The sequence below is a fragment of the Variovorax sp. GW821-FHT09B01 genome (assembly GCF_059418345.1).
This window is the reverse complement of sequence record NZ_JBWKPQ010000029.1, coordinates 1-55,559: the sequence shown is the minus strand read 5'-3', so window position 1 is coordinate 55,559 and position 55,559 is coordinate 1. Positions and strand designations below refer to the sequence as shown.

Genomic DNA, 55,559 nt, shown 5'->3' with positions numbered 1-55,559 from the left:
TGGATGTAGACGTCCGAGTCCTTCACCAGCTCGTCGAACACCGCCGCGTCCTCGGCCAGCTTGGGATTGAGCGTGACGCTGCGCTTGTTGCGGTTGTAGGTCTGGAAGTGCGGGCTGTAGAGCCCGCCGCGGAACGAGCGGAACGGATCGCCGCTGCCGGGCTGCTCCACCTTGACCACCTCGGCGCCCAGGTCGGCCAGGAACATGCCGGCCGCCGGCCCCGTGATGAACGTGCCTTGCTCCAGCACCTTGATGCCGCTGAGGACCTTGTGCACTCGTGTGTCTCCTGCTGTCGTGTCGTGTCATGCCCTCGCGGGATGGGAGCGAACTCTATGCAGGCGGCCCGATTTTTAACAATGATGGTTTTGCATGGATACCATCGATGACATCGATCGTTCGATGCAACGGAAGGCCTCCATGGAACTGCGGCACCTGCGCTACTTCAGCGCCCTGGCCGGCTCGCTCAACTTCACGCGCGCGGCCGAGCGGCTGCACGTCACGCAGTCCACGCTGTCGCACCAGATCAAGCAGCTCGAGGAGGAGCTGGGCCGGCCGCTGTTCGACCGCATCGGCAAGCGCGTGGCGCTGACCGAGGCCGGCGAGGCCTTCCTGCACCACGCCACGCGCGCGCTGCAGGAGATCGACCGCGGCCTCGGCGCGCTGCGCGAGGACCCGCAGGAGGCGGCCGGCGAGCTGCGCATCGGCTCCACCCACACCTTCAACCTCGGCTTCATTCCCGACTGCATCGCGGGCTTCCAGCAGCGTTATCCGCGGGTGCGGGTGATGGTCGACGAACTCGCGGCCGACCTGATCGGCCAGCGGCTGCAGCAGGGCACGCTCGACCTCGGCATCGCCTACCGGCCGGCCCAGCCCGGGCCGCTGCAGTTCGAGCCGCTCTACAACGAGGAGATGGTGCTGGTGGTGGCGCACGACCATCCGCTGGCGCGGCGCAAGCGCCTGCGCATGGTCGAGCTGCACCGGCTGCCGATGGCGCTCTTGCCCGCGAGCTTCGCCACGCGGCAGATGCTCGACGAGTGCTTCCGCTCCTGCGGCGCCGAGCCTCAGGTGGTGGCCGAGATCAACACGCTGGCGCCGATCATGGGACTGGTGGCGAAGACGCGGCTCGCGGCCATCGTCTCGGCCAACGCGGTGCTGCCGAACTCGGGGCTCGCGACCGTGCGGCTCGAGAGCCCGACGCCGGTGCGCACGCCCGGCATGCTGTGGGCACCGAAGGCGCGCGAGGCGGCGCCCACGCGCGCCTTCGCGGCCATCGTGCGCAAGATGGCGTTCCGCACCAGCATGCTCGAGCGCAGCGACGGCTAGTCCCTGTGCGAAGGAGGCTGGCACCATTTGCAACCGCTCTGGCGCGCATTGCTACCTTCCGCGCCTTGTGTACCAGGCAGGCCGGGCCCATCTGCCGGACAATGGATTCCGCTTTTCCATCCTCCCGCGACACCAGAGACAAGCCATGAAACTCCCCACCCGCGTCCAGATCGTCGACGTCGGCCCGCGCGACGGGCTGCAGAACGAGAAGCAGCCGGTTTCGGCCGAGACCAAGATCGGCCTGGTGCACCGGCTGCAGGACGCCGGCCTCGAGGAGATCGAGGTCACCAGCTTCGTGAGCCCGAAGTGGGTGCCGCAGATGGCCGACAACGCCGAGGTGATGCACGGCATAAAGCGCAAGCCCGGCGTGCGCTACTCGGTGCTCACGCCCAACTTCAAGGGCTTCGAGGCCGCCATCGCCGCGCCGCGCGCGGAATGGCCCGACGAGATCGTGGTGTTCGGCGCCGCCAGCGAGGCCTTCAGCCAGAAGAACATCAACTGCTCGATCGCCGAGAGCATCGAGCGCTTCGCGCCCGTGGTGGCCGCGGCGCTCGACAAGGGCATCCGCGTGCGCGGCGCGATGTCGTGCACGGTCGGCTGCCCCTACGAAGGCGAGATCGCCCCGGCCAAGGTCGGCTACCTCGCGCAGCTGATGAAGGGCATCGGCGTGCAGCGCGTCGACGTGGCCGACACCATCGGCGTGGGCACGCCGCGCAAGGTGCAGGCGGCGATGGAGGCCACGCTGGCCCACTTCGGCGTCGACGCCATCTCCGGCCACTTCCACGACACCTACGGGCAGGCGCTGGTCAACACGCTGGCGGCGCTCGAGCTGGGCGTGTGGAACTTCCAGTCCTCCTCGGCCGGCCTCGGCGGCTGCCCCTATGCCAAGGGCGCGACCGGCAACGTGGCGACCGAGGACGTGGTCTACATGCTGCACGGCATGGGCATCGAGACCGGCATCGATCTCGACAAGCTGATCGACGCCGGCGTCTACATCAGCGAGGCGCTGGGCCGCGAGCCGAACTCGCGCGCTTCGAAGGCGATCCGCACCAAGCGCGCGGGCTGAGCGCCGTCAGCGCCCGAAGGCGCGCAGACCGAGCAGCACCACCACCGCCACGGCCAGCAGCACCGTGGTGCATTGCCAGAACAGCACAGGCCGGCGCTCGATCAGCGCCGGCATTCGCGCGCGCAGGAACTCGGCGCCCGGCGACTGCAGGTCGTGCGCGAACTCCGACACCGCCTGCTGCCGCTTCGCGGGCTGCGGATGCAGCGCCTTCTGCAGCACCGCGTCGATCCAGGCCGGCAGCTCGGGCCGGAAGTGCCGCAGCGGCACGTAGCGCAGGCGGTTGGCATCGGCCGCGCTGCGGATGCGCGAAGCCTGCAGCCCGTAGGGCAGTTGGCCGCTCAGCATGCGGTAGGCGATCACGGCCAGCGAGAACAGGTCGGAGCGCGCCGTGCCGCCCTGGCCCGTGAAGTATTCGGGCGCGGTGTACTGCGGCGTGCCCTCGATCGCGAGTGCGCGCGGCTCGCCGCCGCCGTCGTCGAGCCCGGCCACGTGGGTGGCGGCCAGGTCGATCAGCTTGACCGTGCCCGCGCGGTCGATCATCGCGTTCTCGGGCCGCAGGTCTTGGTGCAGCATCTCCTTGCCGTGCATCGCCTGCAGGCCGCGCGCGAGCTGCGCGACGATGGCGCGCACGCTGTCGAGCGAGGGCCGCGGATGGTCGACCATCCACTGCGCGAGCGTCTGGCCCTCCACGTACTCCATCGCAACGAACAGGTGGCCGCGCGCGCGCTCCAGCGGCCAGGCCTTGAGCACGTGCGGGCTGTCGATGCGCCGCGCCACCCATTCCTCGAGCACGAAGCGATCGAGATAGGCGGCGTCCTCGCGCAGGTCCACCGAGGGCAGCTTCAGCACCGCGGGGCGGCCGCTGGCGTCGTCGGTGGCGAGGTAGACGTGGCTGCGCGAACTCAGGTGGATCTCGCGCACCAGCGTGAAGCCCTCGAAGCGGTCGCGCGGCGCCAGCGGCGGCGGCAGCGCGAGCCCTTCGCGCTCGAGCGGCAGCGCCGGCGCATCGGGCGCGGGCAGCTCGTCGATGCGCAGCAGCTGCACGGTGGCATCGTCCTGGCCGCCGCGCGCGCGGGCGATCTGCACCAGGCGCAGCGCGGCCGCGTCGAGGTCGCCGGCGCAGCGCACCAGCGCGTCGTTCACGGCGGCGGCATCGAGGTGCGCATGCGCGCCGTCGGTGGCGAGCAGGTAGACCTCGCCGGCCTCGGCCTCCCAGCAGCGGTAGTCGATCTCGACGTTGGGGCCCGCGCCCAGCGCGCGGCCCAGGTACGACTCCACCGACGAGACATGCACGCGGTGGTCGTCGGTGAGCTGCTCGAGCGCGAGCGCATGCACGCGGTAGATGCGCGCATCGCCCACGTGCAGCAGGTGCAGCTCGCGGCCCTTGAGGATCAGCGCGCTGAAGGTGCAGACGTAGCCGCTGTCCTTGTCGAAGCGCGCGTCGCTGCGCATGGTCTGCGCGTGCAGCCAGGAGTTGGTGGCGCCCAGCACGCGCTGCGCCGCACGGCGCACCGACCAGGCGTCGGAGGTGGCGTAGTAGTCCTCGAGGAAGCCGCGCACGGCGGCCGCGCTCGCGACCTGGCTCACGCGGCTCGAGCCGATGCCGTCGGCCAGCGCGAGCGCGATGCCCTTGGCGGCGCGCTGCGCCCCCTCGGGCAGCATCGCGCCATGGAAGTCCTGGTTGACCGCCGACCCGACGCCGGCCAGCGAGTGCTGGCCCAGCGTGACGCGCGGCGCCTGGCGCCCGGCGGCCATGGATGCGCGATCAGCCCGCGACGCGCTTGGGCGCCGTCTTGTAGTGCGTGGCGTAGAGCGTGAGGCCGACGAAGCTCAGGCCACCGACCAGGTTGCCGATCACCGTGGGCAGCTCGTTCCAGATCAGGTAGTCCATCAGCGTGAACTTGCCGCCGAGCATCAGGCCGGTGGGGAACAGGAACATGTTGACGATCGAATGTTCGAAGCCCATGTAGAAGAAGATCATCACGGGCATCCACATGCCGATCGCCTTGCCCGAGACGGTGGTCGACATCATGGCCGCGACCACGCCGGTCGACACCATCCAGTTGCACATCACGCCGCGGATGAACAGCGTCAGCATGCCGGCCGCGCCATGCGCGGAATAGCCGACCGTGCGGCCCTCGCCGATGTGGCCGAGCCGCTCGCCGATGGCGTTGGGCGCCTCGCTGAAACCGAAGGTGAAGATGATCGCCATGAACACCGCGACCGTGAGCGCGCCCGCGAAATTGCCGACGAACACCAGGCCCCAGTTGCGCATCACGCCGCCCCAGGTGGCGCCGGGGCGCTTGTCGAGCACCGCGAGCGGCGCCAGGGTGAAGACGCCGGTCAGCAGGTCGAAGCCCAGCAGGTACAGCATGATGAAGCCGACCGGGAACAGCATCGCGCCGACCAGCGCATTGCCGGTGTTGACCGTGATGCTGACCGCGAAGGCCGCCGCCAGCGCGAGGATGGCGCCGGCCATGTACGAGCGGATCAGCGTGTCGCGCGTGGACATCAGCAGCTTGGATTCGCCGGCATCGACCATCTTGGTGACGAACTCGGCGGGGGCTAGATAGGCCATGGGGATCCTTGGGAAGAAATGGAATGTCGGGGAAGGGGAGCGCGCCTCAGGCCAGCGCGACGAGCACGCGGCCCTCGTGCTCGCGCACCGCATGCGCGCGCACCGAGTGCTCGGGCGCCTCGAGGCATTCGCCGCTGCGCAGGTCGAAGTGGTTCTTGTAGAGCGGCGAGGCGACCACGATGCGGTCGCCGAGGCTGCCGACCAGCCCGCGCGACAGCACGCTGGCGCCGGCCTTCGGGTCGACGTTGTCGATGGCGTAGAGCGTGGCCTCCTGGCCGACGCGGAAGATCGCCACGTGCACGCCCTCGACCAGCGCGCACACGCCGGTGTCGGGCAGGATGTCGGTGGCCGCGCACACGGCGGTCCAGTGCAGGTCTTGCTGGGTCATGGGGCTTCCTCTTTCGTTGTGCATCAGGCCATCGAGACGTCGGCGGCCTCGCTGCGCTCCTTGGCGCGCGCCGGCCGCTTCTGGCCGCGCTCGCTCACGAACACGATGTGCTCGTCGGGCTTGTCGCTGTTGACGAAGGAGCGGAAGCGCTGGCGCGTGGCCGGGTCGTTGACGGCGGTCTTCCACTCGCACTGGTAGGTGTCGACCACGGCCTGCATCTGGGTCTCGAGCTCGGCGTTGAGGCCCAGCGTGTCCTGCAGCAGCACGCCCTTGAGGTAGTCGAGGCCGCCCTCGAGACTCTCGCGCCAGGTGCTGGTGCGCTGCAGCCGGTCGGCGGTGCGCACGTAGAACATCAGGAAGCGGTCGATCAGGCGGATCAGCTCGGCCTTCGACAGGTCGCTCGCGAGCAGCTCGGCATGGCGCGGCTTCATGCCGCCGTTGCCGCAGACGTAGAGGTTCCAGCCCTTGTCGGTGGCGATCACGCCCACGTCCTTGCCCTGCGCCTCGGCGCATTCGCGCGTGCAGCCCGAGACGCCGAACTTGATCTTGTGCGGCGCGCGCAGGCCCTTGTAGCGGTTCTCGAGCTCGACCGCGAGGCCCACGCTGTCGTCCACGCCGTAGCGGCACCAGGTCGAGCCGACGCAGCTCTTCACCGTGCGCAGCGACTTGCCGTAGGCATGGCCCGACTCGAAGCCGGCCGCGATCAGTTCCTCCCAGATCGCGGGCAACTGCTCGACGCGCGCGCCGAACATGTCCACGCGCGCGCCGCCGGTGATCTTGGTGTAGAGGCCGTACTTCTTCGCCACCTGGCCGACCGCGATCAGCCCGTCGGGCGTGACCTCGCCACCCGGCATGCGCGGCACCACCGAGTAGGTGCCGTCCTTCTGGATGTTGCCGAGGAAGTAGTCGTTGCTGTCCTGCAGCGCGGCCAGGTCCTTCTTGAGCACGAACTCGTTCCAGCACGAGGCGAAGATGCTCGCGGCCACGGGCTTGCAGATGTCGCAGCCCAGGCCCTTGCCGTGCCTGGCGAGCAGGTCGGCGAAGCTGCGGATCTCGCCCACGCGGATCAGGTGGTAGAGCTCCTGGCGCGAGTAGGGGAAGTGCTCGCAGAGGTGGTTGTCGACGGCCATGCCGCGCCTGGCCATCTCCATCTTCATGACCTGCGTGACCAGCGGCACGCAGCCGCCGCAGGTGGCGCCGGCCTTGGTGCAGGCCTTCATCGCGGCCGGGGTGCAGGCGCCCTGGCCCACGGCCTCGCAGATCTGCCCCTTGCTGACGTCGTTGCACGAGCAGATCTGGGCGCTGTCGGGCAAGGCGTCGACGCCCAGGCCAGGCTTGGCCTTGCCGTCGCTCGAGGGCAGGATCAGGAACTCGGGATCCTCGGGCAGCGCGATGCCGTTGAGCGCCATCTGCAGCAGGGTGCCGTATTCGGCGGCGTCGCCCACCAGCACCGCGCCGAGCAGCAGCTTGCCGTCCTCGCTGACGACGATCTTCTTGTAGACCTTCTTGCGCTCGTCGATGAACTGGTAGGCGCGCGACTTCGGCGTCCTGCCGTGCGCGTCGCCGATGCTCGCCACGTCCACGCCCATCAGCTTGAGCTTGGTGCTCATGTCGGCGCCGGTGAAGGCGGCCTCGTGCTCGCCGGCGATGTGGCGCGCCGCCACGCGCGCCATGTCGTAGCCGGGCGCGACCAGGCCGAAGGTCTGCTCGTTCCACGAGGCGCATTCGCCGATCGCGTAGACGTTGCGGTCGCTGGTGCGGCAGTGGTCGTCGACCGCCACGCCGCCGCGCGGGCCCACGGCCAGCAGGCACTGGCGCGCGAGTTCGTCGCGCGGGCGGATGCCGGCCGAGAACACGATCATGTCGGTCTCGAGGTAGCTGCCGTCGGCGAACACCATGCGGTGGCGCGCGGCGGCGCCGTCGACGATCTCCACCGTGTTGCGGCCGGTGTGCACGTGCAGGCCCAGCGCCTCGATGCTCTCGCGCAGCGCGCGGCCGCCGCCCTCGTCGACCTGCACCGCCATCAGCCGCGGCGCGAACTCCACCACGTGGGTCTCGAGGCCCATGTCGCGCAGCGCCTTCGCGCATTCGAGGCCGAGCAGGCCGCCGCCCACCACCACGCCGCTGCGCGAGCGCGCGCCGCATTCCTTCATCGCCTCGAGGTCCTCGATGGTGCGGTAGACGAAGCAGTGGGGCCGGTCGCGGCCCGGCACCGCGGGCACGAAGGGGAAGGAGCCGGTGGCCAGCACCAGCTTGTCGTAGGCCACGACCTCGCCGTCGGCCGTGGTGACGGTGTTGTTGCGCCGCTCGACCGCCACCGCGCGCGCGGCCAGGCGCAGCGTGAAGCCGCTGCGCTCGAAGAAGCCGGGCTCGACCAGCGAGAGGTCTTCGGCCGTCTTGCCCGCGAAGAACTCGGACAGGTGCACCCGGTCGTAGGCCGGCCGGGGCTCCTCGCACAGGACGGTGACTTCCGCGCCGGGAATGCCGAGCGCGTGGAGCTGCTCGAGGAACTTGTGGCCGACCATGCCGTGGCCGATGACTGCGATTTTCATGGTGAGGTCCTGCGGGGGCAGCCGGTCCTCGGATGCAGGCCACCGGGGCTGTCGGGGCGACAGCGGCAGGGGGCCTCCGCGACGGAACGGATGCGAATAATCGGATGGACAAACGAATCCGGCGGCTCATCGCCATCGGCTCGCTCGAACCCCGCCGTCGTTAGCGGAGGCACTGCGGACCCACCCAGGCCGGGAGGTCCGCGATGAGGTCGAGCAATATCCATGCCGCCGAAAAAGACCGGTGGCGGCCCGTGCGCGCACCGCAATCGCACCCAAAGTGGCGCGGCCGCGGTGCGGCGCTGCCCGCATTGGTGCGGTGCCCGAAAGGGTGGCCGCGCGGCGGCGGCGCCGGGGCCCGGGGCTTTTTCGTATGCTCGGGAGCCTGCAACGCGGGGCGCACGCCCCCACGAACTCCGAAGACCCAAGCCATGTGCGGCTCCGAACTCCATTCCCTTCCCGACGGTGTCCAGCGCGTCGCGCGCGTGCTCCAGGACGCTGGCCATCCGCATGCGCCGCGCATGCTCGACGACGCCTGCCGCACCGCGCAGCAGGCGGCCGACGCGCTCGGCATCGCGGTCGGCCAGATCGCCAAGAGCATCATCTTCCGGCGCAAGAGCGACGAGGTCGCGGTGCTGGTCATCACCTCGGGCGACCGGCGCGTCGACGAGAAGAAGGTCGATGCGATCGTCGGCAAGACCGGCCGCGCCGACGCCGACTTCGTGAAGGCGCGCACCGGCTTCACCATCGGCGGCGTGTCGCCCGTGGGCCATGTCACGAAGCCGGTGGTGCTGATCGACCGCGAGCTGTTCCGCTTCGAGGAGATCTGGGCCGCCGCGGGCCATCCGCATGCGGTGTTCCAGCTGCGTCCGCACGACCTCGAGACGCTCACGGGCGCGCCGGTGGCCGACGTGGTGGTGGCCGCGGCGTGAACGTCGCCGAAGCGCAGGCCCTGGCCGACCGCGCCGCCGAACTGCGGGGGCTGGCCGAGCCGGTGCCCTCGCCCTGCAGCTCGGTGTGCCGCATGGACCGGCTCAGCGGCTTCTGCGAGGGCTGCCTGCGCACCATCCCCGAGATCGCGGGCTGGAGCCGCATGGAGGACGACGAGCGGCGGCAGGTCTGGCGCGCGATAGAGTGGCGGGCCCGGGCCGGCATCTGGCGGGCGCCGGCCATCGGAGACATCGACGCATGAAGCACATCGACTTCTACCTGGACTTCATCTCGCCCTATGCCTATCTCGCGTTCGAGCAGCTGCCGCAAGCGCTCGAGGGCCTGAGCTACAGCGTGGACTACCGCCCGGTGCTGCTGGGCGCGGTGCTCAAGGCGCACGGCCAGCTCGGGCCGGCCGAGATTCCCGCCAAGCGCGGCTGGACCTACCGCCACGTGCTGTGGCTGGGCCACCAGCACGGCATCGAGATCGCGATGCCGGCCTCGCATCCCTACAACCCGCTCGCGCACCTGCGGCTCGCGCTCTCCACCTCCGACGACGGCCGCGTGAGCCGGCTGGTGGCCGAGACCGTCTTCCGCCACGTCTGGCGCGGCGGCCTCGAGGCGGCCGATCCCGCGCGGCTGGCCGCGCTCACCGCGCAACTGCAACCGCGTCGCGATGCCGGCAGCGACGAGAGCAAGGCCCTGCTCCAGCGCAACACCGCGGACGCGATTGCGCTCGGCGTGTTCGGCACGCCGGCCTATGCGGTCGACGGCCGGCTGTTCTGGGGCTTCGACGGCCTCGCGATGCTGCGCGCCTACCTCGCGGGCGATGCCTGGTTCGACGGCCCGCAATGGGCCGAGGCCGACCAGCGTCCGGCCCTGCTGCGCAGCAGCAAAAACTGAGCATCCGCAGCACCGACGCTGCATTTCTTACAGGCTGAAACGTGCGTCGAGGGTTTCACCTTAATCCGTAAGCGCCCGTTCAGTTTCGCGAAAGGCTCGGGTCAGTCGCGCCTCCAAGAATGCCCCACGGTCCCGAATTCGGGCGCCGCATGAACGCATACACAGGAGACGATCAATGGCAGCCACACTAGATTCACGGGGAGTGCCGCATCCGGCCCCCCGGCCCATGTCGGCGGAGGAGAAGAAGGTCATCTTCGCTTCTTCGCTGGGAACCGTGTTCGAGTGGTACGACTTCTACCTCTACGGTTCGCTCGCGGCGATCATCGCGAAGCAGTTCTTCAGCGGCCTCGATGCGGGCGCGGCCTTCATCTTCGCGCTGCTGGCCTTCGCGGCCGGTTTCCTGGTGCGTCCGTTCGGCGCCATCGTGTTCGGCCGGCTCGGCGACATGATCGGGCGCAAGTACACCTTCCTGGTCACGATCCTGATCATGGGCCTGTCGACCTTCATCGTCGGCCTGCTGCCCAGCTACGCGACCATCGGCGTCGCGGCGCCGGTGATCCTGATCGCGCTGCGCATGCTGCAGGGCCTCGCGCTCGGCGGCGAGTACGGCGGTGCCGCCACCTACGTGGCCGAGCACGCGCCGCACGGCAAGCGCGGTGCCTACACCTCGTGGATCCAGACCACGGCCACGCTCGGCCTGTTCCTGAGCCTGATCGTGATCCTGGGCGTGCGCGAAGGCCTGGGCGAAGCGGTGTTCAACGACTGGGGCTGGCGCATTCCGTTCCTGGTCTCGATCCTGCTGCTCGGCATCTCGGTGTGGATCCGCCTGTCGCTGTCGGAATCGCCCGCGTTCCAGCGCATGAAGGCCGAGGGCAAGACCTCGAAGGCGCCGCTGGCCGAATCCTTCGGCGAGTGGAAGAACCTCAAGATCGTGATCCTGGCACTGGTGGGCCTGACCGCCGGCCAGGCCGTGGTCTGGTACTCGGGCCAGTTCTACGCGCTCTTCTTCCTGACCGCGCAGCTCAAGGTCGATGCGACCACCGCCAACCTGATGATCGCCGCCGCGCTGCTGCTCGGCACCCCGTTCTTCGTGATCTTCGGCACCCTGTCGGACAAGATCGGCCGCAAGCCGATCATCATGGCCGGCTGCCTGCTGGCCGTGGTGACCTACTTCCCGGTCTTCAAGATGCTGACCGAGGCCGCCAACCCCGACCTCGCCAAGGCCCAGGCCACGGCCGGCGTGACCGTGACCGCCGACCCCGCGACCTGCTCGTTCCAGGGCAACCCCGTGGCCCGCGAGATCGACTTCCGCAGCTCCTGCGACATCGCCAAGCGCTACCTGGTGCAGAACTCGGTGAGCTATGAGAACGTGGCCGGCGCGCCGGGTTCGAAGGCCGTCGTGAAGATCGGCGACAAGACGGTGGAAGCACCGATCGGCAACGTCGTGAACCTCAAGTTCGACGAGACCTCCGCCAAGGAGATCGCCGCCTTCAAGAAGGGCGTGGCCGAGGACCTGAAGATCGCGGGCTACCCGGCCAAGGCCGACCCCGCGAAGATGAACAAGCTGCTGACGGTGCTGCTGCTGTTCTGGCTGGTGCTGCTGGTGACCATGGTCTACGGGCCGATCGCCGCGATGCTGGTCGAGCTGTTCCCCACGCGCATCCGCTACACCTCGATGAGCCTGCCTTACCACATCGGCAACGGCTGGTTCGGCGGCCTGCTGCCGACCACCGCCTTCGCCATCGTGGCCTCCACCGGCAACATGTACAACGGCCTCTGGTACCCGATCATCATCGCGGGCATCACGCTGGTGATCGGCACGCTGTTCATCCGCGAAACGAAGGACGTGGACATCTACGCCCACGACTGAGCGCCGCGGCGCCGATGAAAGGAGGGCGCTACGCGTCCTCCGTTCAACAAAGAGGCTTCATGCCGACCCTCGGCATGAGGCCTTTTTCTTGAACCCCGCATTACCCATCTCAGGAGACAGAACCCATGTGGAAAATCGCAGTCGGCTTCGCCATCTTCGCGGCCATCGCGCTGTACGTGATCTCGAAGGCCGGCGACAAGGTCGACATGTCGGGCGAGAAGCACGGCGTGGAAGTGCACGAGCCGGCACCCGCGGCGCCGGCTGCCGCTGCGAGCGCGCCGAAGTAAGTCTCCGAAGCGCTGCCTAGCGCTTGAAGCGGCCGTCGCTCACGATCGACAGGTCGACGTATTCGATGCCCGTGTGATCGGTCGGCGAGTAGGAAATGTCGAGCCCGCCACCCGGGTCGTACTGGAAGGCATTGAGCGTGGCCAGCAGCCGCGCGCGCGTGGGCTTCGGCCCGGTGCGGCGCAGCGCCTCCACCAGCACCTTGGTCGCCACGAAGCCTTCGAGCAGCGCGGGCGACAGGTCTTCCTGGCCCTTGGCCTTGGCAAGCGCCAGGGCCTCCTTGATCAGCGGATTGCCGAACGAGCGCTCGTAGGGGAACACCTGCGTGATGATCACGCCGCGGCTCGCGCTGCCGAGGTCCTTGATGAAGCCCGAGGCCGCGTTGTTCGACAGCGTGACCACCTGCGCGGCCGAGCCCGCGGCGCGCAGCGCCTTCACGCCGTCGGACACCGAGGTGCCCGAGCCGATCCACAGCACGGCCTGCGCATTGGCCTCGACGAGCTTCGGCACGATGGCCGCGAAGTCGGGCTTGTTGCGGTCGGCCAGCGCGATCACCACCGGCTTGAGATTGGCCTTCTCGAAGCCGCGGTTCGCGCCCTCGAGGCCGTCCTTGCCGAAGGAGTCGTCGGCCTGCACCACCGCGATGCGCTGGATGCCCGTGGTCTGCAGGTGCACCACCGCCTTCTCGGCCTCGCGCTGGTAGGTGGAGCGCACGTTGAAGATGTTCTTCTGCACCGGCTTGTGCAGCGCCATCGCGCCGGTCGACGGGCCGACCAGCGGCACGCCGTGCTTGTCGAGCAGCGGGATCACCGCGAGCGTGTTGGGCGTGCCGCGGTTGAGCAGCAGCGCGACCACCTTCTTGTCCTCGATCAGGATGCGCGAGTTCTCGAGCGAGCGCTTGGCATCGAGGCCGTCGTCCATGCGGATGACCTCGATCTGCTCGCCGTTGATGCCGCCCTGGGCATTGACCTGGTCGATGACCAGCTGCGAGCCCATGATCGTCTCCTTCACGCTGGCCGCCACCGGTCCCGACAGGTCGGCCGACTGGCCGATCACGATCTGGGCCGAGGCGCCGGTCGCCGCGAGTGCGAGCAGCAATGCGGCGGCGCGCAGGCGCGGGATCCTTTTCTTCTTCTTCATCGACAAAACCTTTCCCGTCGGGATTCGTGTCCATGTCAGCAAATGCAATTATGTGTAGCTAGACGTGACATACGATTCCTCGTGCAAACCCTGTCAAACCGTTGTTTGCAAAAGCAAAAAGCCGGGCACTGGGCCCGGCTTCGTCGAGAGGGAAAGGCGGCGCTTCAGCGCTTGAAGCGGCCCTCGCTGATGATCGAGAGGTCGGCGAAATCGATGCCGCTGTGGTCCTGCGGCGTGTAGCTGATCTCGAGGCCGCCGAGGTCGTAGTCGCGCAGGCCGTCGAGCGCGGCCACCACGCGGGCGCGCGTGGGCTTGGGGCCGGCGCGGCGCAGCGCCTCCACCAGCACCTTGGCCGAGGCGAAGCCTTCGAGCGCCGCGGGCGAGAGCTCGTTCTGGCCCTTGGCCTTCGCGAGCGCGATCGCCTCCTTCACCATCGGGTAGCTGATCGAGCGCTCGCTCGGGAACACCTGCGTGACCACCACGCCGCGGCTGGCCTCGCCGAGCTGCTTGATGAAGCCCGAGGAGGCGTTGTTCGACAGCGTGACCACCTGCGCCGCCGAGCCGGCCGCGCGCAGCGCCTTGATGCCCTCGACCACTGCGCTGCCCGAGCCGATCCACAGCACCGCCTGCGCCTTGGCCTGGACGATGGCGGGCACGATGGCCGCGTAGTCGGGCTTGTCGCGGTCGGCCGGCACGGTGGCCGCGGGCTGCGCCTTGGCCTTGCCGAAGCCGGTCATCGCGCCCTCGAGCGCATCGGCGCCGAAGGAGTCGGTCACGTGCACGACCGCGATGCGCACCATGCCGATGGTCAGCAGGTGCTGCACCGCCTTCTCGGCCTCGCGCTGGTAGGTGGCGCGCACGTTGAACACGTTCCGCTGCACCGGCTTGTGCAGCACCATCGCGCCGGTGGAGGGCCCGATCAGCGCCACGCCGTGCTTGTCGAGCCAGGGAATGATGGCCTGCGAGTGCGGCGTGCCGCGGCTCATGAAGAGCGCGAGCACCTTTTTGTCCTCGATCAGTGCGCGGCCGTTCTCGCCCGCGCGCTTGACGTCGAAGCCGTCGTCGAGCCGGACCACCTCGATCTTCTCGCCATGCACGCCGCCCTGCGCATTGGCGGCATCGATCACGAGCTGCGCGCCGCCGATGGTCTCGTTGACGCTGGCGGCCACCGGGCCCGTCATGCCGGCGGTCTGGCCGATCAGGATCTGCGCCTGCGCGGGCAGCAGAACCAGCGCGCCGAGCGCGATCAGTGCCGCGCGCAGGCGGCCGTGCTTCTTCGTCATGTGTGTTCGTCCCTTCGTTGCGATGGCGTCGCCATCGTTGCAAACCAACGCCTTATTTGTTTCTAAAAGTATCAAATCCACCATTCGGACAAACCCCTGCGCGGCCACCGTCCTTACAGCGGGGTGCACGGGCGCGTCATGGACCACTCCCTAGAATGTTTGCCCCACCCCCAAGGCACTCATGACACAGGGCTCCATCCGCATCCGTGGCGCACGCCAGCACAACCTCCAGAATCTCGACCTCGACATCCGCACCGGCGAGATGACCGTGGTCACCGGGCCCAGCGGCTCGGGCAAGTCGAGCCTCGTGTTCGACACCCTGTACGCCGAGGGCCAGCGGCGCTACGTCGAAACCTTCTCCGCCTACGCCCGCCAGTTCCTCGACCGCATGGACAAGCCGGCGGTCGACAAGGTCGAGGGCGTGCCGCCCGCGATCGCCATCGACCAGACCAACCCGGTGCGCTCCTCGCGCTCCACGGTCGGCACGATGACCGAGCTCAACGACCACCTGAAGCTGCTCTATGCGCGCGCGGCCGACCTGTTCGACCGCGAGACCGCGCTGCCGGTGCGCCACGACTCGCCCGACAGCATCTATGCGCAGATCGTCGAGCGCGCGGCGGCCGCGGGCGATCCGCGACTGGTCGTGACCTTCCCGGTCGAGCTGCCCGCGAGCACCACGGCCGACGAGGTCACGCAGTGGCTGTCGGCCAGCGGCTTCACGCGCGTGCAGGCCGAGCGCGAGGTGGCCACGCCCACCGGCCCGCGCAAGGTGCTCGACGTGGTGGCCGACCGCTTCCGCGCCTCGAGCGCCGAGCGCTCGCGCGTGGTCGAGGCGATCGAGGTCGCGCTCAAGCGCGGCAGCGGGCGCGTGACGGTGCATGCGACCGGCGCCGAGGAGAACGCGCCGACGGACGTGTGGAAGTTCTCCACCGGCCTGCACTGCCCCGAGAGCGACATCCGCTACGGCGATCCGATCCCCTCGATGTTCTCGTTCAACTCGGCCGTCGGCGCCTGCGACACCTGCCGCGGCTTCGGCCGCGTGATCGGCGTCGACCTCGGCCTCGTGATCCCGAACGACAAGCTCACCCTGCGCGCGGGCGCGATCAAGACCATCCAGACCCCGGCCTGGAAGGAGGCGCAGGACGACCTCATGCGCCATGCCGAGGCCGCCGGCATTCCGCGCGACACGCCGTGGAACAAGCTCACCGCCGAGCAGAAGCACTGGGTGATCGAGGGCACGCCCAACTACAAGGAGGGCAACTGGAACAAGCAGTGGTACGGCATCCGCCGCTTCTTCGGCTACCTCGAGAGCAAGGCCTACAAGATGCACATCCGCGTGCTCTTGTCGAAGTACCGCAGCTACACGCCGTGCCCCACCTGCGCGGGCGCGCGACTCAAGCTCGAAAGCCTGCTGTGGCGCATCGGCAGCAAGGAAGACGCCGACGCGGTGCTGCCGCCCGGGAAGCGCTTCATGCCCATCGGCGTGAAGTGGACGCGCGCGCAGCTCGAGGCGCTGCCGGGCCTGTGCCTGCATGACCTGATGCTGCTGCCGATCGAGCGGCTGCGCCAGCTGTTCGACCGCATGACGGCCGGCGGCATCGCCACGGCCGGCGAGGCGCAGCGCGCGAGCGCGGCCGGCGAGGTCCAGGCGCTCAAGCTGCTGTTCGAGGAGATCACGACCCGGCTGCGCTACCTGCACGACGTCGGCATCGGCTACCTCACGCTCGACCGCCAGAGCCGCACGCTCAGCGGCGGCGAGGTGCAGCGCATCAACCTCACGACCGCGCTCGGCACCTCGCTGGTCAACACGCTGTTCGTGCTCGACGAGCCCAGCATCGGGCTGCATCCGCGCGACATGAACCGCATCACCGAGGCCATGCTGCGGCTGCGCGACGCGGGCAACACGCTGGTGGTGGTCGAGCACGACCCGGCCGTGATGCTCGCGGCCGACCGCGTGATCGACATGGGCCCGGGCCCCGGCGCGCGTGGCGGCCAGATCGTGTTCGACGGCAGCACCGACGCGCTGCGCGACGCCGACACGCTGACCGGCCAGTACCTGGGCGGGCGCAAGAAGATCGGCATGGGCTTCAAGCGGCTGGTCAGCGAGAACACGCACCGGCTCATCCTCGAGGGCGTGCGCGAGCACAACCTCAAGGACATCAGCGTCGAGTTCCCGCTCGCGCGCCTGGTCTGCGTGACCGGCGTCAGCGGCTCGGGCAAGTCGACGCTGGTGCAGGACGTGCTCGCGCCCGCGCTGATGCGCCACTTCGGCAAGGCCACCGAGACGCCCGGCGCGCACGACCGCCTGCTCGGCGCCGACCACCTCGGCGACGTGGTGTTCGTCGACCAGTCGCCGATCGGCAAGACCGCGCGTTCCAACCCCGCGAGCTACGTCGGCGCCTGGGACGCGATCCGCGAGATCTTCGCCACCGCGCCGATCTCGCGCCAGCGCGGCTACACCGCGAGCAAGTTCAGCTTCAACTCGGGCGACGGCCGCTGCCCCACCTGCGGCGGCTCGGGCTTCGAGCACGTCGAGATGCAGTTCCTCTCCGACGTCTACCTGCGCTGCCCCGACTGCGACGGCAAGCGCTACCGGCCCGAGATCCTCGAGGTGCGCATCGAGCGCCACGGCAAGAGCTACAACGTGGCCGACATCCTCGAGCTGACCGTGGCCGAGGCCGCGGCGCTGTTCGATGCCGACCGCGACGTTCTGCGCGTGCTGCAGCCGATCTCCGACGTGGGCCTCGACTACGTGAAGCTGGGCCAGCCCGTGCCCACGCTGTCGGGCGGCGAGGCGCAGCGCCTCAAGCTCGCGGGCTTCCTGGCCGAGGCCGCCAAGGGCGCGACCTCGAGCAAGCAGGCGGTGGCGCGCAAGGGCACGCTGTTCCTGTTCGACGAGCCCACCACCGGCCTGCACTTCGACGACATCGCGCGCCTCATGCGCGCGCTGCGCAAGCTGCTCGACGCCGGCCATTCGCTGATCGTGATCGAGCACAACCTCGACGTGATCCGCGCCAGCGACTGGTGCATCGACCTCGGCCCCGAAGGCGGCGAGGGCGGTGGCCAGGTGGTGGCCGAGGGCACGCCCGAGCAGCTGCGCGAGAACCGCGCCTCGCTCACGGGCGCCGCGCTGGCCGACTACGAGCTCGCGATCGGCCCCGGCGCCTACAAGGTGGCCGAGCGCGCGGCGCGCCGCTACATTGCGCAGGCCAAGAAGGCGCCGGGCGCCGACGCGGTCGAGATCGTCAACGCGCGCGAGCACAACCTGAAGAACCTCAGCGTCAACATCCCGCGCGGCAAGTTCAGCGTGGTCACGGGCGTGAGCGGTTCGGGCAAGTCCACGCTGGCCTTCGACATCCTGTTCAACGAGGGCCAGCGCCGCTACCTCGAATCGCTCAACGCCTATGCGCGCAGCATCGTGCAGCCCGCGGGCCGGCCCGAGGTCGATGCCGTCTACGGCATTCCGCCGACGGTGGCGATCGAGCAGCGCCTGTCGCGCGGCGGCCGCAAGAGCACGGTGGGCACCATCACCGAGGTCTGGCACTTCCTGCGCCTGCTGTTCGTGAAGCTCGGCGTGCAGCACTGCGTGAAGGACGGCGCGGCCGTGCAGCCGCAGACGCCCGACAGCATCGCGGCGCAGCTGATGCGCAACTTCAAGGGCCAGCACATCGGCCTGCTCGCGCCGCTGGTGAGCAACCGCAAGGGCGTCTACACCGAGCTGGCCGACTGGGCGCGGCCGCGCGGCTTCACGCACCTGCGCGTCGATGGCGACTTCCTGCCGACCGCGGGCTTCCCGCGCATCGACCGCTTCAAGGAACACAGCATCGAGCTGCCGGTGGCCAGCCTCGACGTGCTGCCCACGAACGAGAACCAGCTGCGCGAGGCGCTCACGAAGGCGCTCGAGCACGGCAAGGGCGTGGTGCACGTGCTCAGCGAGATGGACGGGCTGCGCGCCGCGATGATGGCCGGCGTGACGGCCGCGGGCATCGGCCGCGTCAGCGTGTTCTCGACCCTGCGCGCCTGCCCGGTCTGCAGCACCAGCTATGCCGAGCTCGACCCGCGCCTGTTCAGCTACAACAGCAAGCACGGCTGGTGCCCCGACTGCGTGGGCACCGGCGTCAAGCTCAGCAAGGAACAGCGCAAGATCTTCGACGACTCGGTGATGGCCGACGACCAGAAGGGACGCGAGCAGACCTTCGCCGAGCCCGATGCCGAGGACGTGGGCGACGTGGCCTGCCCGACCTGCAAGGGCACGCGGCTCAATGCGACCGCGCGCGCGGTGCTGTTCGGCGGCGGAGCGGTCCATGCGCATGCCGGCACGCCGGGCTGGGGCGAGGGCGGCATCGGCATCACCGAGCTCGCGCGCATGAGCGTGACCGACATCCGCACCTGGTTCGAGAACCTCTCGCTCGCGGGCCGCGAGGCCGAGATCGCGCGCGACCTGGTGCCCGAGATCAAGAGCCGGCTCGAATTCCTCGAGGAGGTGGGCCTGGGTTACCTCACGCTCGACCGCGGCGCGCCCACGCTGTCCGGCGGCGAGGCGCAGCGCATCCGGCTCGCGGCACAGCTCGGCAGCAACCTGCAGGGCGTGTGCTACGTGCTCGACGAGCCGACCATCGGCCTGCATGCGCGCGACAACCGCATCCTGCTCGACGCGCTGCACAAGCTCGGCGACAAGGGCAACACGCTGGTGGTGGTGGAGCACGACGAGGACACGATCCGCCGCGCCGACCACATCATCGACATCGGCCCGAGCGCCGGCAAGCGCGGCGGCCGCCTGGTGGCGCAGGGCGCGGTGGCCGACATCGAGCGGGCGGCCGAGTCGCAGACCGGCCGCTACCTGCGCGACGCCATCAAGCATCCGCTGCAGGCGCGCCGGCTCATTCCCTCGCCCGACCCGAAGGCGCCCGACAACGGCCAGTGGCTCACGGTGCGCGGCGCCGACATGCACAACCTGCAGGACGTGACGGTCACCGTGCCGCTGCAGCGGCTGGTGGTGGTCACGGGCGTGAGCGGCTCGGGCAAGTCCACGCTCGCGCGCGACGTGCTGCTGGCCAACGTGCAGGCGGTGGTGCAGCAACGCAGCACCAAGGCCGGCCGCGATGCCGATGCCGCGGGCAAGCGCCCGGCCTGGGCCGGCTGCAAGGGCGTCGAGGGCTACCAGAGCGTGGACCGCGTGCTCGAGGTCGACCAGACCCCGATCGGCAAGACCCCGCGCAGCTGCCCCGCGACCTACATCGGCTTCTGGGACACCATCCGCAAGCTGTTCGCCGACACGCTCGAGGCCAAGGCGCGCGGCTACGGTCCGGCGCGCTTCAGCTTCAACACCGGCGAGGGCCGCTGCCCGGCCTGCGACGGCGCGGGCGTGCGCACCATCGAGATGAGCTTCCTGCCCGACGTGAAGGTGCCCTGCGAGGTCTGCCACGGCGCGCGCTTCAACCCCGAGACGCTGGCCGTGAGCTGGCGCGGCAAGAGCATCGGCGACGTGCTGCAGATGGAGGTGGACGAGGCGGTCGAGTTCTTCGCGAGCATGCCCAACATCAGCCATCCGCTGCAGCTGCTCAAGGACGTGGGGCTCGGCTACCTGACCCTGGGCCAGCCCTCGCCCACGCTGTCGGGCGGCGAGGCGCAGCGCATCAAGCTGGTGACCGAACTGAGCAAGGTGCGCGACGACATCACGCGCCGCGGCCAGAAGGCGCCGCACACGCTCTACGTGCTCGACGAGCCGACCGTGGGCCTGCACATGGCCGACGTCGAGAAGCTGATCCACGTGCTGCACCGGCTGGTGAACGGCGGCCACAGCGTGGTGGTGATCGAGCACGACCTCGACCTGATCGCCGAGGCCGACTGGATCGTCGACCTCGGGCCCGAGGGCGGCAACGGCGGCGGCCGCGTGGTGGCGGCGGCGGCGCCCGAGGAGGTGGTGCGGCTGGGCACGCACACGGGCGTGGCGCTGGCACCGGTGCTGGCGCGCTGAGGCTTTCTTCGGCCGGCACCAACGTCGGACGGTAGCCCCGAACCGTCGGGCGCGGGGGCTTGCCCCTGCGCTCGACGCGGTCGGGGTCGCGGGCCTCGCCGCGGCCGCGCGCGCGGCGCAGAATGGAATCGAACCCTTGGCGCAGGCGCTCATCCTGGACCCGCCATGGTGGAACGGATCGGGTGCGGCGCCGGCCGGGGCTCGCAAGGAGTCCTGCCATGACCCGCTTCATCGATGTCCACAGCCTCGTGCGCCTGGTCGACGACACCGGCGTGCCGCAGTTCCTGGGTGCCCTGGCCGATGCGCTGCGCGACGACTTCCTGCGCTGGCGCGAGTTCGACAAGAAGGCCCGCGTGGCCAGCCATTCGCACCTCGGCGTGATCGAGCTGATGCCGGTGGCCGACGACGGCGCCTATGCCTTCAAGTACGTCAACGGCCATCCGCACAACACCACGGTGGGGTTGCCCACCGTCATGGCCTTCGGCGTGCTCGCCGAGGTCGACACCGGCTACCCGGTACTGCTGTCCGAACTCACCCTCACCACCGCGCTGCGCACCGCCGCCACCTCCGCCATGGCGGCGCGCGCGCTCGCGCGGCCCGGTTCGCGCAGCCTCGCGCTGATCGGCAACGGCTCGCAGAGCGAGTTCCAGGCACTGGCCTTCCATGCGCTGCTGGGCATCGAGGAGGTGCGCGTGTTCGACATCGACCCGCATGCCACCGACAAGCTGGTGCGCCATCTCTCGGCCTGCTCGCCGATGGAGATCGTGCGCGCGCATTCGGTGGCCGAGGCGGTGCGCGGCGCCGACATCGTGACCACCGTCACTGCCTACCAGGGCCATGCGACGGTGCTCGAGCCCGGGATGATCGAGCCCGGCATGCACATCAACGCGGTGGGCGGCGATTCGCCCGGCAAGACCGAGCTCGATCCCGGGGTGCTGCGCGGCGCGCGCGTGTTCGTGGAGTACGAGCCGCAGACCCGCGTCGAGGGCGAGATCCAGCAGCTGGCGGCCGACTTCCCGGTGCACGAGCTCTGGAAGGTGCTGCTCGGCGAGGTGCCCGGCCGCGAGCGGCCGGACCAGGTCACGGTGTTCGATTCGGTCGGCTTCGCGCTCGAGGACTACACCGCGCTGCGCTACATCCACCAGCTCGCCATCGAGCGCGGCGTGGGCCGGCAGATCGCGCTGGTGCCCGAGCTCGACGATCCCAAGGACCTGTTCGGGCTCACGGCCGCGGGCCGGCGCCGGGCCGTGCTGCGGCGTGCGGCATGATGGGCGGCTGTCCAGCCACGGCGCCCGCCGCCGACCCCGTTCCATGCTCACCATCTACAACGACCGGCACGCACTCCACCAGGGCAAAGTCGAGATGTTCCGCGGCGAGCTCGTGCCGTGCTTCGAGGTGCCGGCACGCGCCGACCACGTGAAGGCCGAGATCGAGCGCCGCGCGCTCGGCCCGCTGCTCGCACCCGATGCGCTGCCCGACGCACTGCTCGCCAAGGTACATGCGCCGCGCTACCTCGACTTCATCGCCGGCGCCTGGGACGAATGGGTGGCGCTCGATCCCGCCAATGCCGAACGCGACGCGCTGCCCTCGTACTGGCCCACGCGCGGCATGCGCACCGACGTGCTGCCCGCGAGCTTCCCCGCGCGGCTGGGACTGTTCGGCTTCGATGCCGGCACGCCGCTGACGGCCGGCAGCTGGACCGCCGCGCGCCACGGCGCGGCTAGCGCCTTCACCGCCGCGCAGCGCGTCGTCGGCGGCGAGCGCGCCGCCTTCGCGCTGACCCGGCCGCCGGGCCACCATGCGGGCGCCGACTTCTTCGGCGGCTACTGCTTCCTCAACAACGCCGCCGTGGCCGCGCAGGCGCTGCGCGACGCGGGCATCGAACGCGTGGCCGTGCTCGACGTCGACTACCACCACGGCAACGGCACCCAGGCCATCTTCTATGCGCGCGACGACGTGCATTTCGCGAGCCTGCATGCCGATCCCGTCACCGACTATCCCTACTACCTCGGCCATGCCGACGAGCGCGGTGCCGGCGCGGGGCTGGGCTTCAACCACAACCTGCCGCTGCCGCGCGGCACCGACTTCGCGGGCTGGCGCGCGGCGCTGACGAGCGCGCTCGCGCGCATCGCCGAGGTGAAGGCCGGCGCGCTCGTGGTCTCGCTCGGCGTCGACACCTTCGAGGGCGATCCGATCTCGGGCTTCAAGCTACGCAGCGACGACTACCTGCGCATGGGCGAGGACCTCGCGCGCGCGGGCCTGCCGACGGTGTTCGTGTTCGAGGGCGGCTATGCGGTGGCCGAGGTGGGCGTCAACGCGGTGAATGTGCTCGAGGGCTTCGAGCAGGCCTGAATGTCCTTGCGGCCTTGAGGAAATCAGGGCTGCCCCGGTTGTCTAGTGCCGATCGGCGGGGCCCAATCGCGCTCTTTCAAATTCAGCCGGGACCCCAGCCGCCATGCTCCGCCGCCACACCTTCCTCCGCGCCGCCGCGCTCGCCGCCTGCGGTTTCGCCGCGCCCCTGGCCGCCTTCGCGCAGCAGGCCTTTCCGGCCAAGCCGGTCAAGCTGGTGATCGCCTTCCCCGCGGGCGGCCCCACCGACATCACCATGCGCCAGCTCGCCGACAACGCGAGCCGCATCCTCGGCCAGCCCGTGATCGTCGACAACAAGCCCGGCGCCGGCGGCACCCTGCCCGCGCAGGCGCTGCAGACCTCGCAGGCCGACGGCTACACCATCGCCCAGATCCCGCTCGGCGTGTTCCGCCTCGGCTACACCACCAAGATCAACTGGGATCCGCTCAAGGACATCAACTACGTCATCAACGTGACCGGCTATGCCTTCGGCATCGTCGTGCCCGCGAACAGCCCGTTCAAGACCTGGGCCGACTTCGTCGCCTATGCCAAGGCCAATCCCGGCAAGCTGACCTACGGCTCCACCGGCACCCTGACCAGCCCGCACCTGACCACCGAGCTGGTCGCGCAGAAGGCCGGCATCGAGCTGCAGCACGTGCCCTACAAGGGCAGCGCCGACCTGATGCTCGCCGTGGTGAGCGGCCAGCTCATGGCCGCGGCCGACAGCACCGGCTTCGCGCCGCAGGTCGAGGCCGGCAAGCTGCGCGTGCTCAACACCTGGGGCGAGAAGCGCCTGGCCAAGTTCCCCGACGCGCCCACGCTCAAGGAACTCGGCTACGACATCGTGCAGAACTCGCCCTTCGGCATCGGCGCGCCCAAGGGCACGCCGCCCGAGGTGGTGAAGAAGCTGCACGACGCCTTCAAGCAGGCGATGGAGGAACCGAGCTACGTCGCCGCGCTCGGGCGCTACGACATGCTGCCCGACTACATGAGCTCGGCGCAGTACACGAAGTTTGCGCAGGACACGGTGGCGCGGGAGAAGGTGTTGATCGAGAAGCTGGGGTTGGCGAAGGAGAAGTGAGGCGGGCTCGGCGCCTCTCCCTCTCATGCAAAGGAAATGGCGCATTTCTTGGCATGAGGAGGCGACGTGTATAGAAAATTGACATTTTCTATACACGTCTGGCCTAACATGTCTAGAAAGCGGCGATTTCTATGCATGTTCAAGGAGGCCCCTCCGTGCCACTTCCTTCGCTCGATAGGCTCGATGCCAGGCGCTTCGAAACGCCCGCCATCCTCAGGCAGCTCGCCGCCAGCAGTCGAAAGCTGGCCGAACTCAAGGGGATCGCCGCGGCGATCCCCGACCAGGGCATCCTGATCAACACCCTGGGCCTGCAGGAAGCCAAGGACAGTTCGGAGATCGAGAACATCATCACCACGCACGACGAGCTCTTCAAGGACGACGTGCTGCCCGAGGCTTTCGCCAACCCGGCGGCCAAGGAGGTGTTGCGTTACCGGCAGGCGTTGCGCGTAGGTTTCGAGCAAGTGCGCACTAGCGGTCTCATCACGGCCAATCACGTCGTCGCGATCCAGTCCGAGCTGGAGCGCAACAACGCGGGGTTTCGAAAGCTGCCGGGCACCGCATTGAAGGATGGAGCGGGTCGCGTCGTCTACATGCCGCCCCAGGATCCCGCGGAGATCGTCGAGCTGATGCGCGATCTCGAGCGGTTCATCAACGATCCCGATGCGTTCGACGCCGATCCGTTGATCAAGATGGCCTTGATCCACCACCAGTTCGAGAGCATCCATCCGTTCTACGACGGCAACGGACGAACCGGTCGGATCCTCAACGTGCTTTACCTCGTGAAGGAAGGACTGCTCGATATTCCCGTGCTCTACCTGAGCAGCCACATCGTGCGGACCAAGTCGGACTACTACCGCCTGCTGCAAACCGTGCGCGAGCAGGACACCTGGGAAGCATGGGTGCTGTACCTGCTCGAAGCCGTGGAACAGACCGCGGGGCAAGCGATCGTGACGGTCAATGCGATCAAGGCTGCGTTGGGCGACTACAAGCACCGCATTCGTGCCGGCTACAAGTTTTACAGCCAGGACCTCATCAACAACCTGTTCACCCATCCCTACACGAAGATCGATTTCGTGCAGCGCGATCTGCAGGTGTCGCGCCTGACGGCGACCAAGTACCTCGATGCCCTGGTCGAAGGGGGCTTCGTGGCGAAGCAGAAGATGGGGCGAAGCAACTACTACGTGAACCTGGCGCTCACGTCGATCCTTCTGGGGGCCACGGACGGAGCTCCCTGAACGGTGTTCACTCCTTGCGTGTGGCCAGCGCGAACAACTCCCCCACCAGCCGCTCCCCCAGCTCCACACGCACCGGCTCTCCCCCGAACACCAGCCGGAACACGATCGGCGCGATCAGGTGATCGATCACCTGTTCGGCCGTCGGTGTGGCCTCGCCGCGCGCGCGGGCCTGTTCGACCAGGGCCAGCGCCTCGCGGCGGCGGTTGCGCAGGCAGTCGGTGTCCTCGTCGCCGTTGGCCAGCGCGGCCGCGGCCTTCAGCAGCGAGGTGTTGCACGGCTTGGCCAGGTGCTCGATCAGTTCGCTCGCCCACGCCGCGAGGTCGGCGCGCAGCGTGCCGGTGTCCGGCAGCGGGCGGTCGGGGTCGAGGCGGTGGGTGGCGGTCTCGGCCAGCAGGCCGGAAAGATCGCCCCAGCGGCGGTAGATGCTGGAAGCGCTGACGCCCGCGCGTTCGGCCACGGCCGGCACGGTGACGCGCTCTCGGCCCTGTTCGGCGACCAGTTCCTCGAGCGCGGCGCGCACCTGCGCCTGCACCTGCGCGCTGCGCCCGCCGGGGCGCTTGGCTGAGGAAGAAGGAATGGCGGACGGGACGGCGGTGTTCATGGTGAATCGACTTTAACGCAAAGATATTTGCTTTAACAGCGGGAGAAGCCTAGAATCACAAACGCAAAGATTTGTGCGTTAAGAGCCGTTTCGCGCCAAGGAGTTCACCGTGTCCCAATGCCCCGACCTCGCAAGCCGCCCCGGCACCGCCGCCGCCCCTGTCCGCGCGGCGCCCCTTGCCGCGGCACCCCGGCGCATGCCGGCGGCGCTGGCCTTCCCGCTGCTGGCGGCGGTGCTGTTCGCCTTCTTCTTCGCGGCGGCCGCGCCCTCGCCGCTGTTCGTGGTGTTCCAGCATGCCTGGGGCTTCTCGTCCTCGATGCTGACGGTGGCGTTCGCGATCTACGCCATCGCGCTACTGATCTCGCTGCTGGTGGCCGGCTCGCTGTCCGATCACATCGGCCGCCGCCCGGTGGTGCTCGCGGCGCTGGTGCTGCAGGCGGTGGCGATGGGGCTGTTCCTGCTGGCGGGCGACATCGGCGGGCTGATCCTCGCGCGCGTGGTGCAGGGCGTGGCGACCGGCATCGCGAGCGGCGCGCTGAGCGCGGCCGTGGTCGAGGCAGCACCGGCCGCGAAGAAGCGGCTGGGCGCGCTGATCACCAGCGTGTCGCCGCTCGCGGGCCTGGCGCTGGGCGCGCTGCTCACGGGCATGGCGGTGCGCTGGACCGGGCAGCCGGTGACGTGGGTGTTCGGCGTGCTGGCGCTGGTGTTCGCGTTCGGCGCGGCGCTGGTGCTGTGGATGCCCGAGACCGTGACGCCGCGTGCCGGCGCGCTGGCCTCGCTGGTGCCTCGGGTGTCGATCCCCGTGCGGGCGCGCGCCGAGTTCGCGCGCGGGCTGCCGGTGTTCATCGCGGTGTGGGCGCTCGGCGGCTTGTTCCTGTCGCTCGCGCCTTCGCTGATGCACCACGTGTTCGGCATCGACAGCGGCGTGGTCAACGGCCTCACGATCGCGGTGCTGTCGGGCGTGGGAGCCGTGGCGCCCACGCTGCTGGGCCGCTTCGCGGCGCCGCGCCCGGCGATCCTCGGCATGGCCAGCCTGGCGCTCGGACTGGTGCTGCTGCTGGCGGCGCTCGCCACGCGTTCGCTGGCGCTGTTCTTCGTCGGCACGGCGGTGGCCGGCATCGGCTTCGGCGGCGCTTTCTCGGCGCTGGTGCAGACGCTCGCGCCGCTGGCCCAGTCCCATGAACGCGGCGAGCTGTTCGCGGCGATCTTCGTGGTGAGCTACCTGGCCTTCAGCCTGCCGGCGATGCTCGCGGGCTTCCTGGTCGCGCCGCTGGGCCTGCTCGCGACGGTCGAGGGCTACGCGGGCGTGCTGCTGCTGGTGGCGGCCGTGGGCACCTGGAACCAATGGGCGCCGCTGCGCCGGCGTGCCGCGCCTTAGTTCGGTCGCGCCGCGAGGATCGCGGCCACCGCCTCGCTGAAACCCGCGCCGCGCTCGCCGCGCGTCACGTAGTGCGGCAGGAACTCCAGCTGCGGCACGAAGCGCGCGACGTTCGCCACGCCGATGCTGTGCGCGAAGCTGCGGAACATCAGCTGGTCGTTGGTCGAGTCGCCCACGTAGGCCCAGCGCGCGATCTCGTCGTCGAGCCGGCGGCCCCAGAGTTCGCGCACGATCCAGCGCGCGCCCTCGAGCTTGTCGTTGCCGCCATACCAGCCGTTGACGTGGATGCTGCTCACGGTGGCATGCATGCCCTCGCCGCGCATCAGCGCCACCACGCGCGCGATGGTGGCCTCGTCGAGCCGTACGAACTCGCTGTGGTCGATCGCGATGTCGGTCTCGCGGCCCGGCGAGTCGGTGGCGCGGCCGGCGCCCGGAATCTCCGCTTCGATGCGCGCGAGCACGCCCTGCATGCGCCGGTAGTTCGCGGCGCGCGTGGGCGCATCCTGCTGGTAGCGCTTGGCGATGCCGCCGCCGGGCAGCGGCAGCAGCGCCACCGCGCCGTTCTCGGCCACGATCGCATCGACCGGCCAGGCGTTGACGAAGGGCTCGCTCCAGCCCACGGGCCGGCCGGTGATCGCCACCACGTGCAGCCCGGCCGCGCGCAACGCGCCGAGCGCGGCCAGTGCGTCAGCGGTGATCGCGCCCTCGGTGGTCAGCGTGTCGTCGATGTCGGTGAACACGCCCGCAAGCGTGGCGCGGGCGGTGGCGGGCCATTGGCCCAGCGGCAGCAGACGGTCGGGCGAGGCGGGGAGGGAGGAAGACGTGGTGGAGGAGGACATGGCGGACGGCACGGCAGGAGCGCGGATCGTACCGGTGGCCGCGCGCGCCGCGCTTTCGTGTAGCATCCCGCCCCCGCCGGCTGGTCGCGCAGACCGCACTGGCGCGGCCCGCCCATGTCCCAGATCGTCGTCGACCGCCTCCTCAAGACCTACCGCATCGCCGAACGCGACCCCGGCGTGCTCGGTGCCGTGCGCGGCCTGCTGCACCGCCGCCATCGCACGGTCGAGGCGCTCGGGGGCGTGTCCTTCGCGCTCGAGCGCGGCGAGCTGCTGGGCTTCATCGGTCCCAACGGCGCGGGCAAGTCCACCACCATCAAGATCCTTTCGGGCATCCTGCGGCCCGACGGCGGCAGCGTGCGCATCGACGGGCGCGATCCCTTCGCCGACCGCGAGCGCCACGTGGGCCGCATCGGCGTGGTGTTCGGCCAGCGCACCCAGCTGTGGTGGGACCTGCCGGTGGGCGAGGGCTTCGACCTGCTGCGCGACATCTACCGCGTCGACCGCGAGCGCTATCGCCGCACGCGCGACGAGCTGGTCGCGCTGCTGAGCCTCGAGCGCGTGCTCGACCAGCCGGTGCGCCAGCTCTCGCTGGGCCAGCGCATGCGCGCCGAGATCGCGGCCGCGCTGCTGCACGAGCCCGAGATCCTGTTCCTCGACGAACCGACCATCGGCCTCGACGCGCCCTCGAAGCTCGCGGTGCGCGACTTCGTGCGCCGCGCCAACCGCGAGCGCGGCACCACGGTGCTCTTGACCACGCACGACATGCACGACATCGAGGCGCTCGCGCGGCGCGTGATCGTGATCGGCCATGGCCGCGTGCTGGCCGACAGTCCGGTCGAGGCGCTGCGCGCGCAGGTGCTGGCCGAGCGCCGGCTGGTGGTCGATTTCGCGCAGGAAGCGCAATTGCCCGACGACCTCGGCGCCCACTGGCCCGGCGTGCGCGTGAACGCGCGCGACGGCCGCACGCTGGTGCTCGACTTCGATCCCGCGGCCGTCTCCGCGCCGGCGCTGATCGCGCGCATCGCGGCCGAGCATGCGGTGGAGGACATCCGGCTCGAGGGGCTGGCGATCGAAGCCGTGATCGCGCGCTTCTATGCGATGCATGGAGCGGCCGACGCATGACGGAGGGATGGCGCGAGATCGCGCGCCCCTACACCGCGGCCTTCGCCTCGCGTTTCCTGCAGATGCTGCAGTACCGCACTGCCGCGCTCGCGGGCTTCGGCACACAGTGCTGGTGGGGCGGCATCAAGGTGATGGTGTTCGCGGCTTTCTACGGCGGTGCCTCGGCGGCCGCGCAGGCGCCGATGTCGCTCGAGCACGCCATCACCTACACCTGGCTCGCGCAGGGCCTGCTGGTGCTGATGCCCTGGCTGGTCGATCCCGAGGTGGCGCAGTCGGTGCGCACCGGCTCGGTGGCCTATGACCGGCTGCGCCCGGTCGATGCCTATGCGCTCTGGTATGCGCGCAGCGCGGGCTGGATCGCCGCGCGCCTGCTGCCGCGCGCGGCGCTGATGCTGGGCTTCGCCGCCGTCGCGCTGCCGCTGCTGGGGCTCGGCGCCTGGGCCTGGCAGCCGCCGGTGGGCGTGGCGGCCGCGCTGGCCTTCGCGCTGTCGATGGGGCTGGGCCTGGCGCTGTCGACCGCGATGGTGATGCTGCTCAACGTCGCGACGCTGTCGGCGCTCAACGAGCGCGGCATCAACGCGCTGTCGGCGCCGCTGGTGATCGTGCTGTCGGGCAACCTGCTGCCGCTCGCGCTGCTGCCCGATGCCTGGCAGACGGCGCTGCTGGTGCAGCCGCTGGCCGGGCTGATGGACATTCCCGCGCGGTTGTACTTCGGCCAGCTGCGCGGCGCCGACGCGCTGCTCGGGCTGGCGCTGCAATGCTTCTGGATCGCGCTGCTGGTGGTCACCGGCCGCTGGCTGCTGGTGCGCACCATGCGCCGGCTGCAGGTGCAGGGCGGGTGAGGTCGGCATGAGCAGGTCCCCGGGATCGATCGCGCTGTTCCTGCGGCTGGTGAAGGCCTCGGTCGGCGCGCAGGCGCGCTACCCGGCCTCGGCGCTGATGCTCACGGTGGGCCAGTTCCTCGTCACCGGCATCGAGGTGGTCGCGGTCTGGGCCATGTTCCACCGCTTCGGCGAGGTGCGCGGCTGGACCCTCGGCGAGGTCGCGCTGTTCTACGGCCTGGTCAACTGCATGTTCGCGCTGGCCGATGCCCTGGGCCGCGGCTTCGACGTGCTGGGCACCGAGTTCCTGCGCAGCGGCGCCTTCGACCGCCTGCTGCTGCGACCGCGCCCGCTCGCGCTGCAGCTCATGGGCCACGACTTCCGCATCAGCCGCATGGGCCGGCTGCTGCAGGGGCTGGCGGTGATCGGCTTCGCGACCGCGCAGGCCGGCATCGCCTGGACGCCCGAGGCCGTGGCCGTCGCGCTGTTCGCGCTGGCCGGCGGGGTGGCGCTGTTCCTCGGCATCCTGGTGCTGCAGGGCACGCTGGCCTTCTGGACCGTCGAGAGCCTGGAGATCGCCAACGTGCTGACCTACGGCGGCGTGCAGGCGGCGCAGTATCCGCTGGCGCTGTACGCGCGCTGGTTCCGGCGCCTGCTCACCTTCGCGGTGCCGCTGGCCTGCGTGGCCTACTACCCGGCGCTGCTGATCCTCGGGCGGCCCGATCCGCTCGGCGCGCCGCACTGGGTGGGCTGGGTGTCGCCGCTGGCGGGCTTCGTCTTCCTCGCGCTGGCGTTTCGCGTGTGGGGGCTCGGCTTGAGGCATTACGCCTCGACGGGCAGCTAGCTGATCAGGAAACGCACGCGAAAGCGCAGCCGGCGCACGCGCGAGGCGCCGTCGATCGCTTCGAAGTCGTCGGCCGCCGAGGCCGCCAGCGGCGCGGCCGCGGCCATCGCGAAGCCGTAGTCGCCATAGGAGCCCGTGCGGTCGGCGTCGGCGCCGAGTTCCTCGACCTGCGCCACCGAGCCGAGCGACACGCCGGCCTCGCGCGCGATCACCTGCGCCCGGGCGCGCGCCTGCTGGATCGCGGCCGCGCGCGCCGCCGATTCGGCCTCGGCCGAGGCGTCGAAGCGCGGCTGCAGCATGTCGACCGAGAGCGAATGGCGTGCGTTCTCGAACAGCGGCTGCAGCGCGTCGATCGCGAGGTACAGGCGCTGCGTGTCGCGGCAGCGCAGCAGCACGCGGTGCGAGACCTCCTGCCCCGCGCTCTTGCGGCGGTACCACGGCTGCCAGGTGTCGCGGCCGCCCTCGCTGATCTCGTCGGCGCCGAGGCCCGCGGCCTTGAGCGCGCGGATGGTGTCGTTGCGCAGCCGGGTCGCCTCCTCGAAGGCCGCTTCCGCCTTCGAGGGCTTCACGGTGAGCGTGAGCGCGGCGCGCTGCTCGACCACGGTCTCGGCGATGTCGCCCTGGCCGGCGACTTCGATGTAGGTGTCCATCGGGTTCTCCTGGGTGGCGCGCGAACCCCGGCAGCCTGCCTGCTCAGCCCGCGCTCTGCAGCGCCAGCCCCGCGTGTTCGCGCAGCGGGTGGAAATGGATCTTCGGGAAGCGTTCCTGCGCCAGCCGCACGTCGTACGGCGAGGTGCACAGGAAGGCCAGCGTGTCGGCCGCGTCCTTGGCCATGCGCTGCGGATAGGCGTTGACGAACTCGCGCAGCTCGGCCGGCGTGTCGGCCGTGATCCAGCGCGCGCCGGTGTACTGGCAGCCCTCGAGCCGCACGTCGGCGTCGTACTCGGCCTTCAGCCGGTGCTGCACCACTTCGAACTGCAGCTGGCCGACCGCGCCCAGCAGCATCGGGCCGCCGATCTCGGGGCGGAACACCTGGATCGCGCCCTCCTCGCCGAGCTGGGCCAGGCCCTGCTGCAGCTGCTTGGTGCGCAGCGGGTTCTTGAGGATCACGGTCATGAACAGCTCGGGCGCGAAGAAGGGCAGCCCGGTGAACTGCAGGCTCGCGCCGTCGGTGATGGTGTCGCCGAGCTGCACGCCGCCATGGGTGGTGAAGCCCACGATGTCGCCCGCGTATGCTTCCTCGACCGCCTCGCGGCGCTGGCTCATGAAGGTCACGACGCTGGTGGGCCGCAGTTCCTTCGCGGTGCGCTGCACCTTGAGCTTCATGCCCGGCGTGTACTTGCCCGAGGCCATGCGCACGAAGGCGATGCGGTCGCGGTGGTTGGCGTCCATGTTGGCCTGCACCTTGAAGACCACGCCCGCGAAGTCCTTGTCCTCCGGCTGGATCTCCTTGGTCACCGGCTGGCGATTGACCAGCGTCGTGCTGGTGCGTGACTGCGGCGAGGGCGCGAGGTCGACCAGCGCGTCGAGCACTTCCATCACGCCGAAGTTGTTCACGCCGGAGCCGAAGAACACCGGCGTCTGCTTGCCGGCCAGGAAGGCTTCGCGGTCCCAGGTGGGTGATGCGCCGGTGGCGAGTTCCATGCTGTCCATGGCGGTCTCGAAGTCGGCGCCGAAGCGCTTGGCGAGGGTGTCGCGTTCGCTCAGGGGGATGGTCTCGAAGTCCTGCGGCAGGCGTTCGCTGCCCGACTCGAACACCGTCATGGCCTGCGTGCGCAGGTTCATGATCCCGCGGAAGCTCTTGCCCTGGCCCACGGGCCAGGTCATCGGCACGCAGGGCATGCCGAGCTCGCGCTCCACCTCGTCGAGGATGTCGAGCGGCTCGCGCACTTCCCGGTCCATCTTGTTGACGAAGGTGATGATCGGCGTGTCGCGCTGGCGGCAGACCTCGATCAGGCGCCGCGTCTGCGCTTCCACGCCGTTGGCCGCGTCGATCACCATCAGCGCCGAGTCGACCGCCGTGAGCACGCGGTAGGTATCTTCCGAGAAGTCCTTGTGGCCGGGCGTGTCGAGCAGGTTGATCACGTGGTCGCGATACAGCATCTGCATCACCGACGAGGCCACCGAGATGCCGCGCTGCTTCTCGATCTCCATCCAGTCGGAGGTCGCGTGGCGCGAGGCCTTGCGCGCCTTCACCGAGCCGGCGATCTGGATCGCGCCGGAGAACAGCAGCAGCTTCTCGGTCAGCGTGGTCTTGCCGGCGTCGGGGTGGGAAATGATCGCGAAGGTGCGGCGGCGGCGGGTTTCGGAGGCGAAAGACACGGTAGGGCCAGGTAGAAGGGGTCGGTCGGGCGAACCGGCGATTGTCGCAGGTCACCCCGCGGACCGCACCCCTGTCCCTCAGTTGTGCCCGTGGGGCAGCGACAGCGCGTCGTCGGCCGCGACGAAGCGCCGCGAGGCCTTCGGATCGCGAAACACCAGTGGCTGCGCCGGCAGCTCGCCCGCATCGGCGCGGCGCACCGCCTCCAGCACCTCGCCGTGCGCGGGGCTCTTGGCGCACACCGGGTCGGCCGCCGCGGCGTCGTGCGCCAGCATGTAGGCCTGGCAGCGGCAGCCGCCGAGGTCGCGCTCCTTGTGCTCGCAGCTGCTGCAGGGTTCCTTCATCCAGCCGGTGCCGCGGTAGCGGTTGAAGCCTTCCGAATCGCGCCAGGCGCTGCGCACGCTGGTCTCGCGCAGGTTCGGGAACGCGAGGCCCGGCAGCATGCGCGCCGTGTGGCAGGGCAGCGCGGTGCCGTCGGGCGCGACGGTCATGAACATGCTGCCCCAGCCGTTCACGCACTTCTTGGGCGCGGCCTCGTGGTAGTCGGGGGCCACGAAGAAGATCCGCATGCGGCCGTCGAGCTTGCGGCGCCAGGCCTCGGTGGCGGCCTCGGCCTTGCGCATCTGCTCGCGCGTTGGCAGCAGGTGGGCGCGGTTCTCGCGCGCCCAGGCGTAGTACTGGGTGTTGGCGAGCTCGAGGTACTCGGCGCCCATGGCCTCGGCCATCTCCACGATGCGGTCGATGTGGTCGATGTTGAGCCGGTGGATCACCACGTTGAGCACCATCGGCCAGCCGTTGGCCTTGATCAGGCCGGCCACCTTCTGCTTGAGGTCGAAGGTCTTCGTGTGCGAGAGGAAGTCGTTCATCTCGCGCGTGGAGTCCTGGAACGAGAGCTGCACGTGGTCGAGGCCCGCGGCCTTGAGCGCCGCCGCGCGCGCCTCGCTCAGGCCCACGCCCGAGGTCAGCAGGTTGGTGTAGTAGCCCAGGCGCCGGGCCTCGGCCACCAGCACCTCGAGGTCGTCGCGCAGCAGCGGTTCGCCACCCGAGAAGCCGCATTGCACCGCGCCCAGTTCGCGTGCCTCGCGCAGCACGCGCAGCCAGTCCTCGGTGGGCAGCTCGTCGGCATGGCCGGCGAAATCGACCGGGTTGTAGCAGAAGGCGCAGTGCAGCGGGCAGCGGTAGGTGAGCTCGGCCAGCAGCCACAGCGGCGGACCCGGCAGCGCCGCCGTCGCGCTCACTTCAGCACCACCCAGCGCTGCGCGAGCGCGATCTCGAGGAAGGCCAGCACCTCCTTGCCGAGGCCGGTGGTGTCGAAGCATTCCTCGAGGTCGAGCACGATCGCGCGCACGTCGCTTTGGCCGTCGCAGCGCTTGAGGATCTCGCCCGCGCTCTGGTTGAGCTTGACCATGCCCTCGGGATAGAGCAGCACGTGGCAGTCCTGCGCGGACTCCCACTGCAGCCGAAAGCCCTCGGCGATGCCGGGCCGGCTGTCGAGCGTGGGCGCGGTCATGCGGCACCTCCTTCGGCGGCCGGCGTCACGCCGTAGGCCAGCGCCATCGCATCGTTCATGGCCCAGAGGATGTCGAGCTTGAACTGAAGGATGTCGAGCGCGCGCTCCTGCTGCGCGCGCGTGGCGAAGTGCTCGAGCGTGAGCGCCAGGCCTTGCTCGACGTCGCGCCGCGCCTGGCTCACGCGGTTGCGGAAGTAGGCCAGGCCGCCGGGCTCGATCCACGGATAGTGCTCGGGCCAGCCGGCCAGCCGCTGCTTGTGGATCTCGGGCGCGAACAGCTCGGTCAGCGAGGAGCACACGGCCTCCTGCCAGGGCGCGCGGCGCGCGAAGTTCACGTAGGCATCGACCGCGAAGCGCATCGCGGGCGTCACGTGGCGCAGGTCGACGATCTCCTCGCGCGCCAGGCCGGTCGCGATGCCGAGGCCGATCCAGGCCTCGATGCCGCCGGGATCGTCGCCGCTGCCGTCGTGGTCGACGATGCGCTGCACCCAGCCGCGCCGCACCTCGCGCTCGGGGCAGTTGGAGAGGATCGCCGCGTCCTTCACGGGAATCGCGATCTGGTAGTAGAAGCGGTTCGCGGCCCAGCCGCGCACCTGCGCGGGCGTGGCGCGGCCCTCGTTGAGCATGCGGTTGAACGGATGGTGGATGTGATAGGCCTTGCCCCTGGCGCGCAGCTGCGCCTCGAACTCGGCGTGGCTCCAGGCCGGCTCGCCGCTGGGTGCGCGCGGCGGCGCGAGGGAGATGTCGATGAGGGCGATGATGGGCTCCTGGGTCCTGGCTGTTCGTTCGTCGTGCTCAGAGCACGATCTCCATGCCGTCGAAGGCGACCTCGATGCCGCGCCGGTCGAGCTCGGCGCGCTCGGGCGAGTCCTCGTCGAGGATCGGGTTGGTGTTGTTGATGTGGATCAGCACCTTGCGCGTGCGCGCGGACAGGTCGGCCAGCCATTCGAGCATGCCGCCCGCTCCCGACTGCGGCAGGTGGCCGATGCTGCGGCCGGTCTTGCGGCTGAAGCCCAACGCGATCATCTCGTCGTCGCGCCAGAAGGTGCCGTCGACCATCACGCAGTCGGCGGCGCGCATCGCGGCATCGACCTCGGGGCTGTGCGCGCCGAGGCCCGGCGCATAGAAGGCGCTGCGGCCGCTCGCGGTGTCGGTCAGCGTGAGGCCGATGTTGTCGCCGGGCACGGGATGCTCGCGGTGCGGCGAGTATGGCGCGGCCTTGCCGACCAGCGCGAGCGCGCGCAGCGCCAGGCCGCTCACGCCCGGCACCTCGAAGCTCCGGCCATCGAGCGGCAGCTCGTGGTGCGCAACGCCGCAGAAATGCGAGAGCACGCGCAGGATCGGGTTGCCCTGCGTGAGGTCCTCGTGGACCGGCCCGGTGCACCACAGCGGCAGCGGCGCGCCGCGCTCGCGCAGCATGTAGAGGCCGGTCGAATGGTCGACCTGCCCGTCGACCAGCACCACGCCCGCGATGCCGGTGTCGCGCGGGCCGCGCCCGGGCTGCAGCGCGGGCGTGGCCTTGATCTGTTCGAGGATGTCGGGCGAGGCGTTGACCAGCACCCAGTCCTCGCCCACGTCGCCCTTGGCGCAGATCGACGACTGCGTGCGCGCGCGGGCGCGCACGGTGCCCGCGCGCAGGCCGGCGCAGTTGGCGCAATTGCAGTTCCATTGCGGAAAGCCGCCACCGGCGGCGGCGCCCAGGACGCGGATGTGCATGCGGTGCAGCGCCGCGACGCGGCGCGAGAGAAGGGGGAGGGGAAAGCGAAACCGGCACGGACCGCCGAAGCGGGCCGTGCCGGAAAGGGCGTGGCGCTCAGCGCGCCGCCACGTACATCGTGATCTCGAAGCCGAAGCGGAAGTCGGTGGCTTGAGGGGTGGTCCAGGTCATGAAGTCTCCTTGAGGAATTCCATTCGCAGGCGAAGGTCGATGGACGCCTTCGGAAGCGGCGAAAGCGCGCTCCGCGGACAGCATACCCAGTTTGAGCAGGCCGCGCAGCGTGGTCGCGGCACCCGTCGTGGCGTGGGCGTGGTCCGACGGCGTAGCATCGGCCGCATGCTGGAGGCACTTGGTTCTACAGGCGATGGCACGGGCCGGCTCGACGTGGGCGAGGGCCATCGGCTGCACTGGGAGACCACCGGTGCCGTCGAGGGCCGCGCCGCGCTCGTGCTGCATGGCGGGCCGGGCTCGGGCGGTTCGCCCGCGCTCGCGCGCGGCTTCGATCCGGCCCGCTATCGCGTGGTCGCCTTCGACCAGCGCGGCGCGGGGCGCAGCACGCCGCGCGGCGAGACGCGCCACAACCGCACCGAGCTGCTGATCGCCGACATCGAGGCGCTGCGGCGGCACCTGGGCATCGAGCGCTGGCTGGTGGTCGGCGGGTCGTGGGGCGCGACGCTGGCGCTGGCCTATGCGGCGCGCCATCCGGAGTCCGTCGACGGACTGCTGCTGCGCGGGCTGTTCGTGCCGACTGCCTCGGAGTTGCATTGGAGCTTCGAGGGGGCGCGCGCGAGCTATCCCGAAGCATGGTCGCGGCTGGCCGACGCGGTCTCGTTGGCCGAGGGCGCGCCGTTGTTGCCCGCGTTGTGTCGCGTGTTCGCGGACGACGACCTCGCATTGCAATCGCGCGCGACGCTCGCCTGGCTGGCCTGGGAGCACGCGCAGGGCGGACAGTCCGGCGCTGCGCCCGAGCCGCAAGGCGATGCGTTGCAACGCGCGATCGATCGCTACAAGGTGATGGCGTACTACCTCGCGCACCGCTGCTGGCTCGCGGACGGCGACGCGGTCGCGTGGGGCGCGCTCGACGCGCTGCGCGACCATCCGGTGCTGTTCCTGCACGATGAGTTCGACCGGACTTGTCGCCCGGCCGCCGCTCGAGCCGTACAGCGCCTGGTGCCCGCGAGCCGCTTCGAGACCGTGCCCGGCGCGGGCCACGACCCCTTCCATCCCGCGATGGCGCAACGCATGGCGCGCGCGCTCGATGCCTTCGCGGCACAGGGCCGCTTCGACCCGCCGACTCAGAACGCCTCGGTCACCCCATAGGCCCGCATCTGCGCCTCGACCTGCGCGACGTCCTGGCACAGCACCACGAGGTCGTGCGCGCGGCCCTCGCGGTCCTTCACGTGCTTGCTCAGCAGTGCCTCGGGCCGGAAGCCCAGCGCCTGGAACACCGCGATCGCGCCGCGCTGGTCCACGGTCATCTGCGCCACCACCTTCTCGTGGCCCTGTTCCATCGCGAGCGCGCAGCCTTCCTGCGCGAGCTGCTGGCCCAGGCCGCTGCCGCGCAGCGCAGGCTCGACCAGCACGCGCAGCTCGGCCACGTGGCGCGACCACGAATGTGGATCGCGGATCACCGCCGCGCAGCCCAGCACCTTGTCGTCGCGCACCGCGAGCACGCTGTCGATGTCGCCGCGCGCGATGGCGCGCACCCAGGCGTCCATCACCTTGGGCTGCGTGATGTCGCGCGGCAGGAACAGCAGGTCGTGCGTGGGCAGCGCCTGCGCGAAGGCCAGCACCGCGCCGGCATCGGCGGCGTCCATGCGGCGCAGCGCGATCTCGCCGTCGGCATGCGGCAGCGTGCGCGGATAGAGCCGGGTCGAACCCGGGTTCGTCGAGGTGTCTGCGGCATTCGTCATGTGGATCGCACTCCCAGCCATTCGTCGAGCCTCGGCCACAGCCGGCGCACCGCGTTCGGTCCCGCGGCCAGGCTCACATGGCCGCCCTTGAGCACCACCTCCTCCTTGTCCACCGATCCGATGCCCGCGATCAGCGGCGCGCCCGCCTCATAGGGAACGATGTGGTCGTGCTGCGCGAGCGCATGCAGCACCGGCACCTCGATGTCGGCGAGGCGCACCGGCCGTCCGCCGATCGAGAGCTCGCCCTTGAGCAGCTTGTTGCCCCACATCAGCTCCTTCACGGTCTGGCGGAAGTACTCGCCCGCCAGCGGCAGCATCTCGGCGCCCCAGCGGTCGAACATGCGGTAGGACTTGACGAACTCGTCGTTCGCCATGTTGTCCCACAGCTGCACCAGGCCCGCGCCGCGACCCGCGGGGCGCAGCATGTCGAAGGAGGCGAACAGCATCTCGGGCGGCACGTTGCCCACGCCGTCAACCAGCCGGTCGACGTCGAAGTAGCGCTTGTCGGACCAGGCATGGAACATCGTCATGCGGCTGAAGTCGATCGGCGTGGTGAACAGCGCGAGGTTCTTCAGCGGCCCGCCCGGATGCAGCGCCGCGTAGAGCGTGGAGAGCACGCCGCCCATGCAGTAGCCGACGATGCTCACGTCCTCCTCGCCCGAGCGCTGCTGCACGCGGCGGATCGAGTCGGGAATGAAGTCGAGCACGTAGTCCTCGATGCGCAGCCGCTTCTCCTGCGGCCGCGGCGCGTTCCAGTCCATCATGTAGACGTCGTAGCCCTGCCGCAGCAGGTGCTCGACCATGCTCTGGCCCGGCGCGAGGTCGAGGATGTAGCCCTTGTTGGTGGTGGCCATCACGATCAGCACCGGCACGCGGTAGATCTCGTCGACCATCGGCCGGTAGTGGTAGAGGCTCAGCGTGCCGCGGCGATGGATCTCGTCCTTGGGCGTGAGCCCGACCGCGGGCGTGGCGCTGGTCAGGAACTCCAGGCCCTTGATGTTGCGCTGGATGGTGCGCTCGATCTCGGCGCGCAGGTCGGGCAGCGCCGGCAGTTCGGCGGCGGGCGTGCTCATGGGCGCGGGCGACGGGTGCGGGCCGGGGACTTCGAGGCCTTGGCCGCGGCCTTCTTCGCAGGTGAGGGTGCGGGAGCGGGTGGCGTGGCCGCCATCGAGGGCGGCTGCTTCGTGCGCTTCGGCGCCGATGACTGCGGCGCCGGCGCTGGCGCAGCACCGCCCTCCTCGAGCAGCCGCGCGATCCGTGCCAGGTGATCGTCGATGTGCTGCAGCTGCTCGGACAGCGCCTGCAGGTCGGCGCGCGTGGGCAGGTTCAGCATCGTGAGCAGCCGCGCCATCAGGTCGCCGAGCGCCTTCTGCGCGCCCAGCGAGGCACTCATGCCGCCATGCATGCCCTGTCGAAAAGGATCGGAGGCCATGGCCTCGTTGGCGAACGCGTTGGTGCTCTTTTCCCATTGCGCGGTGAGCTCGCGCCAGATCGCCATGGGGTCGAGGGGAGAGGAGGACTGGGTCATGGCCGCACACCGAGGTTCGTCGTCGGAAGGCCGCGCCGTGCGCCGGCGCGGCGCCTGGGCCGCGCGCTACTTGCGCTGCAGCATCTTCGTGACCTCGTCGACGTTCGACTGGATGCGCTGGCGCACCACCTCGAAGGCATCGGCCTGCGACTTGGCCGCGAGGTTGGCGAGTTCCTTGATGTCGTCGACCGCGCGCTGGAACGACTGGCGGCCGAGCGCGTCGAGCTTGGCGAGGCTTTCCTTCGGGTCCTTGCCGGGGATGTCCTTGGCGGCCGCCTGCCAGTCGGTGATCGCGCTCTTGATCATCTCGGTCTGGCGCTGCACCACGGTCTGCAGGCCCTGGAACGACTTCTCGTTGGCCTGCATCAGCGCCTGCAGGTCCTTGCGGCCGCTGTCGAGCAGCTTGCTCGCGCCGTCGGTCATGTTGAGGTTCTGCAGCCGCTCGGCCATGCCCTTGAGCGGGTTGAGCATGTCGGCCGCGCTCGGGGCCGCTTTTCTCTCGGCGCTTCCGCTGCTGCTGCTGGCAGTGGTCTTCTTGGCGGCGGCTTTCTTGGCAGTGGCCATGGTGCGGAATCTCCTGAGGACGTTGGACAAGATGGTGGCGGGACCGGCCGCGCACGCGCGTGGTCCGCCGCCACGATACGCCGCGGCGACCCTGCCGCGGCGATCGCGGCCGCGGATTTGCCTGGGGGATTTCCCGAAGGGATGGTGTGCGCCACGGCACCGGCGCTCGCTGGAGCGCCGGCGGGTAGCGGCAACGGCTTACATCGGCGGCGTGAAGCCGTCGCGGCCGGCCACCACGCGCAGCGCGGTCGGCGTGCCGTTGCGCTCCTGCGCATTGACCAGCACCTTGGCGCCCGGCACCAGCAGCGCCTCGGTGCCGGCGCGGAAGGTCACGACCGGCACGTCGCGCGGCACGATCACGGTCTTCTCGCCGCCCTTGTAGGACAGGCGCAGCTGCTGCCCGCCGCGCACCGAGCGCGGCGCGGCCGCGAGGTCGGCCACGGTGGCGTTGGTCATGGTGCTCTGCGGTTGCAGGTCCCACGGATAGTGGCCCTCGCCGGTGCCGCGCGCGGCCTCGGGGAACACCACCACCTCGAGTGCCTTCTGCGTGCCGTCGGCCTGCGGCATCGCGGCGGTGCCGATGAAGCTGCCCTTCTTGATGTCGGACAGCTTGATGCGGTAGACCTCCGACAGCGGCATGTCCGCGGGCCGCGCGAGGCTCACGACCTCGCCGCCGCGGTCCTTGACGACGAGCTTGCTCGCATCGGCATAGACCAGCGTGCCGCGCACGCGCACCACGGGTTGCGCGGCCTGCGCCTGCTGCGCGAAGGACAGGCCCGGCAAGGTGGCGAGGCCGAGCAGGGCCGCCGTGCAGAGCGCGCGGCGCGCAGTGGGTGACGAGGGAAGGGAAAGGCGGGATGAACGCATCGGAGGGGCTTTCGCGGAAAAGGAATGCAAGCAGCGTTGTACGCCTCGACTCTGAGCCCTGCATGACGCGGGGTGTTGGCGCGCCCTCGCGTTCCGTGATGTGGGAAGCCCCGGCCGTTGGCGCCCGTGTCCGGCACGTCTACAATCCGCCGCTTCCGAGGAGCGTTGCAGCGCCGCCAGGCGTGAGGCTCGGACCCATCGCAACCACGCTCATCCGCTGTTCTCGCGGTGAGTCTTTTTCCCCCGACGCAGTGGCCTCGTTCAAACACAGTTCTGGAGTTCACTTCACATGAGCGCTGTTCTCAAGCCCACCCCTGTTTCGTCCGCCGACCAGGCGATCGCCGACCTTTCGCTCGCCGCCTGGGGCCGCAAGGAAATCCGCATCGCGGAAACCGAGATGCCCGGCCTGATGGCCATCCGCGAGGAATTCGCCAAGAGCCAGCCGCTCAAGGGCGCGCGCATCACCGGCTCGCTGCACATGACGATCCAGACCGCGGTGCTGATCGAGACGCTGCAGGCCCTCGGCGCGCAGGTGCGCTGGGCTTCTTGCAACATCTTCTCGACGCAGGACCACGCGGCCGCCGCGATCGCCGCGTCGGGCACGCCGGTGTTCGCGATCAAGGGCGAGTCGCTCAAGGACTACTGGGACTACACCCACGCCATCTTCGACTTCGGTCCCAAGGACTCGAAGGGCGAAGGCCCGAACATGATCCTGGACGACGGCGGCGATGCCACGCTGCTGATGCACCTGGGCCAGCGCGCCGAGAAGGACCTGGGCGTGATCGCCAACCCGGGCAGCGAGGAAGAGCGCATTCTCTTCGCCGCGATCAAGGCCAAGCTGGCCGTCGATGCGACCTGGTACACGCGCAAGTCGGCCGAGATCATCGGCGTGACCGAGGAAACCACCACCGGCGTGCACCGCCTCAACGAGATGAGCGCCAAGGGCACGCTGCTGTTCCGCGCCATCAACGTCAACGACTCGGTCACCAAGAGCAAGTTCGACAACCTCTACGGCTGCCGCGAATCGCTGGTCGACGGCATCAAGCGCGCGACCGACGTGATGATCGCCGGCAAGGTGGCCTGCGTGGCCGGCTACGGCGACGTGGGCAAGGGCTCGGCCCAGGCGCTGCGCGCGCTGTCGGCGCAGGTGTGGGTCACCGAGATCGACCCGATCAACGCGCTGCAGGCCGCGATGGAAGGCTACAAGGTCGTGACGATGGAATACGCGGCCGACAAGGCCGACATCTTCGTGACCACCACCGGCAACAAGGACGTCATCACGCACGACACGATGGCGAAGATGAAGGACCAGGCCATCGTCTGCAACATCGGCCACTTCGACAACGAGATCGACGTCGCGTCGATCGAGAAGTACGAATGGGAAGAGATCAAGCCGCAGGTCGACCACATCACCTTCCCCGACGGCAAGAAGATCATCTTGCTGGCCAAGGGCCGCCTCGTGAACCTGGGCTGCGGCACGGGCCACCCGAGCTTCGTGATGTCGTCGTCGTTCGCGAACCAGACCATCGCCCAGATCGAGTTGTTCACCAAGCCCGACGCCTACCAGGCCGGCAAGGTCTACGTGCTGCCCAAGCACCTCGACGAGAAGGTCGCGCGCCTGCACTTGAAGAAGGTCGGCGCCATGCTCACCGAGCTGACCGACGCCCAGGCCGCCTACATCGGCGTGAGCAAGAACGGCCCCTACAAGCCGGATAGCTACCGCTACTGATCGCCGCGCATGCGAGCCGACCAGTTGCTGGTGGAACGCGGCCTCGCCGCCTCGCGCTCGCAGGCCGTGCGGCTCATCGCCGGCGGCATGCGCTGGCGCGATGCGGGCTCGACCGATGCGTGGCGTTCGGTCGTGAAGAACCGCGACGAGGTGCCCGAGTCGGCCGAGCTCGAGCTCGACGACGCGGCCGAGGCGCGCTATGTCTCGCGCGGCGGGCTCAAGCTCGAAGGCGCGCTCGAGGCCAGCGGCGTCGATGCCGCCGGCAAGCTGTGCCTCGACGTGGGCCAGTCGACCGGCGGCTTCACCGACTGCCTGCTGCAGCGCGGCGCCGCCAGGGTGGTGGGCGTCGACGTCGGCCACGGGCAGCTGCATGCGAAGCTGCGCGAGGATGCGCGCGTGCTCGCCATCGAGGGCGTCAATGCGCGCGCTCTCTCGGCCGACGACCTGCAGGAAGAGGGCGAGGAGCCCTTCGACGAGCGCTTCGACCTGATCGTCGGCGACCTGTCGTTCATCTCGCTCACGCTGGTGCTGCCGGCCGTGGTGCAGTTCCTCGCGGACGACGGCCAGCTGCTGATGCTGGTCAAGCCGCAGTTCGAACTGCAGCCGGGCCAGGTCGGCAAGGGCGGCATCGTGCGCGACGCGGCCATGTACGAGATCGTCGAGAAGCGCCTGCGCGATGCCTGCGCCGCGCTCGAGCTGCGCGTGCTGCGCTGGTTCGACAGCCCGATCGCCGGCGGCGACGGCAACCGCGAGTTTTTCATTCACGCCGTGCGCGCGACGGGCGCGGGCGGTTCCTAGGAGACGCAGGTGCGCCTTCCGCTGAGTTTCGAATTCTTCCCGACCAAGACGCCCGAAGGCGCGGTCAAGCTGCGCGCGGCGCGCCAGCAGCTCTATGCGCGCAAGCCCGAGTTCTGCTCGGTCACCTACGGCGCGGGCGGCTCCACTCACCAGGGCACCTTCGGCGCGGTGCAGGAGATCCTGTCCGAGGGCGTGGACGCGGCCAGCCATTTCTCGTGCATCGGCGCCACGCGCGAGACGGTGCGCGCGCAGCTCGCCGAGCTCAAGGCCATGGGCGTGAAGCGCCTGGTGGCGCTGCGCGGCGACCTGCCCAGCGGCTACGGCGCCGGCGGCGAGTTCCAGTACGCGAGCGACCTCGTGGCCTTCATCCGCGCGGAGACCGGCCGCGACTTCCACATCGAGGTGGCCTGCTATCCCGAGGTGCATCCGCAGGCGCGTTCGCCCGAAGCCGACCTGCAGGCCTTCGCGGCCAAGGTGAAGGCCGGCGCCGATTCGGCGATCACGCAGTACTTCTTCAGCGCCGATGCCTACTTCCGCTTCGTCGACGAGGCGCGCGCGCTCGGCATCGGCACGCCGATCGTGCCCGGCATCATGCCGATCACCAGCTCGACGCAGCTGATGCGCTTCTCGGACGCCTGCGGCGCCGAGATCCCGCGCTGGATCCGGCTGCGGCTGCAGGCCTTCGGCGACGACACGGCCTCGATCAAGGCCTTCGGCCTCGATGTCGTGACCGACCTGTGCGCGCGGCTGCGCGAGGGCGGCGTGCCGGCGCTGCACTTCTACACGATGAACCAGTCGGCGGCCACGCTGGCTGTATTGGAGCGCCTGGATTGAGAGGGGCGGCGCGGGCGCCTGGCTCGCTGCGCGGGGCGCTTCGCGCCGCGCTCGTGGCCTGCACCTGCGCGCTCGCGGGCTGCGCCATGCCGCCGGCCACCGAGGGCGGCGCGGCGTCGGACACCGTGGCGCAGGAGAGCCTGTCGCCGATCCCGCGCCAGATGACCGTGCCGCCCGGCGCCGAGCCGCGTTCGAACGTGCCCTCGGTGCGCTACGACCTCGCGGTGACCGGGCCCGATGAACTGCCCGCCGACGGCCTGCCGGGCGACGAACCGCGCGGCGAGATCTTCGAGCGCGGCGGGGCCTCGTGGTACGGCATCCAGTTCCACCAGCGCCGCACCGCCAGCGGCGAGCGCTTCGACATGGGCGCCCTGACGGCCGCGCACAAGACCCTGCCCTTCAACACCCGCGTGTGCGTGCGCAGCCTCGTCAACGGCAAGGAAGTGCTGGTGCGCGTGAACGACCGCGGCCCCTACACGCAGGGCCGCGTGATCGACCTGAGCCGTGCCGCGGCCGACCGCATCGGGCTCGCGAGCCTGGGCATCAAGCAGGTGGCGCTGACCGTCATCGACCGCGAAGGCATGCGCTGCGATGGCGAGCTGGCGCAGCCGGGCGAGACCGACACGCCCTCGCTCGACGTGGCGCCGGTGCGGCCGCAGGCCCAGCCCGCGGCGGCCCGCAAGGCGCCGGCGCGGCGCGCACCGGCACGGCGGCGCTGAACGGCCGCCGCGCGGATCAGCCCGCGGCTTCGACCGTGAAGCCGGCGTTGCGGTCCTGCCCCAGCTTCTGCACCAGCTGCGGCAGCGCCGCCTCGAGCAGCGGCTTGAGCGTATAGGGCGGATTGATCAGGAACATGCCGCTGGCCGGCAGGCCCGGGCGGCGCGTTTCGCCGCTGGGCGCGGTCGTGATCTTGCTCGACTTGACCGTCAGCGTGACGTTGAGCGAGGACTTGCCGGCCTTGGTGGCCAACGTCTTGAGGCGGCGCGGCAGGTCGTGCGCCTCGGGCCGCGGAATGATCGGGTACCAGACCGCGTAGGTGCCGGTGGCGAAGCGCTTGAGCGCTTCGGCCGCGAAATCGAGCACCCGGCCGTAGTCGGTCTTGAGCTCGTAGCTCGGGTCCATCAGCACCAGCGCGCGCCGCGAGGGCGGCGGCAGGAACTTGGTCGCGCTGCCGAAGCCGTCCTCGTGCAGCACCGCGATCTGGCGTCCGGCCTCGAGCTGCGCGATGTTGGCCGTGAGCGTGCGGCTGTCGGTGGGATGCAGCTCGAACAGCTTGAGCCGGTCGTGGTCGCGCAGCAGGTGCTGCACGATGAACGGCGAGCCCGGGTAGACGCGGGCGCCGCCCTTGGCATTGAAGTCGTGGATCACCTCGAGGTAGCGCGCGAGCGCATCGGCCAGCGGGGCCTCGGCTTCCTTGGCCGCCTTCTTGGCGGCGGCCGTCGTCGCGGGGGCGGGCGCCGGGGCCGGCGGGGCCTTGGGGTCGGTGACCAGGCGCAGCACGCCCTCGGCGGCCTCGCCGCTGGTGCCCGCGTAGTCGCCATCGAGCCGGTACAGGCCCGCGCCCGCGTGCGTGTCGACCACCGTCAGGGCGGTCTCCTTTTCGAGCATGTGATCGAGCGTGGCGATCAGCACCATGTGCTTGAGCACGTCGGCGTGATTGCCGGCATGGAAGGCGTGGCGGTAGCTGAACATTAGAAAAAATACCTAAAAGGTGGAGGCATGCAGCCGGCGGCATCGCTAGACTCGCGCGCCGGAAACATTAATTAACAAGAGGGGCGCAAATGCGTGGAGCAGGGTGGAGATTCTGGGGCCTGTGCGTGGGTGCGGGCGTGCTGTCTATTTTGACGGGGTGCGCATCGGTGACGCACGGCACCCAGCAGAGCGTGAAGATCGAGACGCTGACGGAGGCCGGAAAGACCGTCGAGGGCGCCAAGTGCACGCTCACGAACGACCGCAACGGCATCGTGATGCGTTCGGGGGAAAGCGTGTCGGTGCGCCGGTCGGGCGCGCTGCTGAACATCGAATGCACGCAGCCCGGCCTCGCGCCGGCCACGGGGCAGGCGATTTCGCGCGTCAACACCGGCATGGTCGGCAACATCCTGATCGGCGGCGTGCTGGGCGCGGCCATCGATTCGGGCACCGGCGCCGGCTTCAACTACCCGAGCTGGATGCAGCTGGTGTTCGGCGAGGTGCGCAGCTTCGACCGCAGCGGCCAGACCGGCGATCAGGCGCTGGCGGGCGTTCGCATCGGCGAGACCCGGCTGGCGGCGCCCTCCGTCGTGCCGCCGCCGCCCACGGCCATCGCAGTGACGCCACCGCCGGTGGCGCCCGCACCCGCGCCGACGCCGCCGGTGGCCGAGGAGAAGCCCGCCACGCCGCCGGTGGTGGCCGCCGCCGTGCCGCCACCGGCCGCGTCCGCGGCCCCCGTCGTGCCCCAGCCGGCGCCGCGCGCCGCCGCCTCCGGCGCGCGCGTCTCGATGGAAGACCTCGGCGCGTTGCTTCCCGCCAAGCCATGAGGACTCGCGTTCTCTGCCTGGCGGCGCTGCTTGTCGCCGGCCCCGCCGCGGCGCTCGAGCCCGATGCGCTGTTCGCCAAGGTGTCGGGCAGCGTCTGGGCCGTTCGCACCTTCGACGCCCAGGCCCGGCCGCTCAGCGCCGGCAGCGCGGTCGTGATCGCGCCCGGCCGGCTGGTGACCAACTGCCATGTGCTGGCGAAGGCCAGCAGCTTCGTCGTGCGCCAGGAGAACGTGGCCTACGGCGCCACCCTCGAGTACCCCGATCCGCAGCGCGACCTGTGCCAGGTCAAGGTGGCGAACTTCACGGCGCCGCCGGTGGCGCTGGCGCCCGCGGGCAGCGCGCGCGTGGGCCAGCGCGTCTACGCCATCGGCAATCCGCGCGGCCTCGAGAACACCCTCAGCGACGGCATCCTGTCGGGCCTGCGCGGCGACGAGGGCGAGCGCCTGCTGCAGACCACCGCGGCCATCGCGCCCGGCTCGAGCGGCGGCGGGCTGTTCGACAGCGAAGGCCGGCTGCTCGGCATCACGACCTTCGCCGCCAAGGACGGCGGCAGCCTGAATTTCGCGGTGCCGGCGGAATGGCTGGCCGAGCTGCCGGCGCGCGCGAAGACCGCGCTGGAAGCACGCGCCAGCGGCGCCGACGGCAACGGCCGCGGCGCGCCCGCGGCGGGCCGCCCGGGGGCGCCCCGGCGCGGCGAAGTGTTCGAATACGTGCTGATCGACGGCCTCACGGGCGTGCGGACGCCCGTGCGCTATCGGGTCGACCGGATCGAGGGCGAGAACGTCTATTACAACCAGGGCGGACGGGTCGAGAAGGCCGATGGCCAGCTGGTGTCGGTGACCTCGCCGGCCGGCGGGCTGTTCGACGCGGCCTCGCCACCCGACGGCTGGACCCGGCCCGCGATGACGCCGGGCATGCGCTGGCGCAGCGAGTACACCTCGTCCTCCAGCGGGGAGAAGGCGCGCTACGCGCTCGATGCCGCGGTGATCGGCACGAGCCGCCTGACCGTCGATGGCGAGGCGCTGAGCGTGCAGCAGATCGCCTTCGAGGGCTGGATGTTCGCGCTCGTGGGCACCGGGCCCGCGCAGGCGCTGCCCTTCAAGGCGACGGCCTATTACGCGCCCGACCTGGGCCGGGTGGTCCGTTTCGAGGCCGAATACCGCCGTGTCTACCTGGGCATGACGCGCGAGACGCTGGAGCTGGTGCGGGTCTGGCGCTGAGCCCGGAGCGGGCGCGTCAGGGGCTCGAGGGAGCCGCCATCCCGAAAATTGCCCGCCAACCCCGATTCTTCGTATAATCGCGGGCTTCGCAGCGTTTTTGTGGCCCCGCGGCGAAGTACTTCCACCACCTAAGAGATTCCCACCAGAGGAAAACCGACCGTGGAAAAGGGCCCGCCAAACCCTCTTTTGAAAAGAGAAATCTCATGACCACGTTCAGCGCAAAACCCGCTGACGTGAAGCACGAGTGGTTTGTGATTGACGCGACCGACAAGGTCCTCGGACGGGTAGCCAGCGAAGTTGCCCTCCGTCTGCGCGGCAAGCACAAGGCCATTTATACGCCTCACGTCGATACCGGTGACTTCATCGTCATCATCAATGCAGCCCAGCTGCGCGTCACCGGCGCCAAGTCCATCGACAAGGTGTACTACCGTCACTCGGGTTACCCGGGCGGCATCACGGCGACGAACTTCCGCGACATGCAGTCGAAGCACCCCGGCCGCGCGCTGGAGAAGGCCGTCAAGGGCATGCTGCCCAAGGGCCCGCTCGGCTACGCCATGATCAAGAAACTCAAGGTGTACGGTGGTGCAGAGCATCCGCACACCGCCCAACAGCCCAAAGTGCTGGAACTGTAAGGAGCCTTGAGAATGATTGGTGAATGGAACAACGGCACCGGCCGTCGCAAATCCAGCGTCGCTCGCGTGTTCCTGAAGAAGGGCACCGGCAAGATCACGGTCAACGGCAAGGACATCCAAGCGTTCTTCGGCCGCGAGACCTCGATCATGATCGCCAAGCAACCGCTGGCGCTGACGAACAACCTCGAAGCCTTCGACGTCATGGTGAACGTGCACGGCGGTGGCGAATCGGGTCAGGCCGGCGCAACCCGCCACGGCATCACCCGCGCGCTGATCGACTACGACGCGAGCCTCAAGCCGGTGCTGAGCCAGGCCGGCTTCGTCACCCGCGATGCGCGTGAAGTCGAACGTAAGAAGGTCGGTCTGCACTCCGCACGCCGCCGCAAGCAGTTCTCGAAGCGCTGATTTCCAGCCTTCGCCTGCCGAGAAAACCGCCTTCGGGCGGTTTTTTCATGGGCATCGCGGCTCGAGCCGGCCTTGCCCTCGTGTGGTTGCGACCCCACTTGCATTGGGTGCACCGCCTGCAGCCCCGGCTCCAAAGCCCGCATTGCAGTAGCATTCCCTCCCTTGGCCGCATGTTCCGGCCCCTCTCCAGGAGTTTCCCCTCATGAGCGCCCTTGCCGAAAACATCCAGACCCAGATGCCCGAACCGATCGTCTTCACCGACAGCGCGGCCGCCAAGGTGGCCGACCTGATCGCCGAAGAAGGCAATCCCGACCTCAAGTTGCGCGTGTTCGTCCAGGGTGGCGGCTGCTCGGGCTTCCAGTACGGCTTCACCTTCGACGAGATCACCAACGAAGACGACACGACCATGACCAAGAACGGCGTGTCGCTGCTGATCGATGCCATGAGCTACCAGTACCTGGTCGGCGCCGAGATCGACTACAAGGAAGACCTGCAGGGCGCCCAGTTCGTGATCAAGAACCCGAACGCCACCAGCACCTGCGGTTGCGGCTCCAGCTTCTCGGCCTGATCCGACCGATGGTGCCTGCCCGCAGCGCACCATCCCCCCACCAAGCCGCCTCCGGGCGGCTTTTTGCTTTGTGTCTTCCTCCCCGCCCATGCCGCCCGACACCGCCGTAGCCAACACCGCCGTCGCCCCCGCCCGCAAGAGCCTGCTGTGGCTCGTGGCGGTGGGCTTCTTCATGCAGACGCTGGACGCCACCATCATCAACACGGCGCTGCCGGCGATGGCGGCCAGCCTCGGCGAGAGCCCGCTGCGCATGCAGTCGGTGGTGGTGGCCTATGCGCTGACCATGGCGATGCTGATCCCGGCCTCGGGCTGGATCGCCGACCGCTTCGGCACCCGGCGCGTGTTCTTCGCGGCCATCGTGCTGTTCGCGCTGGGCTCGGTGCTGTGCGCGCTCTCGCACGGGCTGGGCCAACTGGTGGCCGCGCGCGTGGTGCAGGGGCTCGGCGGCGCGCTGCTGCTGCCGGTGGGGCGGCTGGCGCTGCTGCGCACCGTGCCGCGCGGCGAATTCCTGCAGGCGATGAGCTTCGTGGCCATTCCGGGCCTGATCGGCCCGCTGCTCGGGCCCACGCTGGGCGGCTGGCTGGTGCAGTACGCCTCGTGGCACTGGATCTTCCTGATCAACGTGCCGGTGGGCCTGGCCGGCTGCATCGCCACCCTGCGCTTCATGCCCGACCTGCGCGGTGCCGCGCTGCGGCGCTTCGATGGCGTGGGCTACGGCCTGCTGGCCTTCGGCATGGTGGCGATCTCGCTCTCGCTCGACGGCGTGGCCGAGCTCGGCCTGCGCCAGGGCGGCGTGATGGTGGTGCTGGTCTTCGGCTTCGCGAGCGTGGTGGCCTACTGGCTGCGCGCGGCGCGGACGCCCGAGCCGCTGTTCGCGCCCTCGCTGTTCAAGGTGCCGACCCTGAGCATCGGCCTGCTCGGCAACCTGTTCTCGCGCCTGGGCAGCAGCTGCATGCCTTTCCTGGTGCCGCTGCTGCTGCAGGTGTCGATGGGCTATTCGCCGGTCCGCGCGGGGCTGATGATGCTGCCGGTGGCGCTGGCCGGCATGGCGATGAAGCGCTTCGCCACCTCGCTGATCACGCGCCACGGCTACCGCCAGGTGCTGGTGGTCAACACGGTGCTGGTGGGGCTCGCGATGGCCAGCTTCGGCCTCACGGCGCCGGGCCAGCCCGTCGCGCTGCACGTGCTGCAGTTGCTGTTCTTCGGCGCGGTCAATTCGCTGCAGTTCACCGCGATGAACACCATCACCCTCAAGGACCTCGACGGCAGCATGGCCAGCAGCGGCAACAGCCTGCTGTCGATGGTGCAGATGCTCGCGATGAGCATGGGCGTGGCCGCCGCGGGCGCGGTGCTGGCGGGCTACAACGGCATCTTCGGCACCGACACCGCGGTGCGCACGCTCGATGCCTTCCAGGCGACCTTTGCGAGCATGGGCCTGATCACGGTGGCTTCGGCGCTCATCTTCTGGCATCTGCCGGCGGAAGTGCGGGCGCCACGGCCCGCGCAGCCCGAGGTCTCGGGCCAGGGCTGAGTCAGGCCGGGTAGATCGCGCCCAGCACGCGCGCGCCGCGCGCGCCGGTCACGCTGGCGAGGTTGCCGCTCTCGCGCCGCACCGTGGCGCGCGCCAGCCAGGCGAAGGCGGCCGCCTCGACCTGCTGCGGCGGTAGGCCGCGTTCGTTCGAGGCCACCACGGCAATGCCCGGCAGCAGGGCGCGCAGCCGCGACAGCAGGTGGCCGTTGAGCGCGCCGCCGCCGCAGACGATCAGCAGCTTGCTCTCGTTGCCGTAGCGCAGGAGGTCTGCCGCGCAGGTGCTGGCCGTCAGTTCGGCCAGCGTCGCCTGCACGTCGACCGGGGCGTCGGCCGCGCCGGTGCCCACGTGCGCGGCCAGCCATTCAGGATTGAACAGGTCGCGCCCCGTGCTCTTGGGCGGGGCCTTGGCGAAGAAGGGCTCGCCCTGCAGCCGCGCGAGCAGCTCGGGCAGCACCTTGCCGCTCGCGGCCCACTGGCCGTCGAGGTCGAAGGGCTGGCCGTGGTAGCGCTGGCACCAGTGGTCCATCAGCGCATTGCCGGGGCCGCAGTCGAAGCCCAGCACCACCGCGCCCTCGGGCGCGTCGCTGGCCGGCAGCAGGCTCAGGTTCGAGATGCCGCCGAGGTTCAGCACCGCGATCGGCTCGCCGGGCCCGGCGAACAGCGCCCGGTGGAAGGCCGGCACCAGTGGCGCGCCCTGGCCGCCGGCCGCAAGGTCGCGGCTGCGGAAGTCGGCCACCACGTCGATGCCGCAGAGCTCGGCCAGCAGCGAGGGGTTGTTGAGCTGCAGCGTGTAGCCGACCTCGTCGAATTCGCCGGGCCGATGGCGCACGGTCTGGCCGTGCACGCCGACGGCACGCACCGCGCCGGGTTCGAGGCCGGCATCGGCCAGCAGTTGCTCGACCACGCCCGCGTAGACGCGCGCCAGCCCGTTGCCGGCGAGCGCCGCGCGGTGCAGTTCGTTGTCGCCCGGGGTGTTGAGGGCCATCAGCTCGCCGCGCAGGCCGACCGGGAAGGGGGCGGTGGCGTAGCCGGTGACCGAGATCCCGCCGTCGGAGAAGTCGGCGAGCACGCCGTCCACGCCATCGAGCGAGGTGCCCGACATCAGTCCGATGTAGAGATCGCCGGTGGCCATGGGGCTGGGGGTGCAGCCGGATGTTCCGGCGCTTCTATATATGTGAGAGGAGCGCGGCGCTCAGTCCGCGCTGGCCTGCACCACCGAGAAGGCGGCGGCCAGTTCGTTGCGCGCGCCGACGGCGATGCGCTCGAAGGCCGGGCGCATCGCGGCGGTGATCGGGGCGCCGCCTTCCTGCGCGATCGAGGTCGGGTTCTGGTAGACGCCGTTGACCCGGAATTCGAAGTGCAGGTGGGGACCGGTGGCCCAGCCCGTGGAGCCCACGGCACCGACGGTCTGGCCCTGGCTCACGCTCTGGCCGGCCTTGACGTCGATGCGGCTTAGATGCGCATAGGCCGTCTGCTGGTTGTTGCGGTGGTTGATGATGACGATGTTGCCGTAGCCGTTCTGCGTGCCGGCGAAGTCGACCGTGCCGTCGCCGACCGTGCGCACGGCGGTGCCGGTGGGCGCCGCGTAGTCGATGCCGTTGTGCTGGCGCCAGCTGTTGAGGATCGGATGCATGCGCATCGCGAAGCCGCTCGACACGCGCGTGAATTCCACCGGCGTCGCCAGGTAGGCCTTGCGCAGGCTGTCGCCGTTCGGGCGGTAGTAGCTGCCCTTCTGGCCCGCGCCCGGCGGCTGGAACCACACGGCCTGGTGGATCTTGCCGTTGTTCTCGAACTCGGCCGAGAGCACGCGGCCGCTGCGCAGCGCCTGGCCGTCGGCCTCGAAGGTCTCGTAGACCACGGCGAAGCGGTCGCCCTTGCGCAGTTGGCGCACGTCGACGTCGCCCGCGAAGATGTCGGCCAGCTGGCTCGCGACGCCATCGGGGATGCGCGCTTCGTCGGTGGCGGCGAACAGCGAGCTGCGGATGGTGCCGCTGGCCAGGCGGGCGCCCGGCGTGAGGGTGTCGCGCTCGGTCAGGGCCACGAAGCCCACGGGCGTGCGCTCGATCACGAAGCGCTTGAAGCCGCCGTCGCCGTCGGGAATCCAGCGTGCGCTGAGCTTCTTGAGCTGGTTGTCCTGCGTGGCCTCGGCGGTCACGGTGCGGCCGGCGCGCGCGAACAGCGCGGAACGGGCCTCGCCGCTGCCGCGCACGAAGGCGCTGGCGACCGGGTCGGAGATGCCCAGGCGCTTGAGCAGCGCCTCGGCGGTGTCGCTCGAGCGGGTGACGTCGGTGCGGAACAGCGTGAAGCTGAAGTCCTCGAGCGACGTGGCCTGTTCGGCGAACGACAGGGGGGCGGAAGTGGCTTCGAGCACCTGGTGGACCGGGAGGTCCGAGGCGTCGGGTCCGAGCGAAGCCACGGCGAGGGTTCCGGCGCTCAGCAGAGCCGCCGCGATGATCGCGGTGATCTGCTTGGGGTAGGTCCGGAACGTATAAGCCACGCGAGAAGCGAGAAGCTCCTCGGCGGCAAGAATGCCGTTGATCAAACTATGAATTCCAGCTCAGGTTTCTGCAGATCCGCGCTGCGGAGCCCAGAGCGGTCAGGGCGGCAGGACGGTGCGGAAAAAGCGCCGCTTAGAATCCGGCGCTTGAAAAAGTCGGGCGAGTATAGCTTCCGCACTCAAAAAGTCAGCCAAAAAAAGCCCATGAACGCCGAATCTGTTACATCCATGGACCTTTCAAATAGTGTAGGACGCGCGCTCGAAATCTCCCTCCGGGGGGCTGACGAACTGCTCCCCCAGGACGAGTGGGTTCGCAAGCTGCAACGCTCCGAAGCCAGCGGAACCCCGCTGCGCATCAAGCTCGGGCTGGACCCGACCGCGCCCGACATCCACATCGGCCACACGGTGGTACTCAACAAGATGCGCCAGCTCCAAGACCTGGGGCACCGCGTGATCTTCCTGATCGGCGACTTCACCACCACCATCGGCGACCCCTCGGGCCGCAACAGCACGCGTCCGCCGCTCACGCGCGAGCAGATCGAGGCCAACGCCCAGACCTACTACAAGCAGGCCAGCCTGGTGCTCGATCCCGAGAAGACCGAGATCCGCTACAACTCCGAGTGGAGCGACCCGCTGGGCGCGCGAGGCATGATCCAGCTGGCCGCCAAGTACACGGTGGCGCGGATGATGGAGCGCGACGACTTCAACAAGCGCTTCAAGGCCGGCCAGTCGATCTCGGTGCACGAGTTCCTCTACCCGCTGATGCAGGGCTACGACTCGGTGGCGCTCAAGAGCGACCTCGAGCTCGGCGGCACCGACCAGAAGTTCAACCTGCTCGTGGGCCGGCATCTGCAGCAGGAGTACGGCCAGGAACCGCAGTGCATACTTACTATGCCGCTGCTGGAAGGGCTCGATGGCGTCGAGAAGATGTCCAAGAGCAAGAACAACTACATCGGTATCAGCGAAGACGCCAACACCATGTACGCCAAGGTGCTGTCGATTTCCGACGACCTGATGTGGCGCTGGTACACGCTACTGAGCTTCCGTTCGCTCGAGGAGATCGCGGCGCTCAAGGCCGAGATCGAGGGCGGCCGCAACCCGAAGGACGCCAAGGTCGCGCTCGCCAAGGAGATCACGGCGCGCTTCCACAGCCCCGCGGCGGCCGAGGCGGCCGAGCAGGATTTCGTCAACCGCAGCAAGGGCGGCGTGCCCGACGAGATCCCCGAAGTGACTTTGGCCGGCGCCCCGCTGGGCATCGGCCAGCTGCTCAAGCAGGCCAACCTCGCGGCCTCGTCCGGCGAGGGCAACCGCCTGATCGACGGCGGCGGCGTGCGCATCGACGGCGCGGTGGTCAGCGACAAGGGGCTCAAGCTGCCGGCCGGCAGCTACGTGGTGCAGGTCGGCAAGCGCAAGTTCGCGCGCGTGACGCTGTCCTGAATCGGGCGCTCCCTGACCCGTCCTGCCCTAGGTTGACACCTAAGAAGGACCCAGAGCCGGCCCGTTGATGCCGGCAATAGACGCCCGATGAACCTCATCGGGCGTTTTCAATTCTAGGGACAGGTGTGGTCTCTCCTGGTTGTAGATCTGCACGGACTGGCGAACCATCCGGGCCGCATGGGCCAGGTCGGCTGGGCGGTGCAACAGGAACTCCGTCTTCAGGATCCCGTTGACCCGCTCGGCCAGCGCGTTCTGATAGCAGTCGTAGCCATCGGTCATCGAGCAGGCAATGTCGTGGCGCCTGTGGATCTCCTGATAGTCGTTCGAGCAGTACTGGGTGGATTCAACCGGTCGTCGCAACACGGATTACGCGGCGGATTTTAGGTAGTCGTTAAGCGCCTCCGCGGGAGT

The 55,559-nt window shown here is 69.7% G+C and carries 52 protein-coding genes, 1 pseudogene and 1 riboswitch (1 of these 54 running past the window's edge); of the genes and pseudogenes, 28 read left to right on the top strand and 25 right to left on the bottom strand.

Annotated features, from left to right (window positions below; genetic code table 11):
- Window positions 1–275, bottom strand: the beginning of a protein-coding gene (locus AC07RV_RS40630) for a CaiB/BaiF CoA transferase family protein (protein ID WP_296781192.1). 874 nt of this gene lie to the left of the window's left edge; only the first 275 of its 1,149 coding nucleotides appear in the window; its start codon is at window positions 273–275; its stop codon lies beyond the left edge, outside the window.
- Window positions 276–417: 142 nt separating this feature from the next.
- Here AC07RV_RS40630 and AC07RV_RS40625 point away from each other — a divergent pair, with 142 nt between their 5' ends.
- Together AC07RV_RS40625 and AC07RV_RS40620 are read left to right on the top strand one after the other, a co-directional pair.
- Complete coding sequence (locus AC07RV_RS40625) at window positions 418–1,323, top strand: LysR substrate-binding domain-containing protein (RefSeq protein ID WP_209543911.1); 906 nt, start codon at window positions 418–420, stop codon at window positions 1,321–1,323.
- Between the two features lie 145 nt (window positions 1,324–1,468).
- Complete coding sequence (locus AC07RV_RS40620; RefSeq protein ID WP_296781190.1) at window positions 1,469–2,389, top strand: hydroxymethylglutaryl-CoA lyase; 921 nt, start codon at window positions 1,469–1,471, stop codon at window positions 2,387–2,389.
- A 6-nt stretch (window positions 2,390–2,395) separates the two neighbouring features.
- On the opposite strand, the gene AC07RV_RS40615 is transcribed toward AC07RV_RS40620, so the two are convergent.
- The 4 genes from AC07RV_RS40615 to nirB are packed head-to-tail and all read right to left on the bottom strand — an operon-like array spanning window position 2,396 to window position 7,907.
- Entirely contained in the window at window positions 2,396–4,144 is a 1,749-nt protein-coding gene (locus AC07RV_RS40615; RefSeq protein WP_296781189.1) for a bifunctional protein-serine/threonine kinase/phosphatase, read from the bottom strand.
- A gap of 10 nt (window positions 4,145–4,154) precedes the next feature.
- Window positions 4,155–4,967, bottom strand: coding sequence for a formate/nitrite transporter family protein (locus AC07RV_RS40610; RefSeq protein ID WP_093348160.1), 813 nt, complete (start codon window positions 4,965–4,967; stop codon window positions 4,155–4,157).
- Window positions 4,968–5,013: 46 nt separating this feature from the next.
- A complete protein-coding gene (gene nirD, locus AC07RV_RS40605) occupies window positions 5,014–5,355 on the bottom strand; it encodes a nitrite reductase small subunit NirD (RefSeq protein WP_203203000.1) in 342 nt (113 codons plus the stop codon).
- A gap of 23 nt (window positions 5,356–5,378) precedes the next feature.
- Window positions 5,379–7,907 (bottom strand): nitrite reductase large subunit NirB, encoded by a 2,529-nt coding sequence (gene nirB / locus AC07RV_RS40600; RefSeq protein ID WP_296781185.1) that lies wholly within the window; start codon window positions 7,905–7,907, stop codon window positions 5,379–5,381.
- A gap of 428 nt (window positions 7,908–8,335) precedes the next feature.
- On the opposite strand from nirB, the gene AC07RV_RS40595 reads away from it, so the two are divergent.
- The 5 genes from AC07RV_RS40595 (at window position 8,336) to AC07RV_RS40575 (ending at window position 11,894) form a co-directional block, all read left to right on the top strand.
- Window positions 8,336–8,836 (top strand): YbaK/EbsC family protein, encoded by a 501-nt coding sequence (locus AC07RV_RS40595; protein ID WP_057590723.1) that lies wholly within the window; start codon window positions 8,336–8,338, stop codon window positions 8,834–8,836.
- Complete coding sequence (locus tag AC07RV_RS40590) at window positions 8,833–9,096, top strand: DUF1289 domain-containing protein (protein WP_093348148.1); 264 nt, start codon at window positions 8,833–8,835, stop codon at window positions 9,094–9,096. The genes AC07RV_RS40595 and AC07RV_RS40590 overlap by 4 nt, the downstream gene beginning before the upstream one ends.
- Window positions 9,093–9,737: a 2-hydroxychromene-2-carboxylate isomerase gene (locus tag AC07RV_RS40585; RefSeq protein ID WP_296781182.1), complete on the top strand. Its 645-nt coding sequence runs from the start codon at window positions 9,093–9,095 to the stop codon at window positions 9,735–9,737. The genes AC07RV_RS40590 and AC07RV_RS40585 overlap by 4 nt, the downstream gene beginning before the upstream one ends.
- Window positions 9,738–9,912: 175 nt before the next feature.
- Window positions 9,913–11,607 (top strand): MFS transporter, encoded by a 1,695-nt coding sequence (locus tag AC07RV_RS40580; RefSeq protein ID WP_093348143.1) that lies wholly within the window; start codon window positions 9,913–9,915, stop codon window positions 11,605–11,607.
- A gap of 125 nt (window positions 11,608–11,732) precedes the next feature.
- A complete protein-coding gene (locus AC07RV_RS40575) occupies window positions 11,733–11,894 on the top strand; it encodes a hypothetical protein (RefSeq protein WP_172705265.1) in 162 nt (53 codons plus the stop codon).
- A gap of 16 nt (window positions 11,895–11,910) precedes the next feature.
- On the opposite strand, the gene AC07RV_RS40570 is transcribed toward AC07RV_RS40575, so the two are convergent.
- Together AC07RV_RS40570 and AC07RV_RS40565 are read right to left on the bottom strand one after the other, a co-directional pair.
- Window positions 11,911–13,032: an ABC transporter substrate-binding protein gene (locus AC07RV_RS40570; RefSeq protein ID WP_296781176.1), complete on the bottom strand. Its 1,122-nt coding sequence runs from the start codon at window positions 13,030–13,032 to the stop codon at window positions 11,911–11,913.
- Window positions 13,033–13,196: 164 nt separating this feature from the next.
- The gene (locus tag AC07RV_RS40565) at window positions 13,197–14,315 is read right to left on the bottom strand and encodes an ABC transporter substrate-binding protein (protein ID WP_296781174.1); all 1,119 of its coding nucleotides are present in this window, start codon (window positions 14,313–14,315) and stop codon (window positions 13,197–13,199) included.
- Window positions 14,316–14,496: 181 nt separating this feature from the next.
- Between AC07RV_RS40565 and uvrA the strand changes: the two genes are divergently transcribed.
- The 5 genes from uvrA to AC07RV_RS40540 all read left to right on the top strand — a co-directional run bounded on the left by uvrA (window position 14,497) and on the right by AC07RV_RS40540 (window position 24,957).
- Window positions 14,497–20,292 carry an excinuclease ABC subunit UvrA gene (gene uvrA / locus AC07RV_RS40560; RefSeq protein WP_296781172.1) on the top strand — a complete coding sequence of 1,932 codons (5,796 nt, stop codon included), beginning with the start codon at window positions 14,497–14,499 and terminating at the stop codon, window positions 20,290–20,292.
- Between the two features lie 218 nt (window positions 20,293–20,510).
- Complete coding sequence (gene ocd, locus AC07RV_RS40555; RefSeq protein WP_296781169.1) at window positions 20,511–21,560, top strand: ornithine cyclodeaminase; 1,050 nt, start codon at window positions 20,511–20,513, stop codon at window positions 21,558–21,560.
- Window positions 21,561–21,603: 43 nt separating this feature from the next.
- On the top strand, window positions 21,604–22,644 hold the full coding sequence (locus tag AC07RV_RS40550) for a histone deacetylase family protein (RefSeq protein WP_296781167.1): 1,041 nt from the start codon (window positions 21,604–21,606) through the stop codon (window positions 22,642–22,644).
- A gap of 103 nt (window positions 22,645–22,747) precedes the next feature.
- Entirely contained in the window at window positions 22,748–23,722 is a 975-nt protein-coding gene (locus AC07RV_RS40545; RefSeq protein WP_057590734.1) for a tripartite tricarboxylate transporter substrate binding protein, read from the top strand.
- Between the two features lie 155 nt (window positions 23,723–23,877).
- Window positions 23,878–24,957, top strand: coding sequence for a Fic family protein (locus AC07RV_RS40540; protein ID WP_296781165.1), 1,080 nt, complete (start codon window positions 23,878–23,880; stop codon window positions 24,955–24,957).
- A gap of 7 nt (window positions 24,958–24,964) precedes the next feature.
- Here the strand turns inward: AC07RV_RS40540 and AC07RV_RS40535 are convergent, their stop codons facing one another.
- A complete protein-coding gene (locus AC07RV_RS40535) occupies window positions 24,965–25,558 on the bottom strand; it encodes a TetR/AcrR family transcriptional regulator (protein WP_296781161.1) in 594 nt (197 codons plus the stop codon).
- 109 nt (window positions 25,559–25,667) lie between these two features.
- Here AC07RV_RS40535 and AC07RV_RS40530 point away from each other — a divergent pair, with 109 nt between their 5' ends.
- Window positions 25,668–26,936 (top strand): MFS transporter, encoded by a 1,269-nt coding sequence (locus AC07RV_RS40530; protein ID WP_256222745.1) that lies wholly within the window; start codon window positions 25,668–25,670, stop codon window positions 26,934–26,936.
- Here AC07RV_RS40530 and AC07RV_RS40525 read toward each other — a convergent pair.
- Window positions 26,933–27,775: an HAD-IIB family hydrolase gene (locus AC07RV_RS40525; protein WP_296781159.1), complete on the bottom strand. Its 843-nt coding sequence runs from the start codon at window positions 27,773–27,775 to the stop codon at window positions 26,933–26,935. The two genes, AC07RV_RS40530 and AC07RV_RS40525, sit on opposite strands and share 4 nt — an antisense overlap.
- Before the next feature lie 114 nt (window positions 27,776–27,889).
- Between AC07RV_RS40525 and AC07RV_RS40520 the strand changes: the two genes are divergently transcribed.
- From AC07RV_RS40520 to AC07RV_RS40510, 3 genes are read left to right on the top strand one after another with little or no spacing between them, the layout of a single operon-like run.
- The gene (locus tag AC07RV_RS40520; RefSeq protein ID WP_296781157.1) at window positions 27,890–28,897 is read left to right on the top strand and encodes an ABC transporter ATP-binding protein; all 1,008 of its coding nucleotides are present in this window, start codon (window positions 27,890–27,892) and stop codon (window positions 28,895–28,897) included.
- Complete coding sequence (locus AC07RV_RS40515; RefSeq protein ID WP_296781155.1) at window positions 28,894–29,739, top strand: ABC transporter permease; 846 nt, start codon at window positions 28,894–28,896, stop codon at window positions 29,737–29,739. The genes AC07RV_RS40520 and AC07RV_RS40515 overlap by 4 nt, the downstream gene beginning before the upstream one ends.
- A 7-nt stretch (window positions 29,740–29,746) precedes the next feature.
- Entirely contained in the window at window positions 29,747–30,562 is an 816-nt protein-coding gene (locus tag AC07RV_RS40510; protein WP_093348104.1) for an ABC transporter permease, read from the top strand.
- Here AC07RV_RS40510 and AC07RV_RS40505 read toward each other — a convergent pair.
- From AC07RV_RS40505 to pqqA, 7 genes are all read right to left on the bottom strand, one after another.
- On the bottom strand, window positions 30,559–31,212 hold the full coding sequence (locus tag AC07RV_RS40505) for an SIMPL domain-containing protein (protein ID WP_296781153.1): 654 nt from the start codon (window positions 31,210–31,212) through the stop codon (window positions 30,559–30,561). The genes AC07RV_RS40510 and AC07RV_RS40505 overlap by 4 nt on opposite strands.
- Window positions 31,213–31,255: 43 nt before the next feature.
- Window positions 31,256–32,884 (bottom strand): peptide chain release factor 3, encoded by a 1,629-nt coding sequence (locus tag AC07RV_RS40500; protein WP_057590743.1) that lies wholly within the window; start codon window positions 32,882–32,884, stop codon window positions 31,256–31,258.
- 78 nt (window positions 32,885–32,962) lie between these two features.
- Window positions 32,963–34,120: a pyrroloquinoline quinone biosynthesis protein PqqE gene (gene pqqE / locus AC07RV_RS40495; RefSeq protein ID WP_296781151.1), complete on the bottom strand. Its 1,158-nt coding sequence runs from the start codon at window positions 34,118–34,120 to the stop codon at window positions 32,963–32,965.
- Entirely contained in the window at window positions 34,117–34,392 is a 276-nt protein-coding gene (gene pqqD, locus AC07RV_RS40490) for a pyrroloquinoline quinone biosynthesis peptide chaperone PqqD (RefSeq protein WP_296781148.1), read from the bottom strand. The genes pqqE and pqqD overlap by 4 nt, the downstream gene beginning before the upstream one ends.
- Window positions 34,389–35,135, bottom strand: coding sequence for a pyrroloquinoline-quinone synthase PqqC (gene pqqC / locus AC07RV_RS40485; RefSeq protein ID WP_296781230.1), 747 nt, complete (start codon window positions 35,133–35,135; stop codon window positions 34,389–34,391). The genes pqqD and pqqC overlap by 4 nt, the downstream gene beginning before the upstream one ends.
- A gap of 52 nt (window positions 35,136–35,187) precedes the next feature.
- Window positions 35,188–36,108: a pyrroloquinoline quinone biosynthesis protein PqqB gene (gene pqqB / locus AC07RV_RS40480; protein WP_296781146.1), complete on the bottom strand. Its 921-nt coding sequence runs from the start codon at window positions 36,106–36,108 to the stop codon at window positions 35,188–35,190.
- Window positions 36,109–36,205: 97 nt separating this feature from the next.
- Entirely contained in the window at window positions 36,206–36,280 is a 75-nt protein-coding gene (gene pqqA / locus AC07RV_RS40475) for a pyrroloquinoline quinone precursor peptide PqqA (RefSeq protein WP_172705269.1), read from the bottom strand.
- 165 nt (window positions 36,281–36,445) lie between these two features.
- Between pqqA and AC07RV_RS40470 the strand changes: the two genes are divergently transcribed.
- Window positions 36,446–37,429 carry an alpha/beta fold hydrolase gene (locus AC07RV_RS40470; protein WP_296781143.1) on the top strand — a complete coding sequence of 328 codons (984 nt, stop codon included), beginning with the start codon at window positions 36,446–36,448 and terminating at the stop codon, window positions 37,427–37,429.
- Here the strand turns inward: AC07RV_RS40470 and AC07RV_RS40465 are convergent.
- The 5 genes from AC07RV_RS40465 to AC07RV_RS40445 all read right to left on the bottom strand — a co-directional run bounded on the left by AC07RV_RS40465 (window position 37,405) and on the right by AC07RV_RS40445 (window position 40,981).
- Window positions 37,405–38,022: a GNAT family N-acetyltransferase gene (locus tag AC07RV_RS40465; RefSeq protein ID WP_057590749.1), complete on the bottom strand. Its 618-nt coding sequence runs from the start codon at window positions 38,020–38,022 to the stop codon at window positions 37,405–37,407. The two genes, AC07RV_RS40470 and AC07RV_RS40465, sit on opposite strands and share 25 nt — an antisense overlap.
- Window positions 38,019–39,095, bottom strand: a complete 1,077-nt coding sequence (locus AC07RV_RS40460) for an alpha/beta fold hydrolase (protein WP_296781141.1) — start codon at window positions 39,093–39,095, stop codon at window positions 38,019–38,021. The genes AC07RV_RS40465 and AC07RV_RS40460 overlap by 4 nt, the downstream gene beginning before the upstream one ends.
- Complete coding sequence (locus AC07RV_RS40455; RefSeq protein WP_296781137.1) at window positions 39,092–39,550, bottom strand: hypothetical protein; 459 nt, start codon at window positions 39,548–39,550, stop codon at window positions 39,092–39,094. Before AC07RV_RS40455 ends, AC07RV_RS40460 begins: the two co-directional genes overlap by 4 nt.
- A gap of 66 nt (window positions 39,551–39,616) precedes the next feature.
- Window positions 39,617–40,114, bottom strand: coding sequence for a TIGR01841 family phasin (gene phaP, locus AC07RV_RS40450; protein ID WP_093348084.1), 498 nt, complete (start codon window positions 40,112–40,114; stop codon window positions 39,617–39,619).
- Window positions 40,115–40,312: 198 nt separating this feature from the next.
- Window positions 40,313–40,981 (bottom strand): hypothetical protein, encoded by a 669-nt coding sequence (locus AC07RV_RS40445; RefSeq protein WP_296781134.1) that lies wholly within the window; start codon window positions 40,979–40,981, stop codon window positions 40,313–40,315.
- 151 nt (window positions 40,982–41,132) lie between these two features.
- Window positions 41,133–41,200: riboswitch (S-adenosyl-L-homocysteine riboswitch) on the top strand.
- 70 nt (window positions 41,201–41,270) lie between these two features.
- Between AC07RV_RS40445 and ahcY the strand changes: the two genes are divergently transcribed.
- From ahcY to AC07RV_RS40425, 4 genes are read left to right on the top strand one after another with little or no spacing between them, the layout of a single operon-like run.
- The gene (ahcY, locus tag AC07RV_RS40440) at window positions 41,271–42,710 is read left to right on the top strand and encodes an adenosylhomocysteinase (protein WP_093348078.1); all 1,440 of its coding nucleotides are present in this window, start codon (window positions 41,271–41,273) and stop codon (window positions 42,708–42,710) included.
- 9 nt (window positions 42,711–42,719) lie between these two features.
- Window positions 42,720–43,508, top strand: coding sequence for a TlyA family RNA methyltransferase (locus tag AC07RV_RS40435; protein ID WP_093348076.1), 789 nt, complete (start codon window positions 42,720–42,722; stop codon window positions 43,506–43,508).
- Window positions 43,509–43,517: 9 nt separating this feature from the next.
- Entirely contained in the window at window positions 43,518–44,342 is an 825-nt protein-coding gene (gene metF, locus AC07RV_RS40430) for a methylenetetrahydrofolate reductase [NAD(P)H] (protein WP_296781130.1), read from the top strand.
- Window positions 44,343–44,395: 53 nt separating this feature from the next.
- Window positions 44,396–45,061 (top strand): septal ring lytic transglycosylase RlpA family protein, encoded by a 666-nt coding sequence (locus AC07RV_RS40425; RefSeq protein WP_371268833.1) that lies wholly within the window; start codon window positions 44,396–44,398, stop codon window positions 45,059–45,061.
- Between the two features lie 16 nt (window positions 45,062–45,077).
- Here the strand turns inward: AC07RV_RS40425 and AC07RV_RS40420 are convergent, their stop codons facing one another.
- On the bottom strand, window positions 45,078–46,034 hold the full coding sequence (locus tag AC07RV_RS40420) for a 23S rRNA (adenine(2030)-N(6))-methyltransferase RlmJ (RefSeq protein ID WP_296781127.1): 957 nt from the start codon (window positions 46,032–46,034) through the stop codon (window positions 45,078–45,080).
- A 167-nt stretch (window positions 46,035–46,201) separates the two neighbouring features.
- Here AC07RV_RS40420 and AC07RV_RS40415 point away from each other — a divergent pair, with 167 nt between their 5' ends.
- The 6 genes from AC07RV_RS40415 (at window position 46,202) to mdtD (ending at window position 51,214) form a co-directional block, all read left to right on the top strand.
- A complete protein-coding gene (locus tag AC07RV_RS40415) occupies window positions 46,202–46,858 on the top strand; it encodes a hypothetical protein (RefSeq protein WP_296781124.1) in 657 nt (218 codons plus the stop codon).
- Window positions 46,855–48,078, top strand: coding sequence for a S1C family serine protease (locus tag AC07RV_RS40410; RefSeq protein ID WP_296781121.1), 1,224 nt, complete (start codon window positions 46,855–46,857; stop codon window positions 48,076–48,078). The genes AC07RV_RS40415 and AC07RV_RS40410 overlap by 4 nt, the downstream gene beginning before the upstream one ends.
- 203 nt (window positions 48,079–48,281) lie before the next feature.
- A complete protein-coding gene (gene rplM / locus AC07RV_RS40405) occupies window positions 48,282–48,710 on the top strand; it encodes a 50S ribosomal protein L13 (protein ID WP_057590758.1) in 429 nt (142 codons plus the stop codon).
- A gap of 12 nt (window positions 48,711–48,722) precedes the next feature.
- On the top strand, window positions 48,723–49,115 hold the full coding sequence (gene rpsI / locus AC07RV_RS40400; protein WP_093348063.1) for a 30S ribosomal protein S9: 393 nt from the start codon (window positions 48,723–48,725) through the stop codon (window positions 49,113–49,115).
- Window positions 49,116–49,317: 202 nt separating this feature from the next.
- Window positions 49,318–49,683, top strand: a complete 366-nt coding sequence (gene erpA / locus AC07RV_RS40395; RefSeq protein WP_093348061.1) for an iron-sulfur cluster insertion protein ErpA — start codon at window positions 49,318–49,320, stop codon at window positions 49,681–49,683.
- 88 nt (window positions 49,684–49,771) lie between these two features.
- Entirely contained in the window at window positions 49,772–51,214 is a 1,443-nt protein-coding gene (gene mdtD / locus AC07RV_RS40390; RefSeq protein WP_296781116.1) for a multidrug transporter subunit MdtD, read from the top strand.
- A 1-nt stretch (window position 51,215) separates the two neighbouring features.
- Here the strand turns inward: mdtD and AC07RV_RS40385 are convergent, their stop codons facing one another.
- Both AC07RV_RS40385 and AC07RV_RS40380 read right to left on the bottom strand, forming a co-directional pair.
- Entirely contained in the window at window positions 51,216–52,346 is a 1,131-nt protein-coding gene (locus tag AC07RV_RS40385; RefSeq protein ID WP_296781113.1) for an anhydro-N-acetylmuramic acid kinase, read from the bottom strand.
- Between the two features lie 60 nt (window positions 52,347–52,406).
- Window positions 52,407–53,756 (bottom strand): M23 family metallopeptidase, encoded by a 1,350-nt coding sequence (locus tag AC07RV_RS40380; protein WP_296781111.1) that lies wholly within the window; start codon window positions 53,754–53,756, stop codon window positions 52,407–52,409.
- A gap of 183 nt (window positions 53,757–53,939) precedes the next feature.
- On the opposite strand from AC07RV_RS40380, the gene tyrS reads away from it, so the two are divergent.
- Entirely contained in the window at window positions 53,940–55,148 is a 1,209-nt protein-coding gene (tyrS, locus tag AC07RV_RS40375; protein ID WP_444814542.1) for a tyrosine--tRNA ligase, read from the top strand.
- Window positions 55,149–55,187: 39 nt separating this feature from the next.
- On the opposite strand, the pseudogene AC07RV_RS40370 reads toward tyrS, so the two are convergent.
- Window positions 55,188–55,484: pseudogene (locus tag AC07RV_RS40370) on the bottom strand (integrase core domain-containing protein); the annotation flags it as partial.
- Between the last annotated feature and the right edge of the window lie 75 nt (window positions 55,485–55,559).

Coding starts and splice junctions, on each gene's coding strand:
- rplM (WP_057590758.1), top strand. CDS start 48,282: ATGACCACGTTCAGCGCAAAACCCGCTGACGTGAAGCACGAGTGGTTT.
- AC07RV_RS40445 (WP_296781134.1), bottom strand. CDS start 40,981: ATGCGTTCATCCCGCCTTTCCCTTCCCTCGTCACCCACTGCGCGCCGC.
- AC07RV_RS40595 (WP_057590723.1), top strand. CDS start 8,336: ATGTGCGGCTCCGAACTCCATTCCCTTCCCGACGGTGTCCAGCGCGTC.
- ocd (WP_296781169.1), top strand. CDS start 20,511: ATGACCCGCTTCATCGATGTCCACAGCCTCGTGCGCCTGGTCGACGAC.
- tyrS (WP_444814542.1), top strand. CDS start 53,940: ATGGACCTTTCAAATAGTGTAGGACGCGCGCTCGAAATCTCCCTCCGG.
- AC07RV_RS40385 (WP_296781113.1), bottom strand. CDS start 52,346: ATGGCCACCGGCGATCTCTACATCGGACTGATGTCGGGCACCTCGCTC.
- AC07RV_RS40610 (WP_093348160.1), bottom strand. CDS start 4,967: ATGGCCTATCTAGCCCCCGCCGAGTTCGTCACCAAGATGGTCGATGCC.
- erpA (WP_093348061.1), top strand. CDS start 49,318: ATGAGCGCCCTTGCCGAAAACATCCAGACCCAGATGCCCGAACCGATC.
- AC07RV_RS40570 (WP_296781176.1), bottom strand. CDS start 13,032: ATGAAGAAGAAGAAAAGGATCCCGCGCCTGCGCGCCGCCGCATTGCTG.
- AC07RV_RS40420 (WP_296781127.1), bottom strand. CDS start 46,034: ATGTTCAGCTACCGCCACGCCTTCCATGCCGGCAATCACGCCGACGTG.
- AC07RV_RS40525 (WP_296781159.1), bottom strand. CDS start 27,775: ATGTCCTCCTCCACCACGTCTTCCTCCCTCCCCGCCTCGCCCGACCGT.
- uvrA (WP_296781172.1), top strand. CDS start 14,497: ATGACACAGGGCTCCATCCGCATCCGTGGCGCACGCCAGCACAACCTC.
- AC07RV_RS40565 (WP_296781174.1), bottom strand. CDS start 14,315: ATGACGAAGAAGCACGGCCGCCTGCGCGCGGCACTGATCGCGCTCGGC.
- AC07RV_RS40615 (WP_296781189.1), bottom strand. CDS start 4,144: ATGGCCGCCGGGCGCCAGGCGCCGCGCGTCACGCTGGGCCAGCACTCG.
- nirD (WP_203203000.1), bottom strand. CDS start 5,355: ATGACCCAGCAAGACCTGCACTGGACCGCCGTGTGCGCGGCCACCGAC.
- AC07RV_RS40515 (WP_296781155.1), top strand. CDS start 28,894: ATGACGGAGGGATGGCGCGAGATCGCGCGCCCCTACACCGCGGCCTTC.
- AC07RV_RS40620 (WP_296781190.1), top strand. CDS start 1,469: ATGAAACTCCCCACCCGCGTCCAGATCGTCGACGTCGGCCCGCGCGAC.
- rpsI (WP_093348063.1), top strand. CDS start 48,723: ATGATTGGTGAATGGAACAACGGCACCGGCCGTCGCAAATCCAGCGTC.
- AC07RV_RS40580 (WP_093348143.1), top strand. CDS start 9,913: ATGGCAGCCACACTAGATTCACGGGGAGTGCCGCATCCGGCCCCCCGG.
- AC07RV_RS40545 (WP_057590734.1), top strand. CDS start 22,748: ATGCTCCGCCGCCACACCTTCCTCCGCGCCGCCGCGCTCGCCGCCTGC.
- AC07RV_RS40550 (WP_296781167.1), top strand. CDS start 21,604: ATGCTCACCATCTACAACGACCGGCACGCACTCCACCAGGGCAAAGTC.
- AC07RV_RS40455 (WP_296781137.1), bottom strand. CDS start 39,550: ATGACCCAGTCCTCCTCTCCCCTCGACCCCATGGCGATCTGGCGCGAG.
- pqqD (WP_296781148.1), bottom strand. CDS start 34,392: ATGACCGCGCCCACGCTCGACAGCCGGCCCGGCATCGCCGAGGGCTTT.
- AC07RV_RS40435 (WP_093348076.1), top strand. CDS start 42,720: ATGCGAGCCGACCAGTTGCTGGTGGAACGCGGCCTCGCCGCCTCGCGC.
- ahcY (WP_093348078.1), top strand. CDS start 41,271: ATGAGCGCTGTTCTCAAGCCCACCCCTGTTTCGTCCGCCGACCAGGCG.
- AC07RV_RS40505 (WP_296781153.1), bottom strand. CDS start 31,212: ATGGACACCTACATCGAAGTCGCCGGCCAGGGCGACATCGCCGAGACC.
- AC07RV_RS40575 (WP_172705265.1), top strand. CDS start 11,733: ATGTGGAAAATCGCAGTCGGCTTCGCCATCTTCGCGGCCATCGCGCTG.
- mdtD (WP_296781116.1), top strand. CDS start 49,772: ATGCCGCCCGACACCGCCGTAGCCAACACCGCCGTCGCCCCCGCCCGC.
- AC07RV_RS40410 (WP_296781121.1), top strand. CDS start 46,855: ATGAGGACTCGCGTTCTCTGCCTGGCGGCGCTGCTTGTCGCCGGCCCC.
- AC07RV_RS40510 (WP_093348104.1), top strand. CDS start 29,747: ATGAGCAGGTCCCCGGGATCGATCGCGCTGTTCCTGCGGCTGGTGAAG.
- pqqB (WP_296781146.1), bottom strand. CDS start 36,108: ATGCACATCCGCGTCCTGGGCGCCGCCGCCGGTGGCGGCTTTCCGCAA.
- AC07RV_RS40465 (WP_057590749.1), bottom strand. CDS start 38,022: ATGACGAATGCCGCAGACACCTCGACGAACCCGGGTTCGACCCGGCTC.
- nirB (WP_296781185.1), bottom strand. CDS start 7,907: ATGAAAATCGCAGTCATCGGCCACGGCATGGTCGGCCACAAGTTCCTC.
- AC07RV_RS40460 (WP_296781141.1), bottom strand. CDS start 39,095: ATGAGCACGCCCGCCGCCGAACTGCCGGCGCTGCCCGACCTGCGCGCC.
- AC07RV_RS40520 (WP_296781157.1), top strand. CDS start 27,890: ATGTCCCAGATCGTCGTCGACCGCCTCCTCAAGACCTACCGCATCGCC.
- AC07RV_RS40585 (WP_296781182.1), top strand. CDS start 9,093: ATGAAGCACATCGACTTCTACCTGGACTTCATCTCGCCCTATGCCTAT.
- AC07RV_RS40625 (WP_209543911.1), top strand. CDS start 418: ATGGAACTGCGGCACCTGCGCTACTTCAGCGCCCTGGCCGGCTCGCTC.
- AC07RV_RS40535 (WP_296781161.1), bottom strand. CDS start 25,558: ATGAACACCGCCGTCCCGTCCGCCATTCCTTCTTCCTCAGCCAAGCGC.
- AC07RV_RS40470 (WP_296781143.1), top strand. CDS start 36,446: ATGCTGGAGGCACTTGGTTCTACAGGCGATGGCACGGGCCGGCTCGAC.
- phaP (WP_093348084.1), bottom strand. CDS start 40,114: ATGGCCACTGCCAAGAAAGCCGCCGCCAAGAAGACCACTGCCAGCAGC.